The organism is Fodinicola feengrottensis (assembly GCF_039530045.1).
Classification (GTDB): domain Bacteria; phylum Actinomycetota; class Actinomycetes; order Mycobacteriales; family HKI-0501; genus Fodinicola; species Fodinicola feengrottensis.
On sequence record NZ_BAAANY010000009.1, the window covers coordinates 264,052 to 320,270 of the forward strand.

The following is a 56,219-nucleotide window of genomic DNA, read 5'->3' on the forward strand; positions in this document are numbered from 1 at the left end:
GCCGCACACCCAAAGTCCGGCCACCATGGACGGCGAGCTGCCGGCCCGGCTGATTGCTTCCTCGGTGTCGGCGCTCGCCGAAACCCTGCAGCCGGAAATCGAGCTGCGGCTCGGAACCTTGCAGCGCCGGCGCGGCCAGGTCTCGTCCGGGATGCGGCCGATCGTGGTGCTGATCGACGGCGAGAACCTGACGACCGTCCGCGGGCTGGAGCCGGCCGACCGCTCGGTGCAGCTGCGTGACCTGGGCATTCACCTGATCGCGCTGCTGGGCACCCGGCGCGAGGAGCCGGAGGACGTCGACTGCCGGATCGTCGTACGCCCCGATGGCACCGCCGAGCTGCCGACCGAAGAGACCTTCGCCGTCGATCAGGTGCCGGACGGCCAGCCGCTCGCGATGGCGCGGCTGCTCGCGCCGCTCCGGCTGGCCGCCGACGAGTCGGCCGAGTCGCTGACCGAGACGATCGGGTTGCCCGAGGTGCTCGGGGTGCCCGATGTCGCCGCGCTGGACCCGCAAACCACCTGGCAGCCGCGGATGTCGCGGGAGTTCCTGCGGGTGCCGATCGGCATCAGCGCGGACTCCCGGCCGGTGATGCTTGACTTCAAGGAGTCCGCGCACGGCGGCATGGGCCCGCATGGTCTGGTGGTCGGCGCGACCGGTTCAGGCAAGTCGGAGATGCTGCGTACTTTGGTGTCCTCGCTGGCGATCAACCACTCGCCGGACCGGTTGGCGTTGCTGCTGGTGGACTTCAAGGGCGGCGCGACCTTCGCCGGCATGAAGGACCTGCCGCACCTGGCCGGCATGATCACCAACCTCGCCGACGATCTGACGCTGGTCGACCGGATGCGGGACGCCCTTTACGGCGAGATGCAGCGCCGGCAGGAAATCCTTAAAGCGGCCGGAAACCTGCCCAACGTGACGGCGTATCAGACGCTTCGCGACGAAGGCCAGCCGCTGGAGCCGTTGCCCGAGCTGCTGGTGATCGTGGACGAGTTTTCCGAGCTGCTGGCCGCGAAACCGGATTTCGCCGAGCTTTTCGTGGCGGTCGGCCGGATTGGCCGGTCCATTGGGGTCCATCTGCTGCTGGCCACCCAGCGACTGGAAATGGGCAAGATCCGCGGCCTGGAATCGCATCTGTCGTACCGGATTTGCCTGCGTACGTTCTCCGAAGTGGAAAGCCGGGACACCATCGGCGTGGCCGACGCGTACCACCTGCCGCCAGAGCCCGGCTCCGGTTTTCTCAAGGTGGACACCACCATTTTCGAGCGTTTCAAGGCCGCGCTGGTGTCCGCGCCGTACCAGGCGCCTGAGGACGCACCGAAACAATACGTCCCTGTGGTGCCATATCTGGCGGTCAACGGTGTCGGTGCCTGGATCGCCGCGATCGGACAGGCCCAGGCCGCGAAGGAGGATCTTGGTGCCGCGCCGGCAAAAGGTGGCGCGACCACGGTCATGGACGTGATCGTCCGGCAGCTCGCGAACGCCGGCGCGCAGCCCGTACGACCGGTGTGGCTGGAGCCGTTGCCGGCGCTCGTCACGCTGGACCGCGTCCAGGACCCGGCCGGTCGCGCGCTGCCCGGCACGGTGTCCGCGCTGGTCGGGCTGGTCGATGACCCGGGAGCGCAGCGGCAGTTCCCGATGGAATGGGATTTCACCCGTGGCGGTGGAAACCTGCTGGTCGCCGGTGCGCCGCAGGCCGGGAAATCGACCCTGCTGCGAACGATGATCTGCTCGATGAGCCTGCGGTACGCGCCTGGCGAAGTCGCCTTCTACTGTGTCGACTACGGAGGTGGCGGCCTCGGTCCGCTGGAGGAGCTGCCGCACGTGGCCGCGGTCGCCAGCCGGGTCGACCCGGACCGGATCCGCCGAGTGATCGGCGAGGTGGCCAGCGCGGTCGAACAACGCGAGGAGATCTTCCGGCAACACGGCTTGGACTCGATGGCGGCACTGCGGACCGCGCGGGCCGCCGGTCAGCTGCCGCCGGACGTTCCAGCGGACATTTTCCTGGTGGTGGACGGCTGGGGCAGTTTCCGGGAGGAATTCGAGGTGTTGGAAGGCGCGGTCTCCGAAATCGCCGCCAGAGGCCTGAACTACGGCGTGCACGTCATCCTCAGCATCGGCCAGACCATGCAGGTTCGGCTGCGCATGCAGGCCGCTTTCGGCGGCCGGGTCGACCTGCGGCTGAACGATCCTTTCGACAGCGCCTTCGACCGCAAGATCATGGAGCGGATCAGCAAGGACACCCCGGGCCGCGCGCTGGTCGAAGGCGACCTGCTGGCCCAGGTGGCACTTCCCCGGGTCGACGGGAAAACCTCGGTCGATGATCTCGGTCGGGCGCAAGTGGAGCTGGTCGCAGCCGTACGGGCGCGGTGGCCGGAAACAGCCGTCCCGGTCGTGCGCTCGCTGCCGGCCGTTTTCGACTGGTCAGCGCTGCCGCCCGTACACATCGGCGACGCCAGCATCCCGGTCGGCATCTCCGAGCGCGACCTGGCACCCGCCGGGGTCAGTCTCACCGGCGGCGACCCGCACCTGCTGGTCTACGGCGACGGCGAGACCGGCAAGACCAACCTGCTGCGCGTACTGCTGCGTGGAGCGATGGCCGCCGCCACTCCAGAGCAGCTGGGCATCGTGCTCGTCGACTACCGGCGGACGCTGCTGGACGCGGTGCCACCGGAGTATTTGCTGGCGTACTGCACCGCGCAGCAACAGACCGCCGCGGTCGCCGCCGAGATCGCCGGCTCGCTCCGGCAGCGGATCCCCGGCCCGGCCGTGACCTCCGAGCAGCTGCGGACCCGGACCTGGTGGAAAGGCCTGGAGGTGATGTTCGTGGTCGACGACTACGACCTCGTCGCCGCGTCCGCCGGGAACCCGCTCGACGCGCTGGTGGAATACGTGCCGCAGTCCCGCGACCTGGGCCTGCACCTGGTGGTGGCCCGTCGTACCGGCGGCATCTCGCGGGCCCTGTTCGAGCCACTTCTGCAGCGGATGAACGACATCGGCACTCCCGGCCTGCTGTTCTCCGGCGACCGGATGGAAGGCCGCCTCGTCAACGGCGTCGCCTCCCAGCGTCTCCCGGTCGGCCGTGCCCTCTACGCCGGCCGTGGCGGCAACGCCTCGCAGATCCAGGCGGCCCTGCTCCCCGAGTAGCTGTCCTCGAGCATGCAAAACCCCGTACGCAACGACGTACGGGGGTTTGCGGAGAAACTCAGGCGCCAGAGGCGAGGATGCTCTGGGCTTTCTGGCCGCCAGCCTGGAAGGTGTCGTTGACCTGGTTGGTGGAGCCCTGGAACTGCCGGACGCCGCTGATGTATTCGTCGATCAGCTGGTCGGCCTTGGCCATGCAGGCCTGGTGCTGTTCCTGGCCCATGCCGCCGGCGAAGTTGTCGATCGCCTTGCTGACGTGGGACTTGAGGGTGGCCCGCAGCGCGTCAATGTTGCCGGCGTGACCGCCTTGGTCGGAGCTGAGCTGGTCGAGGACGCCGAAGTCGGCGCGGATGGAAGCATTGGACATGTCGGAAGTCCTCTCAGGCGTTGATGCCGCGGCTGAGCGCGGAGGTGAAGGTGTCCGCCGAGCCGAGCGAACCCTGCTGCGCGGAGTGGGCGTCGTCGTCCGAGTTCACCAGGGTGTTCTCGGTGGTCACCGCGCGGCGGGCCTGTTCGGCGATGTGGTTGGCCAGCTGCGTGAGGTTGGCGCCGGAGAGCGTCGAGATGTTCGTGAACGACGAACCAGCGGAGCCCTTCAGGCCGGCCTGCGAGGCGTCCATCTTGCCGACGAACGACCGCGACTCGCTGTGCTGGTCGCCGGCGTTGGTGTCATACCCCTGCCCGGACTGCGACAGCACACCGACTTCGTTGAGATTGACGAGCGTCATTGACCCCTCCAGTAGGTCGAGGCGGCGGCCGGCGATGCCCTCGCCGTTCTCACCTGGGTGACTCCCGGTCAGGGTACAAAACCCCCGCAACCCCCGTTGACCAGCGGAAAGAGAATCGACTCAGGCCCACTACGGACGGTGTTCGGCGGGGGTCAGGCCCGCAGCCGGTGCCACAGCGGCAGCGCGAGTACGGCTACCAGGCCAATGGCGAGCACGACCAGATCCTGCGGTCCATGCCAGTGCAGGGTGCCGTCTGTGCTGAGCAGGAAGCCCTCGACGCAGAGCCAGCCCACGACGGCGGTGAAGGCGGCTGCTCCGACGGACATCCACCGGCTGACCACCACCAGCGCGGCCGCGACGCCCAGCGCGAGCACCCACCACGGCACCGCGGCTGGGAACAGTGTGGTGACGGCGGTGGCGCCGAGCGCGGTGGCGAATCCGAGCGCCATGCCGAACTCCCACCGCAGTTGATCCGGGTGGGCTTCACGAAGGTGCAGGCTGACGGCCATGCCTTCGACGCTAAGTCGGCTCTGGCCGTACGAGACCCGGCCCTAACGCGTTCTTAACCACCGCCCGCCGATTCTTAACGCCCACACCCCGGCCAGCTTCGCCAAAACTCCGGTGCGGCGCGAAACTGTCGTACCCTCCGGCAGATTTGCCCCCACCCAGTGACGGGTGGGGGGTGGGTTCGAGGACCGATGTTCAACTAAAAATTAAGGTCCAACAAGATCAGTGGCTACGTACGGTCCACCGCCGTCCGAGTCGACGGCAAGCCGTCGCCGTGCGCTTTTCCGTGATCTCGTTGGCCTGAGGCCTCAACCCTCTTCAGGTAGGTCCGCTGCCGGATGCGTTTCCATGGTTTGACCACGGATAGTACGAGCATGAAGGTCAGCAGCGAGATGATGCTGACCGACGCCCCCAGCAGCTCGGCTCGATCGACCAGATACGCGGAATCGGCGAGCACTCCCGGTCGACCGCTGCGGTCGACAGCGTCCAGAGCCCAGCCACCGACCAGAATCGGAGTGGTGACAAGCAGGACGCTGGTCAGCACGAGTTTGATTGTCACCCACCAATAGCGCACCAGACCCCATTTTGTCTTCAGGCCCAGTAATGCCCCGGTGACGAGCGCTGTCACCGAAAGAGCAGTCAGCGGCCAGCGGTCCAGGACATGCGCAATCTCGTGAGCCGCATGCCGCAGCTGTGGGTCGGCCGTGAGCAATCCGGCGATATTGATCGTCAACATCATGAATCCGCCGCCAAGCCAACCGATCGAACTGCCGATATGCAGAATGTCCAGCAGATTCTTGGTCTTCCTTGTTGCCTTTCGCATGACTACAGGCTGGATCCCGGTACGCGCCGGCGTAATACCGCTGGTGACAGGGCAAGGGTATAGAAAGCTGTATGGGCGGCCGGCCGGAAACGTCGTAGTCTCGGCGGATGAGCGACGCGAGGACAGGCTGGGAGGCGCTGCGTCTGCCGCCTTGGCAGTTCCTGTCCTCACGCTGGCCGTGGCGCGCTCTCGGCTACCAGGCCAGCGGCGCGCTGGTCGGTGCGGCGACGATGATTTCGCTCGTACTGCTGACATCCCTCGGAGTTCTGTTGTCACCTGTCCTCATTGGACTGTGCCTGCTGACCGCCGTGTGCCTGGCCGGTCTTCCGCTGGCCGCAGTCGAGCGGCGGCGGATGGCGCTGATGGGATTTTCGGTCGCCGGCAGTCCGCACCGCGAGCCGCCAGCGCCCGGTGCGCGGACCTGGCTGCGGGCCAGGCTGACCGAGTCCGCCACCTGGCGGGAGCTGTTTTTTGCGCTGTCGACAGGTTCCGTGCTCTGGCTTTTCGATCTGACGGTGGTGACGGTGACCGTGCTGCCGACAGCCAGTACGTTGTTCGGGCCGCTCATCACCGCTGTCGCGCCAGCACGTGCCGTACCAGCCGGCGTCGCCCTGGCCGGCTGGATCTGGTTGACCCCGTTCATCGGACTGGTGCTCTGCATCGGTTCGGCCTACCTGCTCGTGACGACCGCGACCGCGCGGGCGACGCTCGTCCTCAGGTTGTTGCCAACAGGCCCCGATCCGGCCAGGCAGGTGGCTGACCTCACCCGGTCCCGGGCTCGGCTGGTGGACGGGTTCGAGGCCGAGCGGCGGCGGATCGAGCGCGATCTTCATGACGGTGCCCAACAGCGATTGCTGGCGCTGTCCCTGCAATTGGGGCTGCTACGCGTACGGCTGACGCACGAACAGGTCTCAGCGGAGATTCTCGAAGCGGTCGAAAATGCTCACCAGCAGGCCAAACAGACCATCGACGAACTGCGTGACCTGGTGCAGGGCATCCACCCGCGGGTGCTCGCCGACCGTGGCCTCGGACCGGCCGTAGTCGAGCTCGCCGGCCAGGCGACGATTCCGATCGAGCTGGATTTTGAGCCGGCACAGCGATTTCCCGCGCCGATTGAGGCCGCCGGTTATTTCACCGTCGCGGAAGCCTTGACAAACGCGGTAAAACACGGCGGCGCCGACCGTATTGTGGTCACTGGCCGGCACATCGCGGGCACACTCACTGTGGTGGTGACCGACGATGGAGTGGGCGGTGCGGACATTTCCGCCGGCTCCGGGCTGCAAGGACTGGTCGACCGCGCCGACGCGGTCGGCGGCACCTTGACCGTGACGAGTCCGGCAGGAGGTCCGACAGTGCTCCGGCTGGACATTCCGATCCGATGAGAATTGCCATCGCCGAGGATTCCCTTCTGTTGCGGGAAGGACTGGTCGCGCTGCTACAGCAGTACGACCACACCGTTGTCGCCGCCGTCGGCACCGCACAGGAACTAGTCGCCGCCGTCCAGGAGCACCATCCCGAGTTCGTGATCACGGACGTACGCATGCCGCCCGGACACGGGGACGAAGGATTGCGGGCAGCGCTGGAAATCCGCGACCAGCAGCCGGGAATGCCGGTGTTGGTGCTGAGTCAGTACGTTGGCCAGACGTACGCCGCCGAACTGATCGAAAAACATCCAGCCGCGATCGGCTATCTGCTGAAGGACCGGATCGCCGACGTCGCCGACTTTGTCGAGGCGATCGGTCAGATCGCCGCCGGCGCGGTCGTCATCGACCCGGAAGTGGTACGCCGGTTGCTCGCCCACCGGCGCGGCACGACCACACTGACCGCTCGCGAGTTCCAGGTCCTGCACCGGGTGGCCGCCGGCCGTACGAACGCGGCCATCGCCCGTGACCTGCGCGTCAGCGAGGTCGCGGTGGCCAAACACATCGGCGCGATCTTTGACAAACTCGGCCTCGCCCAGACCGGCGACGACAACCGCCGGGTGCTGGCCGTCCTGCACTATCTACAGAGCTGATCGATCAGACCAGTACGTATTCGGCCACATAAAGCGGCGTCGACGGCGTGAACGAACCCGGTTTCCAGCCAGGGGTAAGGGAAACCCGCCGCATCCCGGCGGCCTCGGCCATCAGGTCTAGCTCGGCCGGCCACAGGAACCGGTGATGGATCGGCTGGACGCGTACGCGCCCGTCCGGTGAAAACATCACGATCTCCGACTCGATGACCTGATCCACCAGATGGAGCCGGGCGGTCTCCATTGTTGGACTGTCACCGAACTTTCCCACATGCCGCGACCGACGCCCGGCTCCGTCGAAGGAGTCGAGCCGCGGCAGCGCCACTTCCAGGACAAAACGACCGCGTTCGGCCAGCACCTGAGAAGCCGCCTGTACGCAGCGTTTCTGTGCAGCGCCGTCGGGCAATGCCGAGATGGTGGTGAAAACCGTGTAGACCAGGTCGTATTTTGTAGGCGCACCAGGCGTAAGGAAGGTCTCGACATCAGTCATGTCACCCACCGCCACCGTCAGCCGGTCGGTCACCTCAACCGCTGCCGGCTTCGCCCGCAGGACCTCGAGCATCGTCGGCTCCAGGTCGATGCCGTGCACCCGGATGCCACGTTTGGCCAACGGGATGGCGACCCGCCCGGTGCCCACTCCCAGCTCCAGCGCCACCGGCTCGGCCGCACCACTTTTCGCCGCGTACGCGACCAAAGCGTCGACCGTCGCGTCGACGCCCGGCCCGTCCGGGAAAATCATGTCATAGTCGGCGGCCCAGCCCGCCCCGTACGTCTGCTCGTTAACCGTCATCAGTCGATCCTGACATCAGTACTGGGTACGGAAACCCAACAGGCGCTGAGCCTTCGGTCGGCGGTTGGCCATGTCTCTCGACCCACCCCCGCCCGTTCAAAGGGAGGGGGAAAGAAAAACAGACACCTACGACAATTTCGCGCCGCAACGGCTTGTCGCGGCTAAACCAGCCACACGGGTTTCCATCCACACCCCGCCCGCGCGGCGACCGGAGGTCGCCCAGGTTCGTGGCGGTGGGGTGCCCGGTTTTTGGGCGCCCCGGCGACGCGAACCGGATGCGCCGCCGCAGGAACTGCGGCCATCAACCCAGCGCCGCCGCAGGAACTGCGGCCATCAACACTGCGGCCAATTCAATAGCCGACCAGGCGGTCCCGTACGGCTCGGCTGTGCCGGCGGCTGACCGGCAGCGGCAGTTCGTCGACGATCACCACATAGCCGGAGTCGGTCGTACGCAGCTCGCTGATCGCCGACAGGGCGACCACGTACGACCGGTGGATGCGGACGAAACCGGCCTCGGACCAGCGGTCGGCGAGGGCGCTCAGCGGGGTACGGATCAGGTGCGAGCCGCCGGCGGTGTGCAGCCGGGCGTAGTCGCCCTGCGCCTCGACCCAGCGCACCGCGGACCGGTGGATCATCCGGGTGACGCCGCCCAGCTCGACCGCGATGACCTCTTCGCGGCCGTCGGTGCCCGGGCTCGCCTCGGCATCGCCGCGGGCGGCCACCACTCGGCGCAGCGACTCCGCGAGGCGGTCGGCCCGCAGTGGTTTGAGCAGGTAGTCCACGGCCCCCAGCTGGTACGCGTCAGCCGCGCGTTCTTCGTGCGCGGTCACGAAAACCACCGACGGCGGCTTGACGAACCGGCGCAGCACCCGGGCCAGCTCCAGGCCGTCCAGGCCGGGCATCCGGATGTCCAGGAACACCGCGTCGATGCCCTCGTCGCGCAGCATCCGAAGCGCCTGCAGGGCATCGCTCGCGACGGTCACCGAGGCCACCCGGGGATCCGCGCCCAGCAGGAAGGCCAGCTCGTCCAGCTGCGGCGCCTCGTCGTCCACCGCAAGCGCCCGCAGCCCGCTGTTCATCGCCGTCCCTCGCCGGCACTGGCCGGATGGGATCGCGGCACCCGCATGCTGACCTTGGTCCCCACACCGAGGGCGGTGTCGATCCGCAACCCGTACCGATCCCCGAACATCGACCGCAGCCGGATGTCCACGTTCGCCATCCCGACATGTTCCCCGATGTCGCCAGAAGTGTCTGGCAGGTCGAGCTCGGACGCTTTCATGCCGACGCCGTCGTCCTCCACCGACAGCAGGCAGTCCGGCCCGGCGTCGGACGCGATGATGGTGATCGTGCCGATCCCGCGCTTGGCCGACAGGCCGTGCCGGATCGCGTTCTCCACCAGCGGCTGCAGGCACAGGAACGGCACCGCCACCCCGAGCACCTGCGGCGCGACCTGCATCCGGACCTGCAGCCGGCGGCCGAACCTGGCCCGCTCGATCAGCAGGTAGCGATCGATCGACCGGAGCTCCTCGGCGAGCGTGGTGAAGTCGCCGTGCGAGCGGAAGCTGTAGCGGGTGAACTCGGCGAACTCCTCGATCAGCTCGCGGGCCCGATCCGGGTCGGTGCGTACGAACGAGGCGATCGCGGACAGCGCGTTGTAAATGAAGTGCGGGCTGATCTGCGCCCGCAGCGCCCGTACCTCGGCGCGGGCCAACGCTTTGGCCTGCCGGTCGGCGTCGGCGAACCCGAGCTGCGCGGACACCCAGCGGCCGGCCTCCTCGGCGGCCAGCACCAGCGCGTCGGTCGACTCGCCGCCGGTGAGGACGGCGAGGGCGCCGACCGTACGGCCGGACCGGTCCAGCGGCACCGCTACCCCGGTGCCCAACGGGCAGTCGGTGTCCGCGCAGCGCAGCTCGCCGGGCGGCAGCACCGCGGGCCGCGCGCGAGCGATCGACTCGGCCATCAAGGAGGTGATCCGGGTGGCGTGCTCGGGCTCGCCGGGTCCGTACCAGGCGAGCAGCCCATCCCGGTCGGCCAGCGCCACCGCCTGGCCGCTGAGCAGCGCCGCGAGATGCGGCAGTGCGCGCTGAGCACCGTACTGCGTCAGTCCGCCGCGCAACGCACACGCGAGCAGCGTGGCGGTGTGCAGGACCTGGTAGCCCACCTCCGACCCGGTCTGCTCGTTCGCGCTGGTACGACTGCGCCGGCGCCGGATGACCGCGATGATCACGACCGCGAGCACGAGCACGGCGAGCACGATCGCCGCGCCGGCGACCAGCAGTGACAGCCCACCGGATGCGGTCGCGGGCAGCGCGAGCACCACACTCATCGCGACCGGCCGGATGCCGGCGGTGATCCCGCTCACGGCTGACATGCTGCCACCGGTGCGGTTCGCCCGATTAGTCGCCCGTCCAAACGCGGCGAAAAAACCGAGGCGGCGGCGGCTTGGGGGTGGGGACCGATGCCACCGCCGCACTCGAACCGGACGATGGGCGAACGAAACGTTGGCCGCGCGAGTCCCGTTTCTTGGCTGGTCTGCGGTCTCGCGCGCGTTCGCCTAACACCACCGGCACCTCAGGCTGGCATTCGGGCCCGAGCCGGCGAAAGAGCCGGCATGATGTATTTCCCGGCAATGTCGTGAATACGACAACAGGCATTCCCCCTGCATTGCGTGCGTACCGGGACAGGAGCGACGGGTGCTGGAAGCGATCGGCCTGACCGAAGCGGAACAGGCGACCTACCTGGCTCTGCTGGAACAGTCGCCAGCCACCGTGGCGCAGATCCGCGAGTGCGTGCCGGGTCCCGCGGTGCCGACCGCGTTGGTGGCGCTGGAGGCCAAGGGTCTGGTTTCCCGGCTGTCCGGCCGGCCGGTGCGCTACCAGCCGGCCCCGCCGGATGTGGCGCTGGAGGTCCTGGTCCGGTCCGCCGAGCGGGAGCTGCAGCAGGTACGCCTGACGGCCAAGAACCTTATGGAGCGCTATCACTCCCGCCGGGTGGCCACCCGGCCCGAGGAGATCGTCGAGGTGGTGACCAGCTCCGAGGCGGTCTTTCAACGCTGCGAGCAGGTGCAGCGGGCCGCCGTCGAGCAGGTCCGGATCTTCGACCGCCCGCCATATATAGCCGGCGGGCTGACCAACGACGTGGAAAAGGAGGCACTGGCCCGCGGGATCCGCTACCGGACCGTGTACGACACCGCCGGCCTGGACCTGCCCGGCCGACTCGCGGTGGCACAGGAATTCGCCGCCCAGGGCGAAGAGGTGCGCGTCGCCGGTGGCGTACCGGTCAAAATGTTCATCGCCGACGACTCCCTCGGGCTGATCTCGCTGGAACGTCCCGCCACCAGTGACAGTGCGCTGGTCATTCACTCGTCGTCGCTGCTGGACACGCTGATAGCGCTGTTCGAAGCGATCTGGGGGACCGCCGTGCCGGTCCGCTTCGACGAACCCTCCGCCGGCCAGCCCGCGCAGGCGACCGGGCAGCCGCGTACGGTCAGCGACCGGCAGTTGCTGAGCCTGCTGGCCGCCGGCCTCACCGACGAAGCCATCGGCCGTCACCTCGGCTGGCATCCGCGTACGGTCCAACGCCACCTTCGGGACATCATGGCCGACCTCGGCGCCCAGACCCGTTTCCAAGCCGGCCTGCAAGCCGGTCGCCGCGGTTGGCTGTGAACGGGTAGAAGTACTCAGCGCACCTGGTGTCTTTGGCGCTGCTGGCAAAGCCGCTGGTCGCGAACGATGGAACTCGACAGCAAGCCAGCCTCGAGACCATCGGACGCCGCGGATGTTTTCCCTCGTTCCCACCCTCGCCAGCTATCTCTCCGACGCGATCACCACCGCTTACGCGAGCCTGCGGTCAGCCGACCTGCCAGCGCACGCGGCCTACACGGTGTCGAACAGCCTCACCTCGTACCGCGACCGGGTGAACCGGGAGCTGGACGTGCCGGACGTGACGCCGCGGCCGAGCAAGCCGGTGCTGGCCGGGCGTACGCCGTCCGAACGCCTGATGTTGCTGGTCCTGCGGATCTTCTGCGTCGGCCTGACCTGGGCATACCACTTGTCGTCACTGCATCCGGCGATCTGGCGGCGGCTGGTACGCCGTTACCGGCCCGGGCTGAGCCGGCTGGCCCGCGTGCACGCCCGGGCGACCTGCCGGCTGGCCGCCCTCAGTGTGCCGGCCTACCGCGACTTTCTCCGCGGTCGCAAGGATTTCCCGGAGACCAGCAAGAAGACCTACGTGCAGGCGTACGACGAGATCAGCCGCTGCCGGAACGGCCGGCTGGACCTGGTCGGCACGATGGTGGACGAGTCGTCCGGGTCCTCGGGACGGCCGTTCAACTGGGTACGCGGCCACCGCGAGCTGGCCGCGGTCTACCGCAACGCGGCCTGCTATACCGGCCTGATTTTCCAGGTCCGCAAGCCATTCGTGATCAACGCGTTCTCGATGGGCGCGTGGGCGACCGGCACGAACACCGGCATCGCGATGCTGAAAGTCGCGATGGTGAAGAACACCGGTCCCGATCTGGACAAGATCGTCGACACCCTGGCGCATTTCGGCCCGGACTTCGACTACCTGATCACCGCGTACCCGCCGTTCCTCAAGCACCTGCGCGACCGGCTGGACTCCGAAGGTTTTGACTGGCCGGCGTACAAAATCCACGGCGTCGTCGGCGGTGAGGCGCTCACCGAGGCACTGCGCGACTACCTGACCGAACGGTTCGCCTCCGTACGCTCCTGCTTCGGCGCCAGCGACCTGACCATCGGGATGGGCGTCGAGACAGGTTTTACTGTGTGGCTGCGCAAAGAACTGCTCGCCGACCCCGAGCTGCGGGCCGAGCTGATCGGCGCGGACGAACAACGGCTGCCGATGATCTTCCAGTACAACCCGCTCGACACCTACCTCGAGGTCAACAACAGCAGCGAACTTCTTTGCACGGTCACGTCAACGCACGCGCTGCAGCCAAAACTGCGTTACAACATCGGCGACGAGGCGGCCCTGCGGTCGTACGAGGACGTGGTCCGGATCCTCAAGCGCGAGCCCGCGCGCTGGCAGGCGGCCATGGAGGCCACCGGCGGCGAGCGGATGAGCCTGCCGTTGTTGCTGCTCTACGGACGCGCCGACAGCACGATTTCGTACATGGGCGCCAACATCTACCCACAAGATGTGGAATACGGCCTGTACGAAGAAAACCCGCTGGCCGAAATGATCAGCCGCTTCAGCCTCTCGCTGGTGGAGACCGCCGACCACGAGTCCCGTCCGATCGTGAACATCGAGCTGCGCCAACCGATCGGCGACCCGGAACGCGAAGAGCTGGCGGCCACCTGCCGTGCGGGCGTTCTGCGGCACCTGGCCAAGGTGTCCCGCGACTTCGCCCAGTCACTCGCCGAAGATCCCACCGCGGCCGACGTACGGGTGCGGATCTTCGATCCGGCGGCCGGCCCTTTCGCGGCCATCGCTCAGAAACTCAAGAACACCTACCTCGTCAGGGAAACGGGTGACCGGTCATGAGGACTACCGACTTCTCGCAGGCACCGGACAAAGCCCGGGCCACCGCGATGTTCATCGGCGCCACCCGTTATCGCGGCCCGGGCTCGATCGTCTCGCTGAGCCGTACGTGGTTCCAGCTGGTACGCGACATGAAACGGATGCGCGGCTACGTCTGGCACCACGTCTACTGGGAGTTTCCGTTCACCCTCGGCACCATCGCGTTCTTCGAGGACCGGGAGGCGCTGTTGCGGTTCGCCCGCAGCAAACATCACCGGGCCCTGATGCCGTGGATCAGCGACGGGAAGAAGAACGCCCTCGGAGGGTGGATTCGGCTCTACAGCGCGGCGGAATCCGGCTACGCACAGGGAATCTGGCGCGCTGAGGACGGCGCCATGCAGCACATCGACACCTTTACCCCGCTGGGCAACGAAACCGCCGGTCCGCCGGTCATCCGGAAGGCGCGCGTCCGATGAGACTCACCCCGGTCCGTACCCGCCGTGACCTGGCCGATTTCCTGGCTTTCCCCGACCGGCTCCACGGTCACGATCCACGCTATATCCCAACAATGCATCAGCAGATCCGCGGTTGGCACGGTGGCGAGGTGCCGGGCGTACGACTGCACCTGCTCCGGGACGCGGCTGGCGAGGTGGTCGCTCGTACGACCCTGCACACCGACCCGGACTTCGACCGCAAACTCGGCCGGCCAGTCCAGCTCTTCGGGCTCACCGAATTCGTCGACGACGACACGGTCACGAAGACGCTCTTTGAGGAAATCTGCATGGCTGGCCTGCAAGCCGGCCGGGCGTCGGTGTTCGGGCCGGTTTCGTTGCTGCCAAATCAATCCGGCGGAGTCATCACCTCCGGCTTCGACCAGCGCGGCTTCGTCGACAGCGGGTGGAATCCCGCCTATTACCCAGACGCGTACGCGAGCAACGGCTTTAAGGCGAGATTTCCGTCCGAGACCTGGATCTGCGACCACCTGCAGGACGATCCGCGATCGGTCCACGAGGTTTTCCCTTTCGAAGGTGACTTGTTCGGGGATCTGGAGCTGCATCGTGGCAGCCGGCGACATCTGGCAGAGCAGCTGCCGATCCTGCGCGGGATGCTGAACGCCAGCTTCGCCCAGCTCGGCTACTACACCGAGATCTCCGCCGAACAGCTGGCTCGACAGACGGATGGCCTCGCGTACCTGATCGACGAATCTTTGCTGCTCTACCTGACCAAAGCCGGTCGCCCGGCGGCTTTCGTGTTGTGCATCCCGGACATCTCCGATTTCGTCCGGAAAACCAGCGGAAACCTGAACGCGGTCAACCAGTTGCGGCTGTTGGTCAGCCGCAGTCGCTATCGGCGGGAGGCGATCCTGGTCATCAAGGGCACTGTTCCCGGCGAACAGGGCCACGGCTATCAGCGGCTGCTTTCCCGCGAGCTGCTCAAAAATCTGCGAGCCGGCGGCTACGACACACTGCGCAGCACGTACGTCGAACGCACCAACCCCGCGTCGGCGGCCCAGTATCGCGCGATGGGCGGCCGGCCATTGCACGGCTATGCCTTCTATGAGAAGGAAATCTGATGGACCAGCGGGCCTTCGCCGCGCTTGAGCCGATCATCTGGCGGGCGCCGAGCGCACACAACACCCAACCGTGGACGCTCAACTATCAGGACAGTGCCATTGACATCGGCTGGGACCGGGCCTGCGAACTGCCGGCCGGCGACCCGACCGGCCGCGACCTGCAGCTCTCCCTCGGCGCTTTCGTGGAGACAGCTCTCGTGGTCGCCGGATCGGCCGGCCTGCCGATCGACTTCACACCGGACCACGGCGATCACCGAATCGGCCGGCTGATGGACGCAGCCGGCCCGTACGCCTCTCCCTTCACGGCCGACGACGTGCGCAAACGTGCGTCGAACCGCGGCGCGTACGAACCCGGCCAGCTCGACGAGTCCCTGCTGGCCGAGCTCAACGCCCTCGCCAGTACGGCCGGCGGCGCGGTGCGTGCGGTTGGTACGCGCGATGTGGCCGCTCTGCTCTACGAAGCCGACCGGCACCTGTTCTCGTCGGTGCCGGTGACGAAAGAGCTGGCCGAGTGGGTGCGGCTTGCCCGTACGCACCCGTCCTACCACCGCGACGGGCTGTCCGACCGCGCGCTGGCGCTCAGCCGTGCCGAGGCGGCCGGCCTGCACGCCGCTCTCGCCGTGCACCGCCCGCTGCACCGCCTGGGCCTCGCGACCGCGCTCGCCGCCGCGTCGAAGTCGCTGCTCGCGTACGACGGCACCGCGATCGTCCTGGTGGGGCCGCCGGAGAGCGATGTGGACACCCAGGTGACCTTCGGCCGGGTGCTGATGCGGATCTGGCTGACCCTGTCGTCGCACGGATTCGCGAACCACCCGCTCAGCCAGATCATCGACGCCCCCACTACCCGCCGCCGCCTCGCCGACCGCCTCGGCTTCGCCGCACCGCAACTCCTGCACCTCGCCCGCGTCGGCCGGCCTCTCACCGCCGCCCCACACTCCCCCCGCCGCGTCGCCTCGCCATGGCCATAGACACAGCCATAAACAGAGCCGTAAAAACGTCGATGGCCCATCCGCTGCGTCGAGCGCAGCGAACGGGCCACCGAAGAGCGAAACCTAGCGGGAGGGTGGGGCGTAGCCGGGGAGGAAGAGTTCCGGGTCATTGCGGAAGAGGTAGTTGGCCTCGTCGTAGTCGTCCGGGCGGCCGATGTCGAGCCACAGGCCGTCGTGCCGGCGGCTGCCGACCTCGAAGCCGGCGGCCAGCAGGTCCAGGATCAGCGTCGGCATGTCGTAGAAGCCGTCCGGGATCCGCTCCAGCACGCTTGGCGACATCGCATAGACGCCCATCGAGACGTCGTAGCGCAGCGTCGGCTTCTCCTCGTACCCGTACACCCGGCCGCCCTCGGCGACCTTCAGCACGCCCAGCTCGATCTTCTCACTGCGGACGTACGTGGAGACGGTGACCGGATTGGCCTCGGACTTGTGCTGCTTCATCAAGTCGCTGAAGTCCATGTTGCAGAGCAGGTCGCCGTTCATCACGAAGAAGTCGTCGAACACCTTGCCGGTCAGCGACCGCAGCGGTCCGGCGGTGCCGAGCGGGTTGTCCTCGCGGATGTACTCGATCTTCATGCCCAGGTGCGAACCGTCGGTGAAGTAGCCCTCGAGCAGGTACGCCAGGTGCCCGGTCAGCATCGTTACGTCCGTGACTCCGTGCATCCGCAACTGGCGGAGCACGATCTCCAGGATCGGTATGTCACCGACCGGCATCAGTGGCTTGGGGAAGCTGGTGGTGAACGGTCTTAGCCGCGTCCCCTTGCCACCGGCCAGAATGACCGCCCTCATGTCGTATACCGGTCCACGTCATAGCGGTGCAGGTTGCTCTTGACGTAGTCCACGACTCTGGACAACCCCTCGCGCAGCGACACTTGCGGCTCCCAGTCGGCCCGCTTCTTGGCCGCCGAAGCGTCCGCGATCAGCTCGAACACCTCACTCTTGGCCGGCCGCAGCCGCTGGGTGTCCTCGACGATCGGTACGTCCGGACGGCCAGCCACCTCGGCGATCAACGCGGCGAGGTCACCGATGGTGATGCCCTTGCCGTTGCCGACGTTGGTGGCGGTGCCGATGCACTCATCGGCATTCGCGACCGCCATGAAGCCGCGCGCGGTGTCCGTCACGAACGTCAGGTCGCGTACCGGCCGAAGATCGCCCAGCTTGACCTGGTCGCGGCCGGCCAGCAGCTGGCTCGCGATGGTCGGGATGACCGCTCGCGCGCTCTGCCGTGGTCCGTACGTGTTGAACGGGCGAATCGTGGCCACCGGTGTCCCGAAGGACCGGTAGAACGACTCGGCCATGCAGTCCGCACCGATCTTGGACGCCGAATACGGCGACTGCGGCTGCAGCGGGTGCTTCTCGTCGATCGGGGTGTACAGCGCGGTGCCGTACGTCTCCGAGGTCGACGTGTGCACCATCCGCGGGATCTCCAGCTCGCGAACCGCCTGCAGCACGTTGAGCGTGCCGTTGACGTTCACGTCCACGTAGTACTTCGGCGCGGTGTACGAGTACGGGATGGCGATCAGGGCCGCGAGGTGGAAGACAACATCACGGTCCGTACACACATGTTTCACGTAGAACGGGTCGGTGATGTCTCCGTGCACGATCTCGATCGACTCGCGTACGTCTGCCGGCGAGAGCGCCAGCATGCCGATCTCGGAGCGGCCGTTGTACTTCACCATCGCCCGCACTTGCGCGCCTGCGCGTACCAGTTCCTCGACCAGGTGTGAGCCGATAAACCCTCCGGCACCGGTCACCAGAACCTTCCGGCCTGCCCAACTTTGCACCGGTTGTCCTTCCGTCACGGGCGTCCAGCCTTCTCCACGGCGTCCAGCAGGTCGGCCGCACTGTCGGCCAGCGGCCGCTGAGCGCTCCACCCGATCTCCGCACGCACGCGCGCGGGAGAACCGACCTGATACGGAATGCTGCCAGGTCGGTTCGCGGCGCCCGATGGCGGGTCCGTGACCCTCACCACCGAGGGGTCCAACCCCCCTGCGGCCAGCAAAGCCGCCAGGACCGCGCCAACGGTCGCCTCGCGGCCCGAACACAGGTTGTAAAGCCGGCCTGACTCACCGCGTTCGGCCAGCTCAACGTAGCCAGCGGCGATATCGCGTACGTCGGTGAAATCGCGGACCGCGTCGAGGTCTCCGACGGTGACCGTGTCGGAAAGCTCGGCACGCACGTCCGCGATGCGGCGGGCGAATGCGCTCGCGACCGTGGTCGGCGGCTCGCCGGGACCGATGTGGTTGAAGGCGCGTACCGGAATCACGTCGAGCGCCCCGGTGGCCGCGAACGCCATCGCGGTGGCCTCGGCGGCGACCTTGGCGTGTCCGTACGCGTTGACCGGGCGCAGCGGAGCGTCCTCGGTCACCGGGTTCAGCTCTCGGGGCAGCGCGCCGTACTGGGCCGAGGAGCCGGCCACCAGCAGCCGCGCCTTGCTGCCGGCCGCAACCATCGCGCGGCACAGGTTGAAGGTCGCTGAGACCGCGTCGGCCACCAGCGCGGTGGGGTCGCCGCCGGCCGCCTTGAAGGCCGGCGAGGCGGCCAGGTGGAAGATCACGTCCGGCTTGAGGTCGCCGACCTGCTGGGCGAGCGCGTCGATGCCGGTCGGGTCAGCGAGGTCGTGCCGGACGTAGTGGTCGTCCGTACGCTCCGCCCGCCCAAGGCTGATCACCTCCCAGCCGCGCTCGGCCAGCTCCGCCCGTACGTGCGTGCCGACGAACCCGTGGGCTCCGGTGACCAGCGCTGAATTCATGCCGTCTTTCTACCTTCCGGACTCAACGGACCACCGACCGGTAGACCTCGACGATCCGTTCGGCGATCCGTGGTGAGTCGAGCCATCCACAGGCCTCGCGGCCGTTGGAGCGGGACTTAGTGTCGAGCACCTCGGTCACCGCGTCGGCCAGCGACTTCACCAGCGCCTCGCGCGCGGCCGGCGTGCCCCACGGCTCGGCGAAGGCGACCACCTGAGACGGCGTGACCTCGCGGGTGATCTCGGCGACGTCGCCGACGTCCACGCTGACCACCGGCAAACCCATCGCGACGGCCTCCTTGACCACCGTCGGCGAGCCCTCGGATCCCTTGCGGGACGTGAAAAGGAACACGTCAGCCGCGTTGTATTTCTCAACGATCTTCTCGACCGGCTGGTTCGGCGCGGACAGCACCAGCTCGCGGATCGAGTCGTCGGACGCCTTCAGCTCCTTGAGCACGTCACTGAAAACGTCGTAGCCCTTGACGGAGTTTGTCGGCATACCACCGAAAAGGACGACCTTCTCGTGCGGTTCGATGCCGAGCGCGGCCCGTGCCGCCTCCCGATCGGCCGGCACGAACGTGGCGAAATCGACCCCGTTCGGGATCACCACGCCGTCCTGGTCGCCCGCGGTCTGCGCCAGCCGCTTCGAAACATAGATGCGTTTGGCCACGCCACCGGAGCCGAGCTGGGTGATGCGGTGTTCCTTGGGCGAGTTCACATCGCTGCCATAGAGCGAAAGAACGCGCGGCACATTGCCGACCAGCCGGGCGGACGCGGCAGTCATGCCGTAATGGATGTGCACCACGTCGTACGAGCCGGCCTTAACACGAGCCCGCACCCGCGGGGCGGCAAGCAAGTAGTCCTTGCTGCCCCGCGACTGCGCGACGACCTCAACATCCACGTGGTGCCCGAGCTTGCGCAACGCTTCGACCTGTTCCTCAACAAAAACTCCGCGAAAGCTTCCGCCTTCCGGCCAAAGGTTGGTGACTGCCAGGATCCGAAGCGCTGCTGTCATAGCGAGTACCTGCCTGCCTTGTCCCTGGTGACCGGATTGGTGCCAAATGGTAGATCCACACCAATCCGCACCACGGCCTGGTCCGCTGTTGCTTTGGGCGCCCCGGGCGACACCGGCCTATTGCGCCTTAGAAATCAAACCTGCTCAAAATATTTCTTCACGGCCGCGACCACGGTGTCGACCTGTTCGTTGGTCAGCTCCGGGAAGATCGGCAGCGACACGATGCTGTCCGCGTACGCCTCGGTGATGGGCATGTCGCCCTTCTTGTAGCCGAGGTCCGCGTACGACGGCTGCAGGTGCACCGGCACCGGGTAGTGGATGACCACGCCGACGCCGTTCTCCTTCAGGAACGCCTCCAACGCGTCGCGCTGGCCGGTCCGCAGGACGTAGTGGTGGTAGTTCGAGATCAGGTTCGGGGTCTCCGGCGGGGTACGCAGGTCGCCGACGCCAGCCAGCTTCTCGCTGTAGAGCTTGGCGATCTCGCGGCGACGCTCGTTGTCCGCGTCCAACGTGGTCAGCTTGACCTTCAGGACGGCGGCCTGCAGCGTGTCGAGCCGCTCCGGGAAGCCCAGCATCTCGTGCACGTACTTGCTCGTACGGCCGTGGTCACGCAGCTGCGCGACCTTCTTCGCGAACGCCTCGTCGTTGGTGGTGACCGCGCCAGCGTCACCGAAGGCGCCCAGGTTCTTGCCGGGGTAGAACGAGAAGCAGGCGGCCAGGCCGTACCCGCCGCAACGCACCTTGGTGCCGTCGGCCTTGATGTAGTCCGAGCCCTGCGCCTGCGCGGCGTCCTCGATCAGCGGGATGCCGGCGTCGGCGCAGATCGCGCCAATGGCGTCCAGGTCGACCGGGCGGCCGTGGATGTGCACCGGCAGCACCAGCTTGACGCCGTCGATGTTCTTCTTCAGCTCCTGCGGGTCCATCAGGCCCGTCTCCGGGTCGATCTCGATGAACCGCGGGGTGGCGCCGGTGTAGCTGATCGCCTCGACGGTGGCGATGAAGGTGTGCGACGGGGTGGCGACCACGTCACCGGGGCCGATGCCCGCGGCGACCATCGCCAGGTGCAGCGCGGCGGTGCCGGACGCGACACCCACGGCGTACTTGACCTGCGAGAAGGCGGCGAAATCGGCCTCGAACTGCTTGACCGCGGGGCCCTGAATGAAGGCGGTGTTGTCGATGACCTCCTTCATCGCGGCGTCGATGCCCTCTTTGTGCCGGGCGTAGTTGGCCTTGAGGTCTACCAGTGGAATGTTCGGCATTGAATACTCCAGAAACTGTTAGTTCGCGGACGAGGGATACGGGGGGTGCGGTTCGCCGACCGTACAGATCAGCTCGTCGATGGTTTTCACCACGCGCGCGGGGTTGCCGACCACGACCGCGCCGGCTGGCACGTCCTTGGTCACCACCGCGCCCGCACCAACCAGCGCCCGTTCCCCAATCTGGACGCCGGGAAGCAGGGTCACGTTCGCCCCCACTTTGGCCTCACGGCCGATGCGCACCCCGACCAGGCAGTCGGGCATGTGCTGGCAGCGCGGGAACGGCGCGTTGGTCACCGTCACCCGCGGCCCGATCCAGGCCTTCTCCTCGAGCACCGTGTACTCGGGGATGAAGCACTGGGAATGGATGCGTACGCCGTCGGCCACCGTGACGTTGAACTCCAGCACGGTGAGCGAGCCGACCGAGACGTTGTCACCGATCGTGCAGTTCTCGCGGATCATCGCGTGGTGACCGGAGGCGAACCGGGCACCAATCGTGCTGCCCGCGTACATCACCGTGTGGCTGCGCAGCGTCGAACCCGCGCCCACCACCAACGGCTGGTCAGGCCCGGCGCGGCCGATCGAGCAGAACTCCTCGACCACCGTGCCGGCACCCAACTCCGCCCTGCTGTCCACGACAGCGAGCGGAGAAATCGTCAGAGCCGCCGTCATGAAGAGACCGGCAGATCGATCTTCACCTTGTCCCCGTCGGCCTTCAGGGACTTGTCGGCGGCTTCGAGTACGGCCACCACGCGGGCGCCGTTCCAGCCGTCCGTACGCGGACGCTCGCCGGTCACCGTGCACTCCAGGAAGTGCTTGAGCTCGGTCGCGAGCGGCTCGACCATCTCCAGCCGCGGTACGTGCATTTCGCCGTCCCGCAGGCGGTACTGATAAGCACCGTACGAGTCGGCGTCCAGCCGGTCCGCGCCCTTGTCGTAGACCTTGAGCTTCGCGTCGGCGTCGATGTCGTCGTACACGAGCATCTTGTCCTTGCCCACGACCGTGGTCTTGCGGGTTTTGGACGGGTCCAGCCACGAGACGTGCATGTGCGCGAGGATGCCGCCGGGGTAGCCGACGGTCACGAACGTGACATCCTCGACGGTCTCGTTCAGGTAGCGGGCGCCGCGCGCGGACACCCACTCCGGATTGCTGCCGGTCAGGTAGTTCGCGATCGAGACATCGTGCGGACCGATGGACCAGAACGCGTTGATGTCGCTCTGGATCCGGCCCAGGTTCAGCCGCTGCGAGTGGATGTAGAGCACGTCGCCGATGTCTCCGGCGTCGATGATCTCCTTCATCTTGCGTACGGCCGGCACGAACTCGAACGTGTGCCCCACCATCAGCACCAGCCCGGCCTGGTCCGCCTGCTCCGCGACACTCACGGCGTCCGCGGTGGTCAGCGCGAGCGGTTTCTCCACGAAGACGTGTTTGCCGGCGTCCAGCGCCTTGCGCGCCAGCGACGCGTGACTGGCCGCTGGGGTGGACACGATGACCGCGCCGACCGTCTCGTCCGCGAGCACCTTGTCCAGGTCCTCGGTGACGTTGATCTGCGGGTAGAGCGAGGCGGCCTTGTCCCGGCGCTCCGGGGACAGGTCGACCAGGTGCCGCCAGCGACCAGCGGCGTGGGCCGCGAGGTTGCGAGACAAGTTCGGACCCCAGTAGCCGAAGCCGATCTGGGCGATGCCGTCAGCAGTTGGTGCGCTCACAGGTCTGTGAGCCTCCCTTCGGGTGAGGCGCCCCATTGCGCCTCTAGTTCCGCCGCACTGCCCGGCCGGCTGTGGACCGCTCCGGGTGCGCCAGCGGTTCAGTGTGCCAGCGACCGGCCGGGGAACCGAAATCCGGCTACCGCCGATGTGCGGCCAGTCACCCGCTGCGATGCCGGCCGGTGGCGTCCTCGGAGCCCGGATCGGGCCCGTCATCGGCCTGCTGGCCAGCTGTTTCAGCAGAATCCTCAGGCACTGCAGGTTCCGGTGCGGCGTGCGCTGGCCCGGTCGCCGAGGCCGCCGGAGCCGCGTCGGCGACGGCCGGTTTGGGCGACCGCCAGCTGAACTTCAGGTGGTCGTCGGTCGCGCCTTCGGCGAGCACCGCCGGCCGCCAGAACTTGGTCACCGACAGCGCCGGACCGGCCAGCAGGGTGGCCGGCACGGTGTCCGCGTTGTCGCCACGTCGCAGCGCCGACCACCCGAGCCCGAGCACGGTGAAGAACAACACCGGGAACAGCTGGTCCTCCAGCGAGGGCGACAGGAAGGCCGCCACCACCGCGGCGACCACCACCGGCGGCCCCCACAGCACGTACGGCGAGACGTCCGGTCCCCTCGTACGCGACCGGACCATGGGCGCGATCAGGAAGAACAGCCAGACCAGGTAACCCAGGACGCCCAGCGCGCCGGTCTCCACGGCCAGGTGCAACCAGAACGAGTCGACCTGGTCGGGCTTCGCGCCGTACAGGTTGAAGTTGAACTTCTTGTACCAGGTCGGGTCGTGCTGGAAGGCCACCGTGCCGCCGAACTGGCCGACGCCGTAGCCGAGCACTGGCCGCTCGACGAACAGCTTGGCTCCCTGCTGGTAGAACAGCACCCGGATCTCGCGGGCCGGGATGCCCGGCTGGTCCTCGGCCGATGACCCGGCGCCGAAATGCAGCGCGGCCAACACGCCGAGAATCCGCTTCTCCAGCGTCACCCTGTTCTCGGTGCTGTTCAGCAGCTGCAGGCCGGTGAAGCCGACCACCAGGATCAGCGCGATGGCCAGCGGCCGTACCGGGCGCCGGCGCATCCACCAGATCACCACGGCGGCCAAGACGAACCCGATCGCCGATTCGCGTGACTGGGTCGCCGACATGCCCAGCGCGAGGAAACCGAACAGGAACCACAGCTTCTTGGAGATCTTGTCCTTGGTGCTGAACCAGGCGATCAGCCCGATCTCCACGATCATCAGGAAATGCCCGAGGTGGTTCGGGTGGTTCAGCAGCGCGTGCGCCCGGTTGATCCGGGCCCAGGTGAGGTCGGTCCAGCCGAGCCACTGGTACGCCGGGTAGCCGATCAGGGTCTCGACGATCGCCAGCCCCGCGTTGAGCACCGCGATGCCACCGACCAGATAAAGGATCGGCTTCAGCTGCTTGGTGGTCGGCCGCACCGCGCGCCACGCGAAAAACACGATGACACCGCGGAAGTAGACAAACAGCGCCTGCCCGATCAGTACCGCGCCGCTGCCGCCGAAGAACCCGGAAATCGCCATGATGACGCCCAGGGCGACCAAAGCCAGCTCGGCCTTGGTGAAAAAGTCCCGCCAGCTTTTGTCAACGGCTACCTTGATAACGGTAAAGCCGAGCACCAGGAGGAAAAGCCCTGTTTTGACGTTCTTGGGCCAGTCCGCAAGAATCCACGTGGGATCGCCCTTGGCGTTGGGTAGTCCGGGGTGGCCGAAGAGCTGTTGCACCCAGCCCTCGAAGAGAACGTCCACCAGAAGGGCGGCAAGCAGAACGAGCACCACCAGGCTGAGCGCGCGCGAAATCGGCGCGGACAGTGGCCTGGGATCGGGTGCCGGTTCCGGCTGGGCAGAAGGGGCCAGGTCAGCAGTCGTCAAAGTGGTCACTATCGCCAGTATCCAGTCAGGTCGCCGTCGAAGATTTCTCGCGTGAAGTTGTGTCCTGGGGTCAGTTCAGTAACTGACCCCAGGCCGGCGAGCCAGCGGCGGCGCGGCGATCACACCAACGCCCTCGTCACTTCGCGCCCTTGCCGGAGAGCACCGCGAGGGGCGTACGAATGATCAGCCCCAAGTCGGTGAACACACTGGCCTTGCGCGCGTAGCTGACGTCCAGCTCCATCATTTCCAAGAATGTCACCCGACCGCGGCCGTACACCTGCCAGGGGCCGGTGAGGCCGGGCTTGACGGCGAACCGGTCCAGGTTCTCCGGGCCCATCACCTCGACCTCGTACGGCAGCACCGGGCGGGGTCCGACCAGGCTCATCGAGCCGCCGAGGATGTTGAACAGCTGCGGCAGCTCGTCCAGGCTGGTCTTGCGCAGCAGCTTGCCGGACCGGGTCACCCGGTCGTCGTTGTGCAGCTTGGCCGCCACCGTGCTGGCGCCCTCTGTGTAGATCTTCTGCACGTACTCCTTGTGGACGTTCTCGTCCGCCCCGGTCCGCATCGACCGGAACTTGAGCATCGTGAACATCCGCCCGCCGCGGCCGACCCGCTGCTGCCGGAAAAGCACCGGCCCGGGCGAGTCGATGGCCACCCACAGCAGGGCGACCAGCATGAACGGCGAAGAAAGCAGAATGCCGACGCTCGCGAGCAAGATGTCCAGGCCACGGGTTGCCACCCGCTGGATCCGGCCGCGCTTCACCAGCTCGTCAGAGAGCTGGGAGATCAGCGAAGACTGGGGCACGCCTGGACGACCGGAAACCGCCGCGGTCGTCACTGTGAGGGGTGCAGAGGCCACAGCGGGCCCACCCCTAGATAGAACGGTCAAGCCGAGCCTCCTCGATCGGCACCACCGGTGTCCGTCGGGCCGCTTGGAGCTTCTGAACCCTGCTCGAAGCTCTCCTCCGCCGCTGCCGGTGACCTCTGCCCTGGGCATTCAGAGCAGGTGCCGCCGGCTGCTCGCGGACAGCAGCACGTGACCAGAAAAGCTTAGCACCGAAGGGTGCCGGCCTTGCGGATGTGTGCCCCGAACTACCCGGTTCGGGGCGATCACAGCTGCCCTTTCCGGCGCGCCACCGCGTAGAGTTTGCGCAGCTCAGGCAGCAGAATCAGGACACCTGTCGCGAATACCACAACGGCCGCCACCAGCGCGGCCAGCACGCCGGTGAAGCCGGCTGTGAGGCGCGTCGCATCCAGCCCCGCGGCGACCGCCGCGCCCAACGCGACCACCGCCAACGACCGCACCACCATGCCCGTCCACTGCATCCGATGCAGCCGCCACGTGACCACAATCGGCCCGCCGGCGATCACCGTCGTACCAAGCAGGTAAGCCAGCCCGATGCCGGCCGCGCCAAGCGGGCCGGAAAGCGTCGCGGCGAGGATGACCCCGATCGCCGCGCCGGTGACCGCCGAGATGACCGGGATCCGGACCTGCCGCAGGTTTCCCGACGACAGCGCGTTCACCGATGCCACCTGGACGACCGCGAGGAAGCTCGCCGCCAGCATGATCTGCAGCACCGTCGTGCCGCTCTCCGCGTTCTTGCCGAAGATGATCAGGATCGGCCTGGCCACCAGGATCGCCGCCGCGAAGAGCGGCGCGAGAACGAAGAAGAGGGCGCGAGTCGAGATGTCCGTATGCCGTCGCACGGCATCGGTGTCGCCGGCACCCTGTGCGTGCGCCATCGCCGGGAACAGCGCGAGGTTGAGCGCCCGTGGCAGCAGGTTCATCGGTTGTACGAGCGTCACCGCGGCGCCGAAGTAGCCCACCGCCGCCGGAGTCGAGAAGATCTTGGCGAGGATGTTCGTGCCGTACAGGAACCCGGTCGAGGCCAACGTGCCCGCGCAGGCAAGTGCGACGAACGCGATCACCTCACGCCGGTCGAACGCCGAGACGGGCGCGACCTCGCCGGCCATGTTGGCCCGCAGCAGCATCCTGGCCCCGAGCGTGAACAGGCCGTATCCGACGACGAACGGCAGCAGATAGCCCTGCCACGGAGTGACCAGGATGGCGATCGTGATGAGGATCGTCAGCACACCGGTCGAGAGCTCGAGCTTCGTGTACGAAGCGACCCGGTCGAAGCCGTAGAGCGCGGACTTGTCGAAGCTGTACGTGCTGAAGGTAAACGTCAACAGACCCACCAGGATCGCGTCGCGGACGCCGACCTCGGGGACGAAAAGCGGTGTGAGCAAGCCCACTGCGATCCCGAAGAACACCGAACCGGCGAGTCCCAGCCGGGACAGGAAGCGGTAGACCGAGCGAGCGGTCGGCTCCGCACCGCTACCGCGGTGATACGGGATGAACTTGCTCATCGCGCTGGCCACCCCGGCCGGCAACGCGAGGCTCGTCACGGTGGCGATCGCGATCAGCAGGGTGACCGTGCCATATTTGGCCGGATTGGCCAGGTGATGGTTCACCAGCGAGCCATGGACCAGCCGTACCAGCCCGATGCTGACCAGCGCCAACATCGTCAGCAAACCGGAGCTGACGATGGCCCGGCCCGGCTTGATCTGCGGAATCGGCTCGACCTCGACCGGCTCAGGCGTCGCTGGTGGCGGGGTTGGCGGCCTTACGGGCCGGTTCCGGCGGGCCGCGAGCGCGTCGGCGGCGGCCTTCGCCTCCTGGGTCTTGCGGGCCTTCTTGGTCTTGCGCGACTCGGCCTTCTTCGGCCCGCCGCTGGCTGGCTTCGCCATCGTGTCGCTCATTTGCCTGCCATCCGGTCCAGCACGTCGAGGTAGATCAGCTTCTGCTTCGCCCAGGACAGCTCGGCCATCACCTCGGAGGCCCGGTCGGCCTGCTTGCGGGCCGCTTCGGGGTCCTTGGCCAGCGCGAGCATCGCGGTCGCCAGGTTCTGGGCGCTCGCCGGATCCACGTACGACACCGCGTCGTCCGGGAAGTACCGGGTCACCACCGGGTTCTTGAAACTGATCGACGGCACACCCATCGCCGCGTACTCCAACAGCTTGGTGGGCAGCGTGTCGGCGGTCCAGATGTCCAGCTGGTTCGGTGCGACGCCGATGTGGACGCGATCGATCTGGGCCGGCATGTCGTGCACCGCGTAGACCCGTTCGGGCAGGTCAACCACGTCCTGCATGCCGAGCTCCTGCACCTTCTCGGCCACCGCCGCCAGGCCGTCGCCGCCGCCGCGTACCTGCAGGCGAGCCTTCGGCAGCTCCTTGCGTACGAGCGCCAGCGCCTCTACCAGCGCCACCAGCCCATGCCGCGGCGCGATCGTGCCGTGATAGCTGAAGACGACCTCGCCGGCCGGGTCCCAGCCGCGCCACCGGCTCGGGGTGAACATCGCCTCATCCGGCGAGTTCAGCACGCTGGTGACCGGCCGCTTCGTACGCGCACGCAGGGCCTCCGCGTACGGCTCATGCACGGTCATGACCTCGTTGGCGAAGGCCATCGACATGGTCTCGCTGGCGTGCACCGCCCTGACGATCTTGGAATCACCGAACTTGGACTCGAAAAGTCGCGAGGTCATGTCGTGTACGTCCAGCAACAACGGCACTCGTACGAGCTTCTGCACGGCCGCGCAGAAGACCAGCACCTCGGGCATCGAGTGCGCCTGGATCACGTCGAACCTGCGCGGTCTGGCGGCCAGCCAGGCACCGGCTCGCACGCCGAAGTCGCCGTACAACTTCAGGTAGCCGGCGCCGCCAGCGCCGCGGAACTTCTCGGTCTTGAAGTGCACGACCCGGACGCCGTCCAGCAGCTCGTGGCGCGGCCGGTCGGCCGAGCTGAGGGCCAGCACGGTCACCTCATCGCCGCGAGCGACCAGGGCTTCCGCCTGCCGGCGGACCCGTGGATCGCTCTCGTAATTTGTGACGGCCAGCATGCCCACGCGAAGGCGACGACTTTGTGCCATGGCGGTCGATGCTAACGTCCGCGCTGCACTGAGATTGCACCAGACATCGACTTCGGGCACGCCTGCACGGCTGACCGACCAAGGAGGCCGTGGGGATGAGTGAGCAGACCGGGCTACGGATCGGACTGCTGGGGTACGGGTACTGGGGACCGCACCTTCTGCGCAACTTCTCCAACCTGGGGTGCGAAGTCATCGTCGGTGACCCCAGCGCGGACAGCCGCCAGCGGTTGAAGGAAAACCGGCCGGACATCGTCTCGTACGCGTCGCTGGACGAGGTGCTGACCGCCGGCATCGACGCGGTCGTTATCTGTACGCCGGCCAAAACGCATTTCGCGTTGGCCAAGCAGGCCATCGAAGCCGGCAAGCACGTACTGGTCGAAAAGCCCATCACCACCAACTCCGCGGAGGCCCGCGAGCTGGTCGGGTTGGCCGCCGACGCCGGTCTGCAGCTGATGGTCGGGCACACCTTCGTCTACACACCGGCCGTGCGCAAGATCCGCGAAATCGTCGCTTCCGGCGAGCTCGGCGACATCCGCTACGCCACCTCGACGCGAGTCAACCTCGGCCCGGTCCGGCATGACGTGGGCGCCCTCTGGGACCTCGCACCACACGACTTCTCGATCCTGTCGCACGTTCTCGGTGAGCGCCCGACGACCGTTTCCGGCCGAGCCCGCTCCTTCCTGCAGCCGGGCCTGGACGATGTCGCTTTCCTGAACCTGGAATTCGGCTCCGGCGCGGTCGCGCAACTCAACGTTTCCTGGCTGGACGCCAAAAAGATCCGTCAGATGGTCTTCGTCGGCTCGAAGAAAATGCTGATTTACGACGACCTCTCCGCCGACTCGAAGGTCGTCCTGTGTGACAAGGGCGTCGACGTGCCGGGTTATTCGGAGTCGTACGGCGACTTCAAATTGTCCTACCGCTACGGCGAGGAGACCCCTCAGGTCCTGGAGGACACCGAACCGCTGCGCAACGAGGCCGAGCAGTTCCTGCTCTCCATCCGCGACGGCGCCGCCTCCCCCTCCACCGGCAAACACGGCGCCGAAGTGGTCGCCATGCTCGAGGCCGCCATGAAGGCCGTCGAAACCGAGCAGACCGTCCCGGTCGACTACATGGGCGCCCGCCTAGGCCGCTAACCCCCAACGAAGGTGCGGGGCTTGGTTGCAATCGGAATCCGATTGTAACGACGGGCTACTTGAGGAGGCGGGACATTCGGCGGTCGGCCAGGGGTTTACCGGCGGTTTGGCAGGTGGCGCAGTATTGCAGGGATTTGTCGGCGTACGAGACTTCGCGGACGGTGTCGCCGCAGACCGGGCAGGGCATCCCGGTCCGGGCGTGGACGCGCAGGCCGGAGCGTTTTTCGCCTTTGAGGGTGGCTGATCCCTGGCCGACGCTGCGGGTGACCGCGTCGGTCAGGATCAGCTGAATCGCCGAATGCAGGGCTTGCACGTCCGAGGGCGACAGCTTCGAGGAAATGGCGAAGGGCGACAGCCGGGCGGCGTGCAGGATTTCGTCGGAATAGGCGTTGCCGACGCCGGAGATCACGGACTGCTCGGTGAGTACGTTCTTGATGCGGCTGCCCTGACCGGACAGGATCGCGGCCAGCTCGTCGACGGTGACGGACATCGCGTCCGGGCCCAACCGGGCGACGCCGGGGACCAGCGCGGGGTCCGTCACCAAGTAGACCGAGAGACCCTTCTTCGTGCCGGCCTCGGTGAGGTCGAAGCCGGACTCGTCATCGAGGTGGACCCGGAGCGCGATCGGGCCCTTGCCGGGTTTGGGTGGCGCGGCCGGCAGTGACTCGCGGTAGTGCAGCCAGCCGGCCCGGGCCAGGTGGACGACCAGGTGCAGGCCGTCCACGTCGAGATCCAGGAACTTGCCGTGCCGGCCGGCGCCGGTGAGGGTGAGGCCGGCGAGCGCGGTGACGGGTGGGTCGTACGTCTTCAGGGCACTGATCGCGACCGGGTCGATCCGGGCGATGGCATGGCCGACCGCGCGCTCGCGCAGATACGCGGCGAGCGCCTCCACTTCAGGCAGCTCAGGCACGCCACCCAGTCTGGCACGAAGAGCCGACTGAGGCTGATTTCACAGCGGCGAACGGGCCAAACCGACTTAGCGTGAAGAACATCGACATCAGCAGAGATGCCCACCCGACGACCGGCGTGCACGCTGCCATCAGCGCGGTCACCGCGACGGTCGCCTCGGTGGTGCCGGTGTTCCTGGTCGGCGGGCTGAGCATCTTCATGAGCGACGAGCTGCACCTGAGCCCAGCCGGGCTGGGCACCCTGGTGGCGATCTATTTCGCCTGCTCAGCGGTCGCCTCGGTGCCCGCCGGCTGGTGTGCGGAGCAGCTCGGCGCGACCCTGGTGACCAGGGCCGGCATCGTCGCGGCGGCGGCCTGCATGGCCGGGATCGCGTTCGTGGCGCACTCGTACGCGGTGCTCGCCGCCTTCCTCGTCCTGGGCGGCGTCGCCAACGCGTTCGGGCAGCTCGGTTCGAACCTGTCGCTCGCCGAGTCGGTGCCAGCGCGCCGGCAGGGCCTCTCGTACGGCGTGAAGCAGGCCGCCATTCCCACCTCGACACTGCTCGCCGGCATCGCCGTGCCAGCGCTGGGCCTCACGGTTGGCTGGCGGTGGGCCTTCGGGCTGGCGGCGGTGATCTCGTTGGCGGCGCTGCTCGTGGTGCCCGGTGGGGGTGGCCGAAAAGGGCATGGCGGCGGCGAGCGGGACGCGAAGATCACCGCGCTGGTGGTGGTCGCCGTCGGGGCGTGCCTCGCCGCTGGTACAGCCAACGCGCTGGGCACCTTCCTGGTCGGCTCGTCGGTCGGGCACGGTATCTCGGAGGCCGCCGCCGGGCTGGTGCTCGCCGGCGGCAGCGTTTGCGGGATCGTCGGCCGGATCGGCAGCGGCTGGCTGGCTGACCGCAAACCCGGCGGTCATCTGAGCATCGTGGTGGTGATGCTGGCAATCGGCGCGGTAGGGCTGGCGCTGCTGGCCGCGCCCGGCCAGCTCACCCTGGTGATCGGCACGATGGCCGGCTTTGGCCTGGGCTGGGCGTGGCCCGGGGTGGTGAATTTCGCGGTCGTACGCCTCAACCCATCCGCGCCGGCCGCCGCGACCTCGATCACCCAGACCGGCGTTTATGCCGGCGGCTGTGCCGGGCCCCTCGGCTTTGGCACGCTCGTCCAGCTGACGTCGTATCAAACAGCGTGGCTGACGAGCGCGGCTTTAATGGCGGTGGCGGCCGTGCTGATGTATGTCGGCACCAAACTTTTGGCCCGAGGTCAGAAAAATCTCGCTGGCACCGCGGTGTCAGCGACCGGCTGACCAAAACTCGGTGGCGGATTCGGCCAGGCCAGGCAAAAATCAGCCGATGGCAGACTTACTGACCTTTTACAGCGAAGTGTACGCCGAGGACCGTCGACTGACCGACACTGCGCACGGCCGGCTGGAATTCGTTCGTACTCAGGAAATTCTGCGCGCCCAACTGCCGCAGCCACCGGCCAAGGTCCTCGATGTCGGCGGCGCGACCGGCGTCCATTCGCGCTGGTTGGCCACCGACGGATACGACGTCACGCTCGTCGACCCGGTGCCCGAGCAAGTACGCGTGGCGGCCGAAATTCCTGGCGTAAAGGCGCGCGTCGGCGACGCGAGGTCGTTGGAAGAAACGGATTCCTGCGTTGACGCGGTCATCATGCTGGGACCGCTTTACCACTTGTTGGAGCGATCCGAGCGGCTCGCTGCCATTGCCGAGGCCGTCCGGGTGGTACGCCCCGGAGGCCTGGTCGCCGCCGCCGCGGTGAGCCGACATGCGCCGGGCCTGGACCTGGCGTCTCGCGGTTTGCTCGATGAGGCGTTGACGCAGGTCGCGGGCCAGGTCTTGGCGACTGGGCGAGGTTCGGTGGTGCACGACAACTTCATGGACCTGGCCTACTTGCACAGTCCGGAAGACCTGACCGACGAAATGCTCGCGGGCGGCTGCGCGGACGTTTTGACATATGGACTGGAAGGTCCGGCCTGGACCGCCGCCGATGTCAGTGGCACCCCCGAAGTGCAGGAGTGCGCGCTGCGACTGGCCAGGTTGCTGGAACTCGACCCGCGCATTCGGGCCGCCAGCGCTCATTTGCTGGCGATCGGCCACAAACCCTAATTTGCGGTCGCGCGGTGGAAGCGGCGCGCCAGCCACGGGCGTACGCACCACCACGCCAGCAACGAAAGCACGCCGGCAGTAGCCAGCATCGCCGACAAATCCCATCGTGAACACTGCCGGCTGCGTGTTGAAACGCCCAGCGAACAACCATTCTCACTCGCCTGTGATGACCCACACAGAGTGATGTGGAGCATTTTTACCGACTTGAGCGTCTTAATGTTTGGAATTTACTTGTACGGTGAAGCCACCCCGGCCAGGGCACTGAAACTGACACCGAAGTCTGTTGGGAAGGCAAATAATCTTGCGTAGCAAGGCACAGATCGTCACCGGCGCGCTCACCCTCGCGACTGCCGGAGCTCTCGTCGTCGGGCTCGACACGGCCGCCACCGCGGCCACCGTCCCGGCGAAGGCACCGGCGGCCTGCAAGGCCGACCAGGTGACCGTCACTATCGGTCAGATCGACGCCGGCGCCGGCCAACGGTACGCGCCGCTCACGTTCAGCGTCCACGGCACCACGACCTGCACGTTGACGGGCTTCATCTCCAAGGCCGAGTTCATCGCCCGCGACGGGTCGGCGCTGCCGACCAACGCGTCGCACTGGAACGACCACGTCGCGCCGACCACGCTGAGCACCGGCCACGACGCCAGCGTCGTGCTGCACTGGGAAGGCATTCCAGCCGACGACGAGAACATCGACCAGGCGCCGCCGGCCTACCTGAAATTCCGCATTCCGGGCGACAGTCATGACCTGACGGTGCGGTGGCCGGATGACCCGACCTTCCAGCACGGCCAGCTGCAGACCGGCGCCATCCACGCCGTCTAGTTTTCGCTGGGAAATGCTGGAACAGCGTGCGCTGTTCCAGCATTTGCGTTAGCCGCCGGCGACGTTCGACGGTCCGACAATGCCTTTGAGGGAAGCCGCGTACGCGTTCACCGCGGCCGCCGGCGAGCCCTGGCCGGTGATGACGGTCTCGGTGGCCACCTGGATTTCGTTGGAGATCCGCGGATATTCGGGCAACGCGGGCCGGTAGAAGGTCACCCCGACCAGCGCCGACCAGAACTTCGCGGTGGGATTGCTGCTGAGATAGCGCGGATCCGCGGCCACGTCCTTACGCACCGGAACGGCTGCCCCCGCGAGATCGTACGAGAGCGCACCTTCCTTGTTCAGAGCCGTCGAAATGAACTTGAACGCGGTGTCACTCGCCTTCGACTTGGCACTGATCGCGAGGGTCCAGCCGCCGGACATGCTGACTTTCCCAGGCCCCTGGCCATGCTGGGTCGGCATGGCCGCGGTGCCCAGCACCGACGACCACTGCGGCCACGGCCGGGCACCGCTGGGCAACCACGTACTGGACAGCCACGAGCCATCCAGGTTGATGGCGAGTTTGCCGGCCGGCATGAGCTGGCCGGACATCACTCCGGAACTGTTCGGATCCAGCGCCTGCTGGGGCGTTGGACCGAGGCCTTGTTGGTAGACGGTCTGCATAAAGGCCAGCGAGTCAGTGAATCCCTGGCTCGGCGCGATCCATTTTTTCGTTTTGGCGTCGTAAAGAGTGCCACCGGTTCCGTAAAGCAGCATTTCCAGGCCCTGCATGCTCGACCGCTCGCCGGCCGGCTTACCGGCGAAGACGTTCAAAGGCGTCACCCCGGCGAGTTTGGCCTTGATCGTACGAGCCGCCGCCAGCACGTCGTCCCAGGTCTTGGGCTGCCAGTCGGTGGGCAGGCCGGCTTTGGCGAAAAGCTGTTTGTTGTACCAAAGTCCGCGGGTGTCGGTGTCGGTCGGTACGCCGTAGGTCTTGCCGTCCTGACCACGGGCAGCGCCCTGTGCGGCGGGCAGGAACTGCGACCAGTCCGACCATTTCGCGAGGTAGTCGTCGAGCGGGCGGAGATAGCCGGCCTGGATGTCGGAGTTGATCAGGAAACTGTCCTCATAGACCACGTCCGGAGCGGTCGACGCGGACTTCTGCATCAGGCTGACCTTGGTGTAGTAGTCGTTCTCGGAGGCGTTCACCGGTACGAGCGTGACCTTCAGCCCGGGGTTGGCTGTCTCGAACTCTTTCTTGATTTTCTGGAAATGCGCGTCGAGCTGGATGCCCACCCCGAACTTCTGGTAGACGACCCGGATCGTCTTCCCGTCCGAACCGCCGGAGCCGCAGGCGGACAACGTGCCGGCCGCGGTCAGCAGCGCGACGGCAACCGCCAGTCCCCGACGAGTGAGCTTCATGCACTGACCTCCGAGACCGAGCGACCGCAGGAGGTGACCGTAATGCCGGGTATTTCCGCCGGTCAATGAGTGGTGAACCAGATGTCCACTACGGGCCGCCAGAACGCTGAAGCGAAGTGACAGAGATGAACGACAAGATCTCGTCTCTGCGGGCACTCACCCCGACCTGCCTCTGGTGTCCTGCGCCCAGAGTCCGATCAGATCAGCCGTTCACGCGAACGGGCCCGCCGGCGGCGGGCCCGGCGAAAGCGGCGGGCCAGCGGGCGGGCCAGGTCGGCGGCGCCGATCAGGCCCGCGTTGCCGCCGAGTTTGGCTCGTACGATCCGGGCCTCCGGTCGAAAGCCGCGACCGGACAGGCTGCGCTTGAAAGCTTCCCGGGCGGGCGTCAACAGCAGGTCGCCAGCGTCGGAGACCCCGCCGCCGATAACGAAAAGTCCGGGGTCGAAAGCGGACGCGAGATTGGCGATGCCGACGCCGAGCCAGTGCCCGATCTCGTCGAACAGCTCCATCGCGGCCCGGTCGCCGCCGCGGGCCATCTCGGTGATCAACGGACCGCTGATCGCGGACACGTCACCGGCGACCCGTTCCAGCAGGTCCTGCGCGACCGGAGAGTTCGCGGCGGCCAGCCCGCGGGCCTCCCGTACGAGCGCGTTGCCGCTCGCGTACTGCTCCCAGCAGCCGCGGTTCCCGCACTCGCAGCGATGACCGGCCGGCACGACCTGCATGTGCCCGAACTCGCCGGCGATCCCGTACTTTCCGCGCAGCACCGACCCACCCACGACCAGCGCGCCGCCAATGCCGGTGCCGAGGTTGACCAGCACCATGTGGTCCTCTCCGACTCCGGCGCCGAACCTCAGCTCGGCCCAGGCGGCCGCGTTGGCGTCGTTGTCGACCGCCACCGGCAACCGCAGTCGGCGGCTGACGGCGTCCCGCAACGGCTCGTGCCGCCAGGCCAGGTGCGGGCTGAACAACACCGACGACCGGCTCGCGTCCACGAAACCGGCGGCGCCGATCCCGACCGCGTGGATGTCGTGGTCGTCGGAAAGCTCGAAGACCAACTCGGCGATGGTGTCTTCCACCGCCTGCGGGCTGCGAGTCGGCGTTTCCCGGCGCAGCTGGGAGAGAACGCGACCGTCCGGGTCGACGACTCCGGCGGCGACCTTGGTGCCACCGATGTCGATGCCGACGGTGAGCAGCGGCGGAACGGGCAAATACCCGCGCGGGGTGTTCATCGCTGATCTGTACGGGTAAAGACCAGCATCATGAAACTCCCGCCGTTGGCCGACAACCTTCGCATCAGCAGAACATTCGCGACCGGCGCTCTGTTCCGGTTGTGCCACGGTCCACATGAGACATCGCAGAAGAAAACAAAATCCGCCACCTTGGAAAAAGGTGGCGGATTTTGTCCGAACCGGATTACGCCGCGTCCACTCCGGACTCGGCGGCCAGCCGGCGAAGCTGCCCGATGGCCTCCCGCTCGATCTGCTGAATCCTGGCCCGGGACAACCCGAGCCGGGTGCCGATCTCGGCGAAGGTGTGCGTCTCGCCGTCGTCCATGCCGTAGCGCGCGCGTACGACCGCGGCCGACCGATCGTCGAGCCGCTCGACCAACCGGTGCAGATCGCTGTTCGCGTACGACTCCAGGACGATGTCCTCGGGGCCGGGGATAAGCGCGTCCTTGACGAAGTCCTCCAGCGCCGACTCCTCGTCGTCGCCGACCGGGGACTGCAGGCTGACCGGATCCTTGGCCAGCCGGGTCAGTTCCTCGATCCGGGCCACCGTCACGCCGACGGCGTTGGCGACCTCGGCGTCGACCGGGTCGCGGCCCAGCTCACGGGTCAGGTCGCGGCGGGCCCGGGTCATCCGGCCCACTTCCTCGCCCAGGTGGACGGGGAGCCTGATGGTCCGACCGCTCTGCGCGATGGCGCGCGAGATCGACTGCCGGATCCACCAGGTCGCGTACGTCGAGAACTTGAAGCCGCGCTGGTAATCGAACTTCTCCACGGCCCTGATCAGTCCGAGGTTGCCCTCCTGGATCAGGTCCAGCAGGGACATCTGGCTGCGCGGGTACTTGCGGGCCACCGACACCACCAGCCGCAGGTTCGCGGCCAGGAAGTGCTGCCGGGCCTGCTCGCCGTCGGCCGCCACCGCCCGCAGGTCCGCCACCGTGGCGGTCTTGCCGGACGGCAACTCGGCCTCGTGCCGCGGCTCGGGCCGCTGCCCGAGCGCCGCGGTCACATCGGAAAGCAGCTGGTCGGCGTACACGCCGGCCTCAATCCGCTGGGACAGCGCGACCTCTTCCTCGGCGGACAGCAGGGCCGTTGCCGAGATACCGTCCAGGTAGACGCGTACAAGATCCGCAGAGGTGTCGCCGTGGTCCGAGGTACGATCAACTACGCGCCGAGTGCGCGGACGTTCCATCACTTGAGTATCTGAAGCTGCCATTGTTGCCTCCCGGTGCCGCCTTCGTACATCCACAACGGCCGGGTGGGTCCACAGATTCCCGGCCTGGCTGCCTCTGTGAGGACAGTCTCTGCAGGTCAGACGGCGCAAAGGGGAATTGATGACGGAACTCTCAGGCCGTTCTCAGGTGACCTTCATCTCCTGACGGACGTACGTGTGGGCAGCCCGTTCGGTTCAGTTCGCCGATCAGCCAGCGTGATCAGTGCGCCTGCCTGCACAAACCCGCTTTACCCCAGCTTCACGACAAACGTAAGCGGCGATGACGGGGATTCGGATGACAGGGCAGATGTGATCTACGCCCCAGTCGCCCTGGCGGTACCGGGACGTTTCTTAGAGCTTCGTAAAACCCTGTCCAGCAGGTGTTCGAACGCGGCCGCGATCTCCCGGCCGCCGGGGGTGGGCCAGCGCTGCACCGGCACGGCGGCGCCCTGCGCCTGCTGCACCGCGGACCGCTCCGGCAGCAAGGTGGTCAGCACCAGCGGCCCGAACAGCTCGCGCAGTTCGCCGATCCGGTATTCGTGCTCGGCCGACCTGGCCCGGAAGCGGTTGACCAACACACCCAGCGGCTGCAGCTCGGCGTTGTGCGCCTTGCGCTCGGCCTGAACCGCGTCAAAGGCCCGGCGCGTACCGGCGACCGCGAAGACCGACGGGTCGGTCACCAGCATCGCCCGTTGGGCGGCCACCAGGGCGCCTCGGGTCAGCTGCCCTAGCGACGGCGGGCAGTCCAGCAGCACCAGGTCGTAGCCGTCCTTGCCGTCCACTGTGGACAGTGCGGTGCGCAGCCGGCTGAGCTTGCGGGCACTGGGGTCGGGCGCGTTCGCGGCCTCGGTGCCGTCCGAGCCAACCAGCACCTCCAGCGCCGGTCCCCAGCCAGAGGGCGCGACCGCGCCGGCGAGCTGGTTCCGGCCGCCAAGCAGCACGTCGGCCACGGTGTACGAGGTTTCCGCCGGCTCCAACGCGAAAGTCGCGTTGGCCTGTGGATCCAGGTCGACGACCAGGGTGCGCAGGCCTCGTTGCAGGGCGGCGCCGGCGAGGCCCAACACGACCGTCGTCTTGCCGACCCCACCCTTGAGGCTCAGGACAGCGAGGGTGAGCACGGGCGTGAGATTACCGCGAAACGGGCTCCGCGCACCCCTGCTTCAAGATCGGATCTGTCGGCACCGACCCCGTCCGGCAGGCGTGTGAGGATGGAGCGCATGGTCGCCTCCCTGCATCACCCGGCCGGATCGCTGGCCACCGACACGTACGAGCTGGAGCTGACCCCGGAGCGGGCCGGCTGGGCGTACAGCGGGCTGCGGATCCTCGACCTGCCGGCGGGTGGCTCGTACGAGTGGCGGACCGGCGACGACGAGATGGCGGTGCTGTCCCTGGCCGGCGGCGGGTGTGCCCTCGAGTGTGACGACGTGAAGGCAGAGCTGACCGGCCGCGCGTCGGTCTTCGACGGGCCGTCCGACTTCGTCTACGCGCCCCGGGATTCGTCCGTACGCGTACAGGCCGCCAGCCCAATCCGGTTGGCACTGGTCTCCGCGCGCTGCGAAAACCGGCTCGAAGCGCGGTACGTGCCGGCCGCCGAGGTGCCCGTTGAGCTGCGCGGAGCCGGCGCCTGCAGCCGGCAGGTGCACAACTTCTGTGCGGCCGGGGTATTTCCGGCCGACCGGCTGATCGCGGTCGAGGTGATCACGCCGGCCGGCAACTGGTCGTCGTACCCGCCGCACAAGCACGACGAGGACCTGCCCGGCCAGGAGTCGGAGCTGGAGGAGATCTACTACTTCGACCTGCGATCGGAGGCTATTCACGCTGGTGGTGACGCCGGCGCTTTCGGTTTCCACCGGGTGTACGGGACGGCTGAGCGGCCGGTCGACGTGCTCGCGGCCGTACGACCCGGCGATGTCGTCTGTGTGCCGCACGGCTGGCATGGGCCGTCGACCGCACCACCCGGCTACGACCTGTACTACCTGAACGTGATGGCCGGGCCGTCCGCCGACCGGGCCTGGCTGATCCGCGATGACCCGGATTACGGCTGGATCCGCGGCCAGTGGCCGGATCAGGACGTCGACCCGCGACTGCCGATGGGCGGCGCGCGATGAGCATCCGGATTGGTCTGATCGGGGCCGGCGCGATGGGCGTCCACCACGGCGAGACACTCGCTTTCGAGCTCGGCTGCGAGGTGGCCGCGGTCGCCGACATCGATCTCACCCGGGCCGCCGCGCTGGCCGACCGAATCGGCACCGAGGCTACCGACGACCCGATCTCGGTGATCACCGACGCCGATGTGGACGCGGTCGTCATCGCCTCCGCCGACAGCACCCACGAGCCGTACGCGCTGGCCTGCCTCGAGCTCGGCAAGCCGGTGCTGTGCGAGAAGCCGCTCGCTCCGCAAGCGTCGGCGGCCGGCCGGATCCTGGCCGCTGAGCAGGAGATGGGCCGGCGGCTGATCCAGGTCGGGTTCATGCGCCGCTACGACGCCGACTACCGGCGAATGAAGGCCGCACTGGAAGCCGGAAACCTCGGATCGCCGCTGCTCATGCACTGTGTGCACCGCAACCCGTCGGCCGGCGCCGACTTTCACAGTGCCTGGATGATCACCAGCTCGGTGTCCCACGAGATCGACATCCTGCGCTGGCTGACCGGCACCGAGATCGTCGAGGCGACCGCGGTGCACGGGCGGTCGGTGCTGGAGGACATCCATGACCCGCAGCTGATCCTGCTGCGTACGTCCGACGGACTGGTCGCGGACGTGGAGTTCTTCGCTCGCGCTCACTACGGCTACGAGGTCCGGGCCGAACTGGTGCTGGAGCGCGGCACGGTCAGCATGGGCATGCCGTCCGGGCTCCAGGTGCGTACGGACAACCAGTTGGTCACGCCGGTCACGCCCGGTTTCGTGGAACGGTTCGCGCCGGCTTACCGGGCGCAGCTCCGGGACTGGTTGGTCGCGGTCCGGTCCGGCCGGCAGGACGGACCAAGCGCTTGGGACGGTTACGCCACCGCGGTGGTCGCGGACGCGTGCATCGCTTCGCAGAGTAGTGGCGGACCCGTACCAGTGGACCTGCCAACCCGACCCGCTCTTTACCACTGACCACGGCCGGTAGCTGTGACCAACGCCCCAACGGTCCCTCTTGACCTTTCGATCACGCGACGAAAGGTCCGTTTTGCACGGAAAGTAGTTCGTCACAGGAGTCTCTTTGGGTCTCAGGAGCATCAATATCCCGGCATATGGGAGAAACCTGGCCCAGGGGGCTGCCCAAAACGGCTTCGGGTCGCTAGCGTCCCTTGCTATGCGCGTGCCCGCCGTGTACGGCCCACCACGGAACGTCATGAGTGGGCCACATTTCCGGCATACCGCGGTGCTTGACATGACCGATGACCACCCTCGGCCAGTCCACACCGCGGCAGGCCTGGATGCCGCGTACGACGAGGCGACCGGCCTGATGGCGGCCGCTGTCGTGGTGCTCGACACGAACACCCTGGAACCGGTGGAAACATCGGTGATGGTGGGTCGATCCGAGCAACGCTCGGTCACCGGCGACACGCTGCCCCGCCAGGTGCCCGCGCTGGTCGAGGCGGTCAGCAAGCTGACCGTACGGCCGGACCTGCTGATCTGCGACGGCCAGGGCATCGCGCACGCCAACCGGTTCGGGCTGGCCTGCCAGATCGGCACGCTGACCAACCTGCCCACCATCGGCGTCGCGAAGGCCCCGGTGATCGGCGCCACCGCCGAGCCCGGCCCGGACCGTGGCGCCTCGGCTCCGCTCAGGCATGCCGGAGAGACCGTAGGACGGGCGCTGCGGACTCAGACCGGTGTCAAGCCTGTCTACGTATCGATCGGATATCGGATCGACCTGGACACGGCCTGCGAGGCCGTGCTGAAGCTGTGCCCGACCTACCGGCTGCCCGAAACCACCCGCCAGGCCGACCAACTGGCCCGCCGCGGCCTGCGCGAGTTCCTGGACGCCTTCGCCTGAGGCTAACGCCGCCCTCTCGAGGCGCACTCGTATGCCGCTCTGGCGTGTCACGGCTCGGCGTGTCGAGGGTGCGGCGCGAAATTGTCGTACGTGTGCTGTTTTCTAGCCCCCTCCCTTTGAACGGGCGGGGGGTGGGTGTGAGGCAGACGTCTGATTTTGAGTAGGTTAGCTTTCCTCAAACCCGCCCCCCGCCCTTTTGGGTGGGGGTGATTTTTACGGGTGGGTACGACAGTTTTGCGCCGCATGCGGTCGGAGCGCGGCTAGCCGGTGGCGGCTCGGTCGAAGGCGAGGGCGGCGGCGCCGGCGAGGCCGGCGGTGGTGCCCAGCTCAGCGGGGACGATCTCGATCCGCTGGACGAACGGCATTCCGGCGTACGAGTGGAGGCCGGCTCGTACGGCGTCGAAGAACGGCGCGCCGGCCTGGGCGACGCCGCCGCCGATCACCACCCGGTCGAGGTCGACCATCGCGCCAGCCGACACGATCGCGGCGCCCAGCGCGTCGCCAGCCCGGTCGATCGACGCGGTCGCCACCGCGTCACCGGCAGCGGCGTCGGCGAAAACGCCGCGGGCGGTGGAGTCCGACGACGGCTGCCAGCCCTGGGCGAGCGCCCACCGGGCGATGTTCGTACCGGAGGCGATCGTCTCGAGGCAGCCGTGGCTGCCGCACGGGCACGGGTCGCCGCCCACCTGCACGATGATGTGGCCGATGTGGCCGGCGTTGCCGCTTGGTCCCGGATACGGCTGGCCATCGAGCACCAGCCCGCCGCCGACGCCCGTCGAGACCACCATCGACATCGACGACGCGGTCCCGCGGGCCGCGCCATACCGATGCTCCCCCAGCGCGATCGCCAGCCCGTCACCGAGCAGCCACACCGGCAGCCGCGGCAGGATTTCGGCGACCCGGTCGCGAAGCGGGAAGTCCCGCCAACCGGCGATGTTCACCGGACGTACCGTCCCGGACCGCAGCTCCACCGGCCCGGCGCAGCCCAGCCCGACTCCGACCACGTCCACGCCGACCGCCGACTCGTGCAGCGACGCGACCGCGGCGGCCAGCGACGCGAAGATCTCCTCGCCGTCAGTCGTACGAGGCGTCGGCACCTGCCGTTTGCTCAGGAGCGTGCCGTCCGCATGGACGAGCGCGACCGCGATCTTGGTGCCGCCCACATCGATCGAGAGCGCTACTGGATTCCCCGTTGTCACCGATCACTCAGCCCTTGACCGCACCGGACAGGGCGAACGCGCCGCCCAGCACCTTGGACACGACCAGGTAGAGCACCACCACCGGGACCGAGTAGAGGATCGAGTACGCGGCCAACTGTCCATATTGGACCTGGCCCTGCTGACTGAAGAAGTTGAAGATGCTCACCGCCGCGGGTTGCTTGTTCGGGTCGAGCAAAAGGATAAACGGCACGAAGAAGTTTCCCCAGGACATGATGAAAGTGAAGATCGCCACCACCGCCATGCCGGGCAGCATCAGCGGGATGACCACCGATCGCAGCGCCTGCAACCCGTTCGCGCCATCGGTCCACGCGGCTTCTTCCAGACTGACCGGCACCCCGTCCATGAAGCCTTTGGTCAGCCAGATCGAAAACGGCAGCTGGGTGGCCGACAGGAACAGCGCCGTACCAGGAATCGAGTCCAACAGGTTCAGCTGCACGAACAGGCTGTAGACCGGCACCATCACCGCGGTGATCGGCAGGCACGTGGTGAACAGGATGATGTAAAGGAAAAGGCGGTTGAACCGCAACTGATAACGCGACAACGGGTAGGCCGCGAGCACCGAGACGATCATCGTCAGGATGGCCGAGCCGCCGCACATCAACAGCCCGTTGGCCATCGGCCGCAGCGTGATGTCGACCGTGAGTACGGCTGAATAGTTGGCGAAACTCGGGTGCGTCGGCCAGGCGACCGCCAGCTGCGCACCCGGGTCGAAGGACGCCAGGATCACCCACAGCAGCGGCGCGAGGAAAGCCAGCGCGATAGCCGCCAGAATGATGTAGACGAGGGTCGCGGACGTCGCCCGGCGGGCGGACGTGACCCCGAAAGTGACCGCCATGGGGCTCAGATCTCCGGTTTCAGTACGCGCATGTAGATCGCCGAGAAAATGCCGCCGACCGCGAGCAGCACGAAGGCGATCGCCATGCCGTACGCGAGGTCGGAGAACTTGAACGCCTGCTGGTACATCAACAGTGCCAACGTCTGGCTCTTGGTGCCGGGGCCGCCGGCCGTCATCGCGAAGATCAGCGTGAAGACACCGAGCGTCTGCAGGGTGATCAACATCAGGTTGGTCATGATCTGGCGGCGGATCAGCGGCAGCGTGATATACCAGAACCGCTGAAAAACTCCGGCGCCGTCGACCTGCGCCGACTCCTGGATGTCCGGTGGCACCTCACCGAGCGCGGCCGAATAGACCAGCATTGAAAACGCCGTGCCACGCCAGACGTTGGCGAGGATCACCGCCAACATCGGGGTGGTGTAGAGCCAGTTCTGGCTGGCGAGGCCAAACCAGTGCAGGATGTTGTTCAAAGTGCCTTGCTGGTTGAGAAACGCGTACCAGATGAAGGCCGCGACAATCTCCGGCAGCACCCACGCGGCGAGTACGACGGTGCCGACCACCGACCGGATCACCCGGCCCCGGCCCTGCATCAGCACCGAAATCAGTAACCCGATCAGGTTCTGCCCGACGATCGCCGACCCGATCACGAAGACCAGGGTGAGGATCACCGCGGAGGTCAGCTGCGGGTCGGCGAACATCCGCTGGAAGTTGGCCAGCCCGACGAACTTGACGTTCTGCGCGCCGACACCGGTGAGCGCGGTGTTGGTGAAAGCGCTGTAGAAGCACCAAATGATCGGGCCGGCGACGAAAAGCAGAAGCAGCAGAAGCGCCGGGCCCATCGGGCCGAGCCAACGCAGCGTGCCGCGGCTGCCGGGCCGGGCGTGCCCGGTCCGGCGCCGCGGCGCCGCGTCGACGGTGGTGGTCGCCGTCATCAGCCGGCGGCCACCGCACTGGCGCCGACAATGCCCTTCACCGCGGTCGCGTACTGCTGCACCGCCGCGTCAGGCGTCGCCTGGCCGCTGACGACGGCTTCCTGGGCGACCTGGATTTCGTTGGAGATCTGCGGATACGGCGGCAGCGCCGGCCGGTACTGGGTGATCGGTACGAGGCTGGCGAAGAACTTCGCGGTCGGGTCGCCCTTGCCATAGCTCGGGTCAGAGGCCACGTCCGTACGCACCGGGATCTGCGTCGCGCTGATGTCGTAGTAGAGCGCGTTTTCCTTGTTCATCGCGGTGGAAATGAACTTGAACGCGAGATCCTTGTTGGTCGACTTGGCGCTCATCGCGAGCGTCCAGCCACCGGACATGCTGATCTTTCCGGGCGCCTCACCGTTCTGCGTCGGCATCGCCGCGTTGCCCATCACCTGCGACCACTGCGCCCAAGGTGCGGCGCCGGTCGGCAGCCAGGTCTGCGGCATCCATGAGCCGTCCAGGTCGATCGCGAGCTTGCCCTGCGGGAGCAGCTGGCCGCCGACCTGGGTGCCGATGCTCGGCGACAGCGCCTGCTGGGGGCTCGGCGCGAGGCCCTCGCTGTAGATCGTCTTCTCGAAGTTCAACGCGTCGGTGAAGCCCTTGCTCGGCGCGATCCACTTCTTGGTCTTGTCGTCATACAGCTTGTTCGCGGTGCCGTACAACAACATTTCGTGGCCCTGCATGCTCGACTGCTCGCCGCCGGCCTTGCCGACATAGACGTTGAGCGGGATCACACCAGGCACCTTGGCCTTGATCGTACGAGCCGCGGCCAGAATGTCCGCCCAGGTCTTGGGCTGCCAGTCCGCCGGCAGGCCGGCCTTGGCGAAGATCTGCTTGTTGAACCAAAGCGCGCGGGTGTCGGTGCCCATCGGCACGCCGTACACCTTGCCGTCGGTGCCGGTCGCGGATCCCTTGGAGGCGGGCAGGAACTGGCTCCAGTCGGCCCATTTGTTCACGTACGAATCAAGAGGCGCGAGATAGCCGGCCTGGATGTCCGAGTTGATGGTGAAAGTGTCTTCGTAAAGCACGTCCGGAGCAGTCGCGGCGGACCGCTGCATCAGTGCGAGCTTGGTTTTGTAGTCCGCGTCGTTGCCCTGGATCGGTACGAGCGTGACCTTCTTACCCGGGTTCGCGGCCTCGAACTGCGTCTTCACCTTCTTGAAGAGCGCGTCGCCCTGGATAAAGTTGCCGAACTTCTGGTACGCGATCTTGATCGTGTTCGCGTCTCCGGAGCCGCCGTCGCCGCAACCGGCGGTGGTTACGGCGACGGCGGCGATCCCGGCGGCCATCGCCGCCGCGGCGAGCCTGCGCCCCATCTGGCACAACCTTTCTCAACTTGCCTGACCCGTACCCGCTTCGGCGCGCGCACGGTTGCTTCCGGTGTGACCTGTGACGCACACTAAAGCTAATCGATTTATAAAGTCAATGGAGCAAGACCGCCACTCAGGAACCCGCGAGAGACATACATCGACATACCCGATAACACCGTTTCGCGGCCGGGAGTTGTCTGCCTACAGTGAGCTGTCCAACGCCGGAAAGTGAGGTCACCGAATGCGCAGCGGTACCAATCTGCCCAGAGTGGGGGGATTCAACCGTTCGGTGATCCTGGATACCATCCGCCGCTCGCCTGAGGGCGTCAGCCGAGTGGAGATCGCCGGGGCCACTGGGCTGTCCGCGCAGACCGTGTCGAATATCGTTCGCCGGCTGCTACAGGAAGATCTGGTGACCGAAACCGGTCGCGCCGCCTCCACCGGCGGGAAGCCGCGGACGTTGCTACGGACGAATCCCACCGCGTACTTCTCGGTCGGCATCCACATCGACCCGGACACCATCACGTTGGTCGCGACAGACCTGGACGGGAGCGTACGAGGCACGGTGCATCGACGAACGCCCCGAACTCCGAGTGCGAACCAAGTCGTCCGACAGGTCGCCGGGGCCGTCCGGGGTTTGCTGGAGCGGGCCCAAATCCCGGTCGACCGGTTGCTCGGTCTCGGGGTGGCCTGTCCTGGACCGCTGGATCTGTCTCGCGGCCTGGTGTTGTCCCCACCCAACCTGCCCGGTTGGCATGAGGTGCCTCTTTTGGCTTATCTACAGGAAGAATTCGGCGTACCAGTGGTGGTCGACAACGACGCCACAGCGGCCGCTATCGGCGAGCGCTGGGCGGGCGCCGGCGGTGCGCGGATGGGCAGCTTCGCGTTTCTCTACTTCGGCACCGGGGTGGGCGGCGGCCTGTTCCTCGGAGACCAGGTGTGGCGCGGAAACTCCGGCAACGCCGGCGAGTTCGGCCACATCACCGTGGTCCCGAACGGGACGCCGTGCTTTTGTGGCAACAAAGGCTGCCTCGAGGCGTACGTGCGCCCGCACGCCATCGTCGCGGAAACCGCGGCCGCGCTGGAAAAACGACCCGCGGACCCACTGCCGCTAAAACTGGAGCCGAGTCGGGAGTTCGCCGACTACGAGCTGATCTGCCAGGCCGCCGGCACCCATCCGGTGGCCCGGCAAGTCATCCAGCGGGCCGCCGCGAAGGTCGCGATCGCCGCCACCAGCCTGGTGAACGTGGTCGATGTGGAACGTATTGTGCTGGGCGGCAAGGGCGTCCGGTATGTCGTCGACGCGTACAAGGCCGCGATCTCCGAGGCCGTCAACTCGCGCAGCATCGCCCGTGGCGTACGCACCGTCCAGGTCGAGCCGTCGCTGATCGGTGAGGACGCCGGCGCCCGCGGAGCCGCCGCCCTGGTGCTGGACGGCGCGTACTCACCGCAGCTCGCCACCCTTTTCTCCCGCACCGACTGACTCGACGTATTCGGAAAGGCTTTTGAGCGACTCCATCGAGTCGAAGAGATAAATGGTCGCCAGGCTGACATCCACCCGGAATGCCTCACGGTCGCGCGCTGCCTGAAGCCGGCTCGGCATGAGAAGTAATCGCGAGGCCTGGCCCAGATGCCCGGCCCGCCACGCCAGATATGCCAAATACGCCTGCGAGTCGGTGGTCGCCGGCGCCTGTCGCTCCGTCGCGAAGTCAACCGTCGCCGGAGTCGTCGGTCCCTCGCCGAGCCGGCGGCGCCTCGACCGTACGCCCCATTTGCTCGCTATTACCGCGTAGACCGACGCGATGAGCGTGCCAGTCACCACGTTGCCGATCAGTTCTTCCACCGTGATCGGCCTGCCGGCCAGCCGATAGTAGGCCAACGGCCCGGCGGCCGCCCAACACCAGAGGTTCGCCCTGCCGCGCCACACCTGCGATTTCGACGGCGAGATCTCCGACTCGGCGCGGGCGCGCAGCAGGCTGGCCGCGCTGGCCATCAGCAGGCTCGCCGATTTCGTGTGGATAACGTACGTGTCGTCGACCGTACGCAGGAGCGCGCGAACCTCGTCGACCTGGCGCGCCCAATCCCACGCGTCCCGCGCCGATTGCCAACGGTCCCGTTCCGTCTGCTGCTTGCTCATCACGCTCCCGAGTTCGACCGCTCCTTTGCGTAGTCGCGACCTAACCAGCTATAACCTCGTGATGCAACGTTGCATTTTCAAGGTTCGGTAGGTAACGGATCGACCGTTGGGCGATGTTGTGTTTTGGATGCAGTACGACGTACCGGCGTGCAACATGGAAGGGTGATGACCGTGCCGAGTGAGCAGGGTTCGACGGTGCCGCGGCGGCGGCTGGGGCGTGAGCTTCGGCGGCTCCGCGAGGCCGCGCACATCACGATCGAAGCCGCGACGGACCAACTGGAATGGTCCCGGCAAAAAATCTGGCGGATCGAACGCGGCGAACCGGCGATGCGCGCCCTCGACGTCGAGGCGATGTGCAAGATCTACGGCGCTCCGAAAGACCTCACCGAGGCGCTGAAAGCACTGGCGAAGGAGACAAAAGCCAGAGGCTGGTACCACGCGTACGGCGACGTGATCCCGAAATGGTTCGAGATCTACATCGACCTGGAAACCACCGCAAGCCTCCAGGAGGTCTATAACGGCGAACTCGTGGATGGGCTGCTGCAGACTCGTTCGTACATTGAGGCCATCCTGCGCACCTCGACCGTTCACACCGCAGCCGACATCGAGCGAATCGTCGAGGTCCGTATTGCCCGCCAGTCGGTTCTGGGCAACGACGGCAAGAAATTCGACTTCATCCTGAACGAAGCCGCTATCCGGCGCCCTGTCGGCGGTCCGCTGGCTATCGGGCACCAGCTCAGGCAACTGGCGGCCATGAGCGAGCACAGCAACATCTCGATTCGAATCCTGCCGTTCGCTACCGGTGCACATGGCGCGATGCTCGGCTCGTTTCGGGTGTTGGATTTCCCGGCCGACAGTGAGCCCGACACCGTCTATATCGAACAGCTGACCGGTGCTCTGTATCTGGACAAGGCCCACGAGCTCGAGCCCTATCGCGACCAGTTCAGAAACATCGGAAATCTCGCGCTCGACCAGCGGAAATCACGTGACCTAATACTCGCGGCGGAGAAGGAGTTCTGTAGTGGATAGCCGAAATCACCTGACGTGGCGGAAGAGCCGCCGCTCCGGCAACAACGGCGGCGCGTGCGTCGAGGTGACCCAACTCCAGAGCGACGATCTTGTCGTACGCGACAGCAAGCTCGGCGACATCTCACCGTTGCTGACGTTTACGACGACCAACTGGCGAACCTTCGTCGAGGCCATAAGAACGTCCCACTAACGCGCCAGCCTGCTCTACGATGACTTGCAGCAAGCATCCGTGAGCAGGGAGACACAAGTGCCCAAGATCGTCGTACCTGTCGGCTACCCGATGGGCATCAGCCACCCGGCCGACGACGCAGGCGAGCCCGCTTACTACGAAGTTCTCGTGGGTCAGGACCAGGCAACCTTGACCGAATCGGGCCAACGACTCTGGTCTCTCGCGTTCAGCGATCACGACGCCCACCGCGAGCAGCGGTTTACGCTTCAACATCTGGAGAATCTCGCGCAGGCGAACGGGATCAGTGACCCCGACGTGATGGGATCGCTCCTCAAGAGCGGCTTGCTGGTGGAATTCGAAGTCGGCGAGCGCTCTAGCATCGACTTCCTGAAACACCACAATCTCCACCCCAACGGTATGGGGGTGGGCAATACTCCGGACGATCCGTCGATGTTCAAGATCGCCGTCGGCGGACAGGTGGTTCTGACGTTGCACCACGATTTGTACGTGCTGTGGTCAGGATCGATCCGGTTCCCGTCGATGTGGGACCAGGTGCGCAACTATCAGAAATATCGCACCGGCGCTCCCCTTTCGGGCGAGCAACTCGGCTATCTGTTCGCCGCCACGGTGCCAGTCATTCTGGCCGCAGGCGCAGGTTATCTGGATAGAACATGAGCGACCACGCCCCGTTACGACGAAGAGATCCGGCCAGGGGCCGGTTCTCGGCGGCATATTGGAAGCGCTGGGCAACAGATCACCCTATCGCGGCCCGGGCTATAGGCATCGCCACCAACACCATGCGGACCGTCGCGACGAGCGCAGCCACGTACCTCATTTCCACGCCCATTGCGCAGTTTTCAGCTGTGCAGATCGCCCACCTTGTCGGCGGCGCGACCTACTTCGGAAGCAACGTGGCCGAAAGTAGTGCCGGTATTGTCGCCGTCACGCTGACTGCGACCAGCGGACTTGTGGCCAGCGGGGTCCTCCCGACCTGGAAAGATCTGCGTAACCGGAACCGGCCACCAGCACCGGGAGATCCTGCTGGGGATGACGATCCAGATGACCGGATGGATCGGGTGGACAAGACCGCGACCGAGGCGCGGCAGCAGGCGACTCGGGCGAACAGCCGGGAAGACGTGTCGCAGCGCCGGATCACCGACTTGGAACAGACGATCAGTAGTCAACAGACCCAGCTCTCCAGCCAGGAAGCCGAAATCCAACAGCTGAAGGCGGCCGTTAGCCAGTTGCTGAACGCACAGTCCGGTACGCAGGAGCAGATCCATCGGATCACCAGGGACATGGGTGCGCTCTATGTTCGGCAGGAGCAGACCGATCAGAAAGCGACCGCGGCAAGCCAAAAAGCGGACCTTGCCGACTCGCGGGCCATCCTCGCCCGGAACGAGGTGGGGGACGTACAAACGCACCAGCTGCTCCAGGATGGCCGGCTGGACCAGTACGAACGGGACCTGAGCAGGCTCGACCAGACCGGCGCCACCCCGCCCGCGCCGCCGGTGGCTGGGTCGGAGCCCTTGTCGCCGCAGATGTCCGAGCAGCTACGCCGGCTGAACGACCGCGCCAACCGACAGAACCAGCAGGCGTCCACCCACCGGTCACCGCAGCCACCGCCCGGACCTCCCGACCCGCAACCGCCGCGGCCCACCCGCCCCAGCGGTCCCCGCCACTGACCTACCCAGTCAGCCGATCCGTCCCGGGGCTTCGCATCAGGGCAGCCGCGGCCACCGTGGCGACCAACAGTCCCGCGGCCACCCAGAATGCGAGTCGTACGGCCACCAGACCGCCGGCCCCGCCTGCGTGCTGAGGAAAATGCTGCCCAGTAAGGCGATCCCGAGCGTGCCGCCCAATTGCTGGACAGCGTTGATAAGGCCGGCCGCTGACCCGGTCTCATGTGGACGTACGCGATGCAGCGCGGTGGTGAAGAACGGCACGGTGAACATTCCGAGGCCGAGGCCAGTGACCGCGAGGGAGCCGAGCAACGGCCACGGGTACACACCGACCGTGCTCGTCGCGTAGACCGCGATCGAAGCAACCACACCGAAAAGCATCGTCGCGAGACCAACGAACATCACCTTGGAACCGTACCGAGGCACCAGATATGCACCGGCTATCCACGAAGAAGCAGCCATGGCGCACGACCAGGGCAGCAGGGTGAGCCCGGCAGTGAGTACGTCCGCGTGCAGGCCGAGCTGCATTTGCAGCACGACCACCAGCATCAATCCGTTCGTCACAGCGAAAAACAACGTCGAGGTCACCAGTGCGGCCGGGAATCCCCGCTGCCGGAAGAGGCTCAACTCGATCAGTGAGCCACCGCCGCGTTGCTGGAATGCGAACCCGACAAGCACAGTGATACCTGCGACAAAGGCGATCCAACCGGCGTCGCCGGCCTCGATGAGCGGATAGACGATCAGGCCCGTACCAACGACTACCAGGGCGGTGCCGAGCACATCCAGGCGTGGCCGGCTAGCCGCGCGGTCGTCGAGCATCAGCGGCGACGCCAGTAGCACAGCGATGCCGAGCGGGACGTTCACGAGGAACACCATCCGCCAGGAGGACCCGAAGAGATCGGCGTGGGTGAGGACTCCGCCCAACAGCGGCCCGCACACCGCGGCCAGCCCCATCACCGGACCGATCGAGCCCAGTGCGCGCGCCATCTCCGTCCCGTCGAACATCGCCCGGATCAGACCGATGGTCTGCGGGATCACCACCGCGGCCGCGGCGCCCTGGACGGCCCGGGCCGCGATCAGCAGGCCGGCCGTGGGCGCGAAAGCGCAGCACAGCGAGGCGATCACAAAGCCGGCGACGCCGAGCTGGAAGATCCGCTTGCGTCCGAGGATGTCGCCGAGCCGTCCGCCGGTGATCAGCAGGACCGCGAACGGCAGCGTGTACGCGGCGCTGAACCACTGGATGTCGGACGCCGGCCCCGGCAGATCCGCGTGCATGACCGGGGCTGCGACCTGCACGATCGTCGCGTCGAGCAGGTTCATTGCCTCGGCCACCAGCAGCGATGCCAGGGACGCCCACCGCCAGCGGTAGAGCGGCGGCGCCAACATCTCATTCGACATGACTTCCTCCTCGTACGTCCGCACCAGAGAATGCCGTCGCGCCACCATGACTTTCCACAGACGGTGCATAACTTGTGGATATGTTCCATACTGAGGCTCTATATGAAGGATCTGTGCATGCTTGACGACCTCGACCGGGCGTTGATCCACGCGCTGCATGTCGACGGTCGAGCGCCGTTCAGCCGGATCGCGGCGATCACCGGTGTATCGACCCAGACGGTCACGCGTCGCTATGCACGGCTGCGTACGGACGCGGGCCTACGGGTGATTGGCCTGGTCGACCCGGGCAGAGCCGGCCGGGCGCAGTGGCTGGTGCGGCTGACCGCGGGGCCGAACACCGCGCAGGACCTCGCGTATGCGCTGGCCAGGCGGACGGACACCTCGTGGGTCAAGCTCACGTCCGGTGGCACCGAGATCGTCTCGATCGTCCACACTCGTACCGGCGAGGCCGGCGACCTGCTGCTTCGGGACATCCCACGGACCGCGAGCATCACCGCGGTCTCCGCGCATTACGTCCTGCACACGTATCTCGGCGGCCCCAGCGCCTGGCGAGGCCGGGCGAACACGCTCACCGACGAGCAGCAGGCGGAACTGGCCCATCGGAATCCGACTGAGCGCCGGTTGCCCGAGGCAGCAGTCACCGACGGGGATGCCGACCTGTTGACCGCGCTGCAGCGGGACGGCCGGACCAGCCAGGCCGAGCTGGCGGCGGCCACCGGCTGGTCGGCGGCGACGGTGGCGCGCCGGATCGCCGACCTACGGGCCAGCGGCGCGATTTTCTTCGACGTGAACGTCCATGATGCTCAGCTGGGCGCGTCCACGCAGGCCCTGCTCTGGATGGCTGTCACCCCGGCGCACCTCGACGAGGTCGCGCACACTCTGGCCGGCCACGACGAGCTCGCTTTCGTGGCCGCCACCACGGGTCGTACGAACCTGGTCGCGCAGGCGCTCTGCCCGGACCCGGGCTCTTTGCATTACTACCTCACGCACCGACTTGGCGCGTTGGACGCGATCCACACCCTCGAGACCGCGCCAGTGCTGCGGACCGTGAAGGCAGCGGGGCCACTGAGCCCCGCCGCCCGCAGGGTTTAAGCCAACTTCAGGTAAGCAGCTCGCGGCCAGGCCAGCAGCGCGTACGTCTGCACCATGGAACCCTGCTGCAGCAGAGTCACCGGCTGGGTCGGGTCGAAATGGAACAGGCCGGTGGCCGGATCGCGGTACGTCGTCCAGACCTGGTCGGCGTAGCCGGCCATCGCGGCTCGGTACGACGGGTCCGGGTGGACGGCATCCAGAATCAGCAGGTTCTTGAAGAAAATCGAGTTGAACTCCGCCGGCTGCCCGGTGAATCCCTTGCCAGACTGGTAAAACGCCAGCGCGGCCGAGGCGATCGAACGAGCGCTGCGCAGGTATTTCGGATCGTGCGTTGCCACGTAAAGCAAGGTGCTGGCGCCCAGCATCACGCCCTGGTTGTAGCTCCACTGGGTTTTCTCGATGGTGCCGGCCAGATCGATGTGATCCCAGTAGAGACCGTTCGGCGCCAGCAGGCAGCCGTTGGCCCAGTCGTACATCCGCTTCGCCCAGTCCAGGTAGGACTTTTTGCCGGTCAGCAGGTAAAGATGCAGACCGAGCTCGGCGCCCGGTCCGTTCGACACGGTGTTGCGGTCCTGGCTCCACGGCGCCTGCGTCCAGAAAACGCCACCAGCGCAGGGATGGGTGGTGTCGGTGTCCCAGCCGTGCGTCACCAGCTGGAAAGTCTGGGCGGCGCGGGCCAGCGACGCGCGGTTGCCGGTGCTCTTGAAGTTCTGGATCAGCGACAGGCCGATCCACTCGTTGTCGTCGTAGAACTTGTCACCGCCCTGGCCGAGCGGCGGTCGTACGTACGAGTCGTAGCCGGGCGGGGTGGTGCCCGCGTTCCAGTACGGCGCGTAGCCGGCGATCCGGGCCTTCGCCTCGGCGTCGTACGCATATCCGCGGCCGGGAATGCCGGCCAGGTTCAGCGCGCCGATGGTGGCCTGCGAATACGGCCAGACGTACGAATAGGGATTGTTGGTGGTGGCGTTCGGATACTGCTCCAGCAGCAGTCCGTTGCTGGTGCCGAAATACTTTTTCAGCGCCGCGTATGACGAAGCCGCTCGGTCGGCGGCGCTGCTGGCGGGCGCCGCGGCGGCTGGCTGGACAGCCATCCCCGCGGTCAGCGCGAGCCCCAGGCCGGCGGCGAGCACCGGCCTTATCAGGCGTTTGAACACGACCATCACCCTTCCGAAACATTCTGGTAACGTTCCCAGACTGTGCCCGTACGACCAGATGCCGTCAAGGGCACCCCACTCACTCCAGCGGGCACATAGCGGTCAATAGCTCACGAAGGTCCCCCACCAGCTCCGCCTCGGTGGGCAGCTGACCGGAACCGGCCCCGGCGAGGGCGTCGAACAGGACACCGTCGCAGAAGGCGACCAGCATCCGGGCGTGCCGCGGCGGGTCGTCCGAGCCGAGCCGGGTGACCAGCGCGGTCGCCATCCGGCGCAGCCCGCGACCGCCGAGCACCAGGCTGGCGCGCAGGGCCGGCTGCCGGTTGGCCTCCAGAGACAACTCGTAGCGGGCCAGCATCCGCACCCGCGACACCGTCAGGAAGTCGGTGAGCATCGCCGCTATCGCCGTCGCGGCCACCGCCACCCCGGCCCGACCGGACGGCAGCGGGACCGCGGTGTTCGGCGCCTGGTCCAGCGCGCCCGCCTCGTCGATCTCCACCAGTCGCACGACCACCGCTTCCAGCAGGGCCTCACGCGTACGTAGGTAATAGGACGTCGAGCCCGGCGGCAGGTCCGCGGCGGCGTCCACCGCCCGATGCGTCAGCCCCCGCACGCCGTGGATTCCGAGCACCTCGATGGCCGCGTCGGAGATGGTCCGCATCCGCGCGGGCCGGGAACGAGGCACCCAATAACTCTACCAATGTAGAGCCGCGATCGTTACTCTACAAATGTAGAGGAGGATCAGATGGACAAGATTCGTACAGCGGTGATCGCCGGCGCCGGTATCGGCGGCCTCACTGCCGCGACCGCGCTGATCCGGCGCGGCTGGCGGGTAACGATCTACGAGAAGGCGGCCTCGCTGGACCCGGGAGGCACCGCGATCGCGTTGGCGCCGAACGCGCTGCGCGCGCTGGAGTCGATCGGCGTGGATGTACAAGCCCGGTCGACGCCCCGGACGACCGGCGGCCTGCGGACGCCTAACGGCGACTGGGTGATCCGTACGGACGAACACCTCGGCGACGGTCTCGCCGTGTTGCCCCGAGGCGAGCTGATCGACCTGCTCCGGCCCGCGGCCGCCGACCTGCGGCTGGATACCACCATCACCGGCGTCACCGCGAAGTCGCTGGTCACCGACCGGGGTGAGGTCGAAGCCGACCTGATCGTGGCCGCCGACGGCATCCGGTCCGTCGTACGGCAGGGCCGGTTTCCGAAGCATCCGGGGCTGCGTTACGCCAACTACACAGCCTTCAGGTTCGTCGCTCCTTTCGACACCGACGGCATCCTCGCGAGCGAGACCTGGGGGCGCGGCGCGCGGTTCGGGATCGTGCCGATGTCCGCAGGTCAGGTGTACTGCTACGCCGCTCTGAACGCGCCGGCCGGGCGACCGTACGAGGACCCGAGGGCGGAGCTTCGCCGGCGTTTCGGCGGCTGGCACGCTCCCATCGGCGCGCTCATCGAAGCAGCTGTCGAGGTACTGCAGCACGACGTGTACGAGCTGACCCGGCCGCTTCCGGCGTACCACTTCGGGCCGATCGCGATCCTCGGCGACGCGGCGCACCCGATGACTCCGGACCTCGGGCAGGGCGGCTGCCAGGCGATCGAGGACGCGGTGGTGCTCGCCCAGGTCCTGGAAGGAGGCGCGGTTCGCGACCGACTGCCCGCCTTCACCGCCGCCCGGCATCGACGGACCGTGACCATCGTCCGGCAGTCCCGCCGAATGGCCCGGGTCGGCCAGCTGTCCACCCCGCTCGTGGTTTCCGCCCGTACCGGTGCGATGCGGCTGGTCGGCCGGCTGCCGGCCCGCTTCACCGAGCGGGCCCTGTCTCCCGTCATCGACTGGCGCCCGTGACCCACC

General features: G+C 67.1%; 53 protein-coding genes (1 of these 53 running past the window's edge). 22 read left to right on the forward strand and 31 right to left on the reverse strand.

Translation table 11 applies throughout. From position 1 onward, the window contains the following. Nucleotides 1-3,145, forward strand: the 3' portion of a protein-coding gene (gene eccCa, locus ABD301_RS13785) for a type VII secretion protein EccCa (protein WP_344310429.1). The gene continues 794 nt to the left of window position 1, outside the view; only the last 3,145 of its 3,939 coding nucleotides appear in the window; the start codon falls outside the window, past its left edge; its stop codon occupies nt 3,143-3,145. Between the two features lie 58 nt (nt 3,146-3,203). On the opposite strand, the gene ABD301_RS13790 is transcribed toward eccCa, so the two are convergent. The 4 genes from ABD301_RS13790 to ABD301_RS13805 all read right to left on the reverse strand — a co-directional run bounded on the left by ABD301_RS13790 (nt 3,204) and on the right by ABD301_RS13805 (nt 5,200). Then, the gene (locus ABD301_RS13790) at nt 3,204-3,509 is read right to left on the reverse strand and encodes a hypothetical protein (RefSeq protein WP_163568281.1); all 306 of its coding nucleotides are present in this window, start codon (nt 3,507-3,509) and stop codon (nt 3,204-3,206) included. Between the two features lie 13 nt (nt 3,510-3,522). After that, a complete protein-coding gene (locus tag ABD301_RS13795; RefSeq protein WP_344310432.1) occupies nt 3,523-3,870 on the reverse strand; it encodes a hypothetical protein in 348 nt (115 codons plus the stop codon). A gap of 152 nt (nt 3,871-4,022) precedes the next feature. Beyond that, nucleotides 4,023-4,379, reverse strand: a complete 357-nt coding sequence (locus ABD301_RS13800; RefSeq protein ID WP_163568279.1) for a hypothetical protein — start codon at nt 4,377-4,379, stop codon at nt 4,023-4,025. Nucleotides 4,380-4,606: 227 nt separating this feature from the next. Further along, complete coding sequence (locus ABD301_RS13805) at nt 4,607-5,200, reverse strand: hypothetical protein (RefSeq protein WP_344310434.1); 594 nt, start codon at nt 5,198-5,200, stop codon at nt 4,607-4,609. 107 nt (nt 5,201-5,307) lie between these two features. On the opposite strand from ABD301_RS13805, the gene ABD301_RS13810 reads away from it, so the two are divergent. Together ABD301_RS13810 and ABD301_RS13815 are read left to right on the forward strand one after the other, a co-directional pair. Further along, nucleotides 5,308-6,582, forward strand: a complete 1,275-nt coding sequence (locus tag ABD301_RS13810) for a sensor histidine kinase (protein WP_344310436.1) — start codon at nt 5,308-5,310, stop codon at nt 6,580-6,582. Beyond that, nucleotides 6,579-7,214 carry a response regulator transcription factor gene (locus tag ABD301_RS13815; RefSeq protein ID WP_344310438.1) on the forward strand — a complete coding sequence of 212 codons (636 nt, stop codon included), beginning with the start codon at nt 6,579-6,581 and terminating at the stop codon, nt 7,212-7,214. The genes ABD301_RS13810 and ABD301_RS13815 overlap by 4 nt, the downstream gene beginning before the upstream one ends. A 4-nt stretch (nt 7,215-7,218) precedes the next feature. Here the strand turns inward: ABD301_RS13815 and ABD301_RS13820 are convergent, their stop codons facing one another. From ABD301_RS13820 to ABD301_RS13830, 3 genes are all read right to left on the reverse strand, one after another. Then, nucleotides 7,219-8,001: a class I SAM-dependent DNA methyltransferase gene (locus ABD301_RS13820; RefSeq protein WP_344310440.1), complete on the reverse strand. Its 783-nt coding sequence runs from the start codon at nt 7,999-8,001 to the stop codon at nt 7,219-7,221. Nucleotides 8,002-8,351: 350 nt separating this feature from the next. Continuing rightward, nucleotides 8,352-9,080 carry a LytR/AlgR family response regulator transcription factor gene (locus tag ABD301_RS13825; protein WP_163568275.1) on the reverse strand — a complete coding sequence of 243 codons (729 nt, stop codon included), beginning with the start codon at nt 9,078-9,080 and terminating at the stop codon, nt 8,352-8,354. Then, nucleotides 9,077-10,372, reverse strand: coding sequence for a sensor histidine kinase (locus ABD301_RS13830; protein ID WP_344310443.1), 1,296 nt, complete (start codon nt 10,370-10,372; stop codon nt 9,077-9,079). Before ABD301_RS13830 ends, ABD301_RS13825 begins: the two co-directional genes overlap by 4 nt. Before the next feature lie 322 nt (nt 10,373-10,694). Here ABD301_RS13830 and ABD301_RS13835 point away from each other — a divergent pair, with 322 nt between their 5' ends. The 5 genes from ABD301_RS13835 (at nt 10,695) to ABD301_RS13855 (ending at nt 16,020) form a co-directional block, all read left to right on the forward strand. Continuing rightward, a complete protein-coding gene (locus ABD301_RS13835) occupies nt 10,695-11,666 on the forward strand; it encodes a helix-turn-helix domain-containing protein (protein ID WP_344310445.1) in 972 nt (323 codons plus the stop codon). Between the two features lie 112 nt (nt 11,667-11,778). Beyond that, a complete protein-coding gene (locus ABD301_RS13840; protein WP_344310447.1) occupies nt 11,779-13,503 on the forward strand; it encodes a phenylacetate--CoA ligase family protein in 1,725 nt (574 codons plus the stop codon). Further along, complete coding sequence (locus tag ABD301_RS13845) at nt 13,500-13,955, forward strand: hypothetical protein (protein ID WP_344310449.1); 456 nt, start codon at nt 13,500-13,502, stop codon at nt 13,953-13,955. Before ABD301_RS13840 ends, ABD301_RS13845 begins: the two co-directional genes overlap by 4 nt. Beyond that, a complete protein-coding gene (locus ABD301_RS13850) occupies nt 13,952-15,052 on the forward strand; it encodes a GNAT family N-acetyltransferase (protein ID WP_344310451.1) in 1,101 nt (366 codons plus the stop codon). Before ABD301_RS13845 ends, ABD301_RS13850 begins: the two co-directional genes overlap by 4 nt. Next, entirely contained in the window at nt 15,052-16,020 is a 969-nt protein-coding gene (locus ABD301_RS13855; RefSeq protein WP_163568273.1) for a nitroreductase, read from the forward strand. Before ABD301_RS13850 ends, ABD301_RS13855 begins: the two co-directional genes overlap by 1 nt. A gap of 84 nt (nt 16,021-16,104) precedes the next feature. Here ABD301_RS13855 and ABD301_RS13860 read toward each other — a convergent pair whose 3' ends face one another. From ABD301_RS13860 to ABD301_RS13910, 11 genes are all read right to left on the reverse strand, one after another. After that, nucleotides 16,105-16,830, reverse strand: coding sequence for a sugar phosphate nucleotidyltransferase (locus ABD301_RS13860; RefSeq protein ID WP_163568272.1), 726 nt, complete (start codon nt 16,828-16,830; stop codon nt 16,105-16,107). Next, the gene (locus tag ABD301_RS13865) at nt 16,827-17,825 is read right to left on the reverse strand and encodes an SDR family NAD(P)-dependent oxidoreductase (RefSeq protein ID WP_344310454.1); all 999 of its coding nucleotides are present in this window, start codon (nt 17,823-17,825) and stop codon (nt 16,827-16,829) included. The genes ABD301_RS13860 and ABD301_RS13865 overlap by 4 nt, the downstream gene beginning before the upstream one ends. Nucleotides 17,826-17,839: 14 nt before the next feature. After that, nucleotides 17,840-18,793, reverse strand: coding sequence for an NAD-dependent epimerase/dehydratase family protein (locus tag ABD301_RS13870; RefSeq protein ID WP_163568270.1), 954 nt, complete (start codon nt 18,791-18,793; stop codon nt 17,840-17,842). A gap of 22 nt (nt 18,794-18,815) precedes the next feature. Next, complete coding sequence (locus ABD301_RS13875) at nt 18,816-19,805, reverse strand: glycosyltransferase family 4 protein (protein WP_344310457.1); 990 nt, start codon at nt 19,803-19,805, stop codon at nt 18,816-18,818. Nucleotides 19,806-19,939: 134 nt separating this feature from the next. Continuing rightward, nucleotides 19,940-21,064 carry a DegT/DnrJ/EryC1/StrS family aminotransferase gene (locus ABD301_RS13880; protein ID WP_344310459.1) on the reverse strand — a complete coding sequence of 375 codons (1,125 nt, stop codon included), beginning with the start codon at nt 21,062-21,064 and terminating at the stop codon, nt 19,940-19,942. 18 nt (nt 21,065-21,082) lie between these two features. Continuing rightward, the gene (locus tag ABD301_RS13885; RefSeq protein ID WP_344310461.1) at nt 21,083-21,733 is read right to left on the reverse strand and encodes an acyltransferase; all 651 of its coding nucleotides are present in this window, start codon (nt 21,731-21,733) and stop codon (nt 21,083-21,085) included. Continuing rightward, complete coding sequence (locus ABD301_RS13890; protein ID WP_344310463.1) at nt 21,730-22,767, reverse strand: Gfo/Idh/MocA family protein; 1,038 nt, start codon at nt 22,765-22,767, stop codon at nt 21,730-21,732. Before ABD301_RS13890 ends, ABD301_RS13885 begins: the two co-directional genes overlap by 4 nt. A gap of 157 nt (nt 22,768-22,924) precedes the next feature. Then, nucleotides 22,925-24,652 carry an O-antigen ligase family protein gene (locus ABD301_RS13895; protein WP_344310465.1) on the reverse strand — a complete coding sequence of 576 codons (1,728 nt, stop codon included), beginning with the start codon at nt 24,650-24,652 and terminating at the stop codon, nt 22,925-22,927. A gap of 127 nt (nt 24,653-24,779) precedes the next feature. After that, the gene (locus ABD301_RS13900) at nt 24,780-25,502 is read right to left on the reverse strand and encodes a sugar transferase (RefSeq protein WP_344310467.1); all 723 of its coding nucleotides are present in this window, start codon (nt 25,500-25,502) and stop codon (nt 24,780-24,782) included. A 251-nt stretch (nt 25,503-25,753) separates the two neighbouring features. Continuing rightward, the gene (locus ABD301_RS13905; protein WP_344310469.1) at nt 25,754-27,406 is read right to left on the reverse strand and encodes a lipopolysaccharide biosynthesis protein; all 1,653 of its coding nucleotides are present in this window, start codon (nt 27,404-27,406) and stop codon (nt 25,754-25,756) included. Beyond that, nucleotides 27,403-28,572 carry a glycosyltransferase family 4 protein gene (locus ABD301_RS13910; RefSeq protein WP_344310471.1) on the reverse strand — a complete coding sequence of 390 codons (1,170 nt, stop codon included), beginning with the start codon at nt 28,570-28,572 and terminating at the stop codon, nt 27,403-27,405. Before ABD301_RS13910 ends, ABD301_RS13905 begins: the two co-directional genes overlap by 4 nt. A gap of 95 nt (nt 28,573-28,667) precedes the next feature. On the opposite strand from ABD301_RS13910, the gene ABD301_RS13915 reads away from it, so the two are divergent. After that, the gene (locus tag ABD301_RS13915) at nt 28,668-29,705 is read left to right on the forward strand and encodes a Gfo/Idh/MocA family protein (protein ID WP_344310473.1); all 1,038 of its coding nucleotides are present in this window, start codon (nt 28,668-28,670) and stop codon (nt 29,703-29,705) included. A gap of 55 nt (nt 29,706-29,760) precedes the next feature. Here ABD301_RS13915 and ABD301_RS13920 read toward each other — a convergent pair whose 3' ends face one another. Further along, entirely contained in the window at nt 29,761-30,615 is an 855-nt protein-coding gene (locus ABD301_RS13920) for an Fpg/Nei family DNA glycosylase (protein WP_163568255.1), read from the reverse strand. Nucleotides 30,616-30,686: 71 nt separating this feature from the next. Here ABD301_RS13920 and ABD301_RS13925 point away from each other — a divergent pair, with 71 nt between their 5' ends. From ABD301_RS13925 to ABD301_RS13935, 3 genes are all read left to right on the forward strand, one after another. Further along, nucleotides 30,687-31,895: an MFS transporter gene (locus ABD301_RS13925; protein ID WP_344310476.1), complete on the forward strand. Its 1,209-nt coding sequence runs from the start codon at nt 30,687-30,689 to the stop codon at nt 31,893-31,895. A gap of 46 nt (nt 31,896-31,941) precedes the next feature. Beyond that, on the forward strand, nt 31,942-32,718 hold the full coding sequence (locus ABD301_RS13930) for a class I SAM-dependent methyltransferase (RefSeq protein WP_344310478.1): 777 nt from the start codon (nt 31,942-31,944) through the stop codon (nt 32,716-32,718). A 301-nt stretch (nt 32,719-33,019) separates the two neighbouring features. After that, nucleotides 33,020-33,541 (forward strand): DUF4232 domain-containing protein, encoded by a 522-nt coding sequence (locus ABD301_RS13935; protein ID WP_344310480.1) that lies wholly within the window; start codon nt 33,020-33,022, stop codon nt 33,539-33,541. Nucleotides 33,542-33,589: 48 nt separating this feature from the next. Here ABD301_RS13935 and ABD301_RS13940 read toward each other — a convergent pair whose 3' ends face one another. From ABD301_RS13940 to ABD301_RS13955, 4 genes are all read right to left on the reverse strand, one after another. Beyond that, the gene (locus tag ABD301_RS13940; RefSeq protein WP_344310482.1) at nt 33,590-34,942 is read right to left on the reverse strand and encodes an extracellular solute-binding protein; all 1,353 of its coding nucleotides are present in this window, start codon (nt 34,940-34,942) and stop codon (nt 33,590-33,592) included. A gap of 197 nt (nt 34,943-35,139) precedes the next feature. Further along, complete coding sequence (locus ABD301_RS13945; RefSeq protein WP_163568252.1) at nt 35,140-36,174, reverse strand: ROK family glucokinase; 1,035 nt, start codon at nt 36,172-36,174, stop codon at nt 35,140-35,142. A gap of 184 nt (nt 36,175-36,358) precedes the next feature. Continuing rightward, nucleotides 36,359-37,363, reverse strand: a complete 1,005-nt coding sequence (locus ABD301_RS13950; RefSeq protein WP_344310485.1) for a sigma-70 family RNA polymerase sigma factor — start codon at nt 37,361-37,363, stop codon at nt 36,359-36,361. A gap of 335 nt (nt 37,364-37,698) precedes the next feature. Next, entirely contained in the window at nt 37,699-38,502 is an 804-nt protein-coding gene (locus tag ABD301_RS13955; protein WP_344310487.1) for a ParA family protein, read from the reverse strand. A 99-nt stretch (nt 38,503-38,601) separates the two neighbouring features. Here ABD301_RS13955 and iolB point away from each other — a divergent pair, with 99 nt between their 5' ends. The 3 genes from iolB (at nt 38,602) to ABD301_RS13970 (ending at nt 41,367) form a co-directional block, all read left to right on the forward strand. After that, entirely contained in the window at nt 38,602-39,492 is an 891-nt protein-coding gene (gene iolB / locus ABD301_RS13960) for a 5-deoxy-glucuronate isomerase (RefSeq protein ID WP_344310489.1), read from the forward strand. After that, nucleotides 39,489-40,481 (forward strand): Gfo/Idh/MocA family protein, encoded by a 993-nt coding sequence (locus ABD301_RS13965; RefSeq protein WP_344310491.1) that lies wholly within the window; start codon nt 39,489-39,491, stop codon nt 40,479-40,481. The genes iolB and ABD301_RS13965 overlap by 4 nt, the downstream gene beginning before the upstream one ends. A 277-nt stretch (nt 40,482-40,758) precedes the next feature. Next, a complete protein-coding gene (locus ABD301_RS13970) occupies nt 40,759-41,367 on the forward strand; it encodes an endonuclease V (protein WP_344310493.1) in 609 nt (202 codons plus the stop codon). 260 nt (nt 41,368-41,627) lie between these two features. Here the strand turns inward: ABD301_RS13970 and ABD301_RS13975 are convergent, their stop codons facing one another. From ABD301_RS13975 to ABD301_RS13990, 4 genes are read right to left on the reverse strand one after another with little or no spacing between them, the layout of a single operon-like run. Further along, entirely contained in the window at nt 41,628-42,566 is a 939-nt protein-coding gene (locus ABD301_RS13975) for an ROK family protein (protein ID WP_344310495.1), read from the reverse strand. Between the two features lie 7 nt (nt 42,567-42,573). Then, nucleotides 42,574-43,422, reverse strand: a complete 849-nt coding sequence (locus ABD301_RS13980) for a carbohydrate ABC transporter permease (RefSeq protein WP_344310496.1) — start codon at nt 43,420-43,422, stop codon at nt 42,574-42,576. Nucleotides 43,423-43,427: 5 nt separating this feature from the next. Then, nucleotides 43,428-44,354 carry a carbohydrate ABC transporter permease gene (locus ABD301_RS13985; RefSeq protein ID WP_344310497.1) on the reverse strand — a complete coding sequence of 309 codons (927 nt, stop codon included), beginning with the start codon at nt 44,352-44,354 and terminating at the stop codon, nt 43,428-43,430. Continuing rightward, complete coding sequence (locus tag ABD301_RS13990; protein ID WP_344310499.1) at nt 44,354-45,709, reverse strand: extracellular solute-binding protein; 1,356 nt, start codon at nt 45,707-45,709, stop codon at nt 44,354-44,356. The genes ABD301_RS13985 and ABD301_RS13990 overlap by 1 nt, the downstream gene beginning before the upstream one ends. 235 nt (nt 45,710-45,944) lie before the next feature. Between ABD301_RS13990 and ABD301_RS13995 the strand changes: the two genes are divergently transcribed. Then, on the forward strand, nt 45,945-47,186 hold the full coding sequence (locus ABD301_RS13995; RefSeq protein WP_163568249.1) for an ROK family transcriptional regulator: 1,242 nt from the start codon (nt 45,945-45,947) through the stop codon (nt 47,184-47,186). On the opposite strand, the gene ABD301_RS14000 is transcribed toward ABD301_RS13995, so the two are convergent. Next, nucleotides 47,148-47,840: a hypothetical protein gene (locus ABD301_RS14000; protein ID WP_344310501.1), complete on the reverse strand. Its 693-nt coding sequence runs from the start codon at nt 47,838-47,840 to the stop codon at nt 47,148-47,150. The two genes, ABD301_RS13995 and ABD301_RS14000, sit on opposite strands and share 39 nt — an antisense overlap. Nucleotides 47,841-48,005: 165 nt before the next feature. On the opposite strand from ABD301_RS14000, the gene ABD301_RS14005 reads away from it, so the two are divergent. The 4 genes from ABD301_RS14005 (at nt 48,006) to ABD301_RS14020 (ending at nt 50,723) form a co-directional block, all read left to right on the forward strand. After that, on the forward strand, nt 48,006-48,869 hold the full coding sequence (locus tag ABD301_RS14005) for a helix-turn-helix domain-containing protein (protein WP_163568247.1): 864 nt from the start codon (nt 48,006-48,008) through the stop codon (nt 48,867-48,869). Continuing rightward, on the forward strand, nt 48,862-49,059 hold the full coding sequence (locus tag ABD301_RS14010) for a DUF397 domain-containing protein (RefSeq protein ID WP_163568246.1): 198 nt from the start codon (nt 48,862-48,864) through the stop codon (nt 49,057-49,059). The genes ABD301_RS14005 and ABD301_RS14010 overlap by 8 nt, the downstream gene beginning before the upstream one ends. Before the next feature lie 57 nt (nt 49,060-49,116). After that, nucleotides 49,117-49,713 carry a hypothetical protein gene (locus ABD301_RS14015; protein ID WP_163568245.1) on the forward strand — a complete coding sequence of 199 codons (597 nt, stop codon included), beginning with the start codon at nt 49,117-49,119 and terminating at the stop codon, nt 49,711-49,713. A 188-nt stretch (nt 49,714-49,901) separates the two neighbouring features. Further along, entirely contained in the window at nt 49,902-50,723 is an 822-nt protein-coding gene (locus ABD301_RS14020; protein ID WP_344310504.1) for a hypothetical protein, read from the forward strand. Between the two features lie 36 nt (nt 50,724-50,759). Here ABD301_RS14020 and ABD301_RS14025 read toward each other — a convergent pair whose 3' ends face one another. Then, entirely contained in the window at nt 50,760-52,118 is a 1,359-nt protein-coding gene (locus tag ABD301_RS14025; protein ID WP_344310506.1) for an MFS transporter, read from the reverse strand. A gap of 117 nt (nt 52,119-52,235) precedes the next feature. On the opposite strand from ABD301_RS14025, the gene ABD301_RS14030 reads away from it, so the two are divergent. Continuing rightward, on the forward strand, nt 52,236-53,210 hold the full coding sequence (locus ABD301_RS14030; protein ID WP_279580172.1) for an Lrp/AsnC family transcriptional regulator: 975 nt from the start codon (nt 52,236-52,238) through the stop codon (nt 53,208-53,210). Here the strand turns inward: ABD301_RS14030 and ABD301_RS14035 are convergent. Together ABD301_RS14035 and ABD301_RS14040 are read right to left on the reverse strand one after the other, a co-directional pair. After that, nucleotides 53,207-54,364 (reverse strand): glycoside hydrolase family 76 protein, encoded by a 1,158-nt coding sequence (locus ABD301_RS14035; protein WP_344310509.1) that lies wholly within the window; start codon nt 54,362-54,364, stop codon nt 53,207-53,209. The two genes, ABD301_RS14030 and ABD301_RS14035, sit on opposite strands and share 4 nt — an antisense overlap. A 79-nt stretch (nt 54,365-54,443) precedes the next feature. Then, nucleotides 54,444-55,049 carry a TetR/AcrR family transcriptional regulator gene (locus ABD301_RS14040; RefSeq protein WP_344310511.1) on the reverse strand — a complete coding sequence of 202 codons (606 nt, stop codon included), beginning with the start codon at nt 55,047-55,049 and terminating at the stop codon, nt 54,444-54,446. Nucleotides 55,050-55,109: 60 nt separating this feature from the next. Between ABD301_RS14040 and ABD301_RS14045 the strand changes: the two genes are divergently transcribed. Further along, nucleotides 55,110-56,213 carry an FAD-dependent monooxygenase gene (locus tag ABD301_RS14045; RefSeq protein WP_344310513.1) on the forward strand — a complete coding sequence of 368 codons (1,104 nt, stop codon included), beginning with the start codon at nt 55,110-55,112 and terminating at the stop codon, nt 56,211-56,213. The last annotated feature ends 6 nt before the right edge of the window (nt 56,214-56,219 follow it).

Bases quoted from the DNA above. Each gene is read 5' to 3' on its own strand.
- ABD301_RS13855 (WP_163568273.1), top strand. From the start codon at position 15,052: ATGGACCAGCGGGCCTTCGCCGCGCTTGAGCCGATCATCTGGCGGGCG.
- ABD301_RS13800 (WP_163568279.1), bottom strand. From the start codon at position 4,379: ATGGCCGTCAGCCTGCACCTTCGTGAAGCCCACCCGGATCAACTGCGG.
- ABD301_RS14045 (WP_344310513.1), top strand. From the start codon at position 55,110: ATGGACAAGATTCGTACAGCGGTGATCGCCGGCGCCGGTATCGGCGGC.
- ABD301_RS13990 (WP_344310499.1), bottom strand. From the start codon at position 45,709: ATGGGGCGCAGGCTCGCCGCGGCGGCGATGGCCGCCGGGATCGCCGCC.
- ABD301_RS13930 (WP_344310478.1), top strand. From the start codon at position 31,942: ATGGCAGACTTACTGACCTTTTACAGCGAAGTGTACGCCGAGGACCGT.
- ABD301_RS13980 (WP_344310496.1), bottom strand. From the start codon at position 43,422: ATGGCGGTCACTTTCGGGGTCACGTCCGCCCGCCGGGCGACGTCCGCG.
- iolB (WP_344310489.1), top strand. From the start codon at position 38,602: ATGGTCGCCTCCCTGCATCACCCGGCCGGATCGCTGGCCACCGACACG.
- ABD301_RS13945 (WP_163568252.1), bottom strand. From the start codon at position 36,174: ATGAACACCCCGCGCGGGTATTTGCCCGTTCCGCCGCTGCTCACCGTC.
- ABD301_RS13810 (WP_344310436.1), top strand. From the start codon at position 5,308: ATGAGCGACGCGAGGACAGGCTGGGAGGCGCTGCGTCTGCCGCCTTGG.
- ABD301_RS13885 (WP_344310461.1), bottom strand. From the start codon at position 21,733: ATGACGGCGGCTCTGACGATTTCTCCGCTCGCTGTCGTGGACAGCAGG.
- ABD301_RS13860 (WP_163568272.1), bottom strand. From the start codon at position 16,830: ATGAGGGCGGTCATTCTGGCCGGTGGCAAGGGGACGCGGCTAAGACCG.
- ABD301_RS13985 (WP_344310497.1), bottom strand. From the start codon at position 44,354: ATGACGGCGACCACCACCGTCGACGCGGCGCCGCGGCGCCGGACCGGG.
- ABD301_RS13805 (WP_344310434.1), bottom strand. From the start codon at position 5,200: ATGCGAAAGGCAACAAGGAAGACCAAGAATCTGCTGGACATTCTGCAT.
- ABD301_RS13965 (WP_344310491.1), top strand. From the start codon at position 39,489: ATGAGCATCCGGATTGGTCTGATCGGGGCCGGCGCGATGGGCGTCCAC.
- ABD301_RS13825 (WP_163568275.1), bottom strand. From the start codon at position 9,080: ATGAACAGCGGGCTGCGGGCGCTTGCGGTGGACGACGAGGCGCCGCAG.
- ABD301_RS13840 (WP_344310447.1), top strand. From the start codon at position 11,779: ATGTTTTCCCTCGTTCCCACCCTCGCCAGCTATCTCTCCGACGCGATC.
- ABD301_RS14030 (WP_279580172.1), top strand. From the start codon at position 52,236: ATGCTTGACGACCTCGACCGGGCGTTGATCCACGCGCTGCATGTCGAC.
- ABD301_RS14025 (WP_344310506.1), bottom strand. From the start codon at position 52,118: ATGTCGAATGAGATGTTGGCGCCGCCGCTCTACCGCTGGCGGTGGGCG.
- ABD301_RS13830 (WP_344310443.1), bottom strand. From the start codon at position 10,372: ATGTCAGCCGTGAGCGGGATCACCGCCGGCATCCGGCCGGTCGCGATG.
- ABD301_RS13880 (WP_344310459.1), bottom strand. From the start codon at position 21,064: ATGCCGAACATTCCACTGGTAGACCTCAAGGCCAACTACGCCCGGCAC.
- ABD301_RS13870 (WP_163568270.1), bottom strand. From the start codon at position 18,793: ATGAATTCAGCGCTGGTCACCGGAGCCCACGGGTTCGTCGGCACGCAC.
- ABD301_RS13970 (WP_344310493.1), top strand. From the start codon at position 40,759: ATGACCGATGACCACCCTCGGCCAGTCCACACCGCGGCAGGCCTGGAT.
- ABD301_RS14005 (WP_163568247.1), top strand. From the start codon at position 48,006: ATGACCGTGCCGAGTGAGCAGGGTTCGACGGTGCCGCGGCGGCGGCTG.
- ABD301_RS13845 (WP_344310449.1), top strand. From the start codon at position 13,500: ATGAGGACTACCGACTTCTCGCAGGCACCGGACAAAGCCCGGGCCACC.
- ABD301_RS13795 (WP_344310432.1), bottom strand. From the start codon at position 3,870: ATGACGCTCGTCAATCTCAACGAAGTCGGTGTGCTGTCGCAGTCCGGG.
- ABD301_RS13950 (WP_344310485.1), bottom strand. From the start codon at position 37,363: ATGGAACGTCCGCGCACTCGGCGCGTAGTTGATCGTACCTCGGACCAC.
- ABD301_RS13815 (WP_344310438.1), top strand. From the start codon at position 6,579: ATGAGAATTGCCATCGCCGAGGATTCCCTTCTGTTGCGGGAAGGACTG.
- ABD301_RS13875 (WP_344310457.1), bottom strand. From the start codon at position 19,805: ATGACAGCAGCGCTTCGGATCCTGGCAGTCACCAACCTTTGGCCGGAA.
- ABD301_RS13850 (WP_344310451.1), top strand. From the start codon at position 13,952: ATGAGACTCACCCCGGTCCGTACCCGCCGTGACCTGGCCGATTTCCTG.
- ABD301_RS13820 (WP_344310440.1), bottom strand. From the start codon at position 8,001: ATGACGGTTAACGAGCAGACGTACGGGGCGGGCTGGGCCGCCGACTAT.
- ABD301_RS13790 (WP_163568281.1), bottom strand. From the start codon at position 3,509: ATGTCCAATGCTTCCATCCGCGCCGACTTCGGCGTCCTCGACCAGCTC.
- ABD301_RS13995 (WP_163568249.1), top strand. From the start codon at position 45,945: ATGCGCAGCGGTACCAATCTGCCCAGAGTGGGGGGATTCAACCGTTCG.
- ABD301_RS14000 (WP_344310501.1), bottom strand. From the start codon at position 47,840: ATGAGCAAGCAGCAGACGGAACGGGACCGTTGGCAATCGGCGCGGGAC.
- ABD301_RS13905 (WP_344310469.1), bottom strand. From the start codon at position 27,406: ATGAGCGACACGATGGCGAAGCCAGCCAGCGGCGGGCCGAAGAAGGCC.
- ABD301_RS13910 (WP_344310471.1), bottom strand. From the start codon at position 28,572: ATGGCACAAAGTCGTCGCCTTCGCGTGGGCATGCTGGCCGTCACAAAT.
- ABD301_RS13915 (WP_344310473.1), top strand. From the start codon at position 28,668: ATGAGTGAGCAGACCGGGCTACGGATCGGACTGCTGGGGTACGGGTAC.
- ABD301_RS13940 (WP_344310482.1), bottom strand. From the start codon at position 34,942: ATGAAGCTCACTCGTCGGGGACTGGCGGTTGCCGTCGCGCTGCTGACC.